General features: G+C 61.0%; 55 protein-coding genes, 1 tRNA gene and 2 riboswitches (1 of these 58 running past the window's edge). Of the genes, 7 read left to right on the top strand and 49 right to left on the bottom strand.

Annotation, left to right across the window (positions count from 1 at the left end; translation table 11 throughout):
• The 13 genes from M6689_RS03585 to M6689_RS03525 form a co-directional block, all read right to left on the bottom strand.
• Positions 1–379 carry the beginning of an NAD+ synthase gene (locus M6689_RS03585; protein WP_298267922.1) on the bottom strand. Its footprint begins 440 nt before the window's first position, so only the first 379 of its 819 coding nucleotides appear in the window; the start codon lies at positions 377–379; the stop codon falls past the left edge of the window.
• On the bottom strand, positions 379–1,230 hold the full coding sequence (locus tag M6689_RS03580; protein WP_298267919.1) for a nitrilase-related carbon-nitrogen hydrolase: 852 nt from the start codon (positions 1,228–1,230) through the stop codon (positions 379–381). Before M6689_RS03580 ends, M6689_RS03585 begins: the two co-directional genes overlap by 1 nt.
• A gap of 65 nt (positions 1,231–1,295) precedes the next feature.
• Positions 1,296–1,679 carry a YraN family protein gene (locus M6689_RS03575; protein ID WP_298267916.1) on the bottom strand — a complete coding sequence of 128 codons (384 nt, stop codon included), beginning with the start codon at positions 1,677–1,679 and terminating at the stop codon, positions 1,296–1,298.
• Positions 1,654–2,319, bottom strand: a complete 666-nt coding sequence (locus tag M6689_RS03570) for a ribonuclease HII (RefSeq protein ID WP_298267913.1) — start codon at positions 2,317–2,319, stop codon at positions 1,654–1,656. Before M6689_RS03570 ends, M6689_RS03575 begins: the two co-directional genes overlap by 26 nt.
• Before the next feature lie 53 nt (positions 2,320–2,372).
• Complete coding sequence (rplS, locus tag M6689_RS03565; protein WP_298267910.1) at positions 2,373–2,729, bottom strand: 50S ribosomal protein L19; 357 nt, start codon at positions 2,727–2,729, stop codon at positions 2,373–2,375.
• 57 nt (positions 2,730–2,786) lie between these two features.
• Positions 2,787–3,377 carry an RNA methyltransferase gene (locus M6689_RS03560; protein WP_298267908.1) on the bottom strand — a complete coding sequence of 197 codons (591 nt, stop codon included), beginning with the start codon at positions 3,375–3,377 and terminating at the stop codon, positions 2,787–2,789.
• 2 nt (positions 3,378–3,379) lie between these two features.
• Positions 3,380–4,117 (bottom strand): tRNA (guanosine(37)-N1)-methyltransferase TrmD, encoded by a 738-nt coding sequence (gene trmD / locus M6689_RS03555; protein ID WP_298267904.1) that lies wholly within the window; start codon positions 4,115–4,117, stop codon positions 3,380–3,382.
• Positions 4,114–4,635: a ribosome maturation factor RimM gene (rimM, locus tag M6689_RS03550; protein WP_298267902.1), complete on the bottom strand. Its 522-nt coding sequence runs from the start codon at positions 4,633–4,635 to the stop codon at positions 4,114–4,116. The genes trmD and rimM overlap by 4 nt, the downstream gene beginning before the upstream one ends.
• Complete coding sequence (locus tag M6689_RS03545; protein WP_039743944.1) at positions 4,635–4,865, bottom strand: KH domain-containing protein; 231 nt, start codon at positions 4,863–4,865, stop codon at positions 4,635–4,637. The genes rimM and M6689_RS03545 overlap by 1 nt, the downstream gene beginning before the upstream one ends.
• Before the next feature lie 52 nt (positions 4,866–4,917).
• Positions 4,918–5,184 carry a 30S ribosomal protein S16 gene (gene rpsP / locus M6689_RS03540; protein ID WP_298267897.1) on the bottom strand — a complete coding sequence of 89 codons (267 nt, stop codon included), beginning with the start codon at positions 5,182–5,184 and terminating at the stop codon, positions 4,918–4,920.
• A gap of 56 nt (positions 5,185–5,240) precedes the next feature.
• Positions 5,241–6,599, bottom strand: coding sequence for a signal recognition particle protein (gene ffh / locus M6689_RS03535; protein WP_298267894.1), 1,359 nt, complete (start codon positions 6,597–6,599; stop codon positions 5,241–5,243).
• Between the two features lie 151 nt (positions 6,600–6,750).
• Complete coding sequence (gene yedF / locus M6689_RS03530) at positions 6,751–7,335, bottom strand: sulfurtransferase-like selenium metabolism protein YedF (protein ID WP_298267892.1); 585 nt, start codon at positions 7,333–7,335, stop codon at positions 6,751–6,753.
• A 17-nt stretch (positions 7,336–7,352) separates the two neighbouring features.
• On the bottom strand, positions 7,353–7,634 hold the full coding sequence (locus M6689_RS03525) for a DUF3343 domain-containing protein (RefSeq protein WP_298267890.1): 282 nt from the start codon (positions 7,632–7,634) through the stop codon (positions 7,353–7,355).
• Between the two features lie 113 nt (positions 7,635–7,747).
• Between M6689_RS03525 and M6689_RS03520 the strand changes: the two genes are divergently transcribed.
• Together M6689_RS03520 and M6689_RS03515 are read left to right on the top strand one after the other, a co-directional pair.
• Positions 7,748–8,005: a hypothetical protein gene (locus M6689_RS03520; RefSeq protein ID WP_298267887.1), complete on the top strand. Its 258-nt coding sequence runs from the start codon at positions 7,748–7,750 to the stop codon at positions 8,003–8,005.
• A gap of 13 nt (positions 8,006–8,018) precedes the next feature.
• Positions 8,019–8,480: a DUF721 domain-containing protein gene (locus tag M6689_RS03515; RefSeq protein ID WP_298267885.1), complete on the top strand. Its 462-nt coding sequence runs from the start codon at positions 8,019–8,021 to the stop codon at positions 8,478–8,480.
• Between the two features lie 27 nt (positions 8,481–8,507).
• Here the strand turns inward: M6689_RS03515 and M6689_RS03510 are convergent, their stop codons facing one another.
• The 33 genes from M6689_RS03510 to alr all read right to left on the bottom strand — a co-directional run bounded on the left by M6689_RS03510 (position 8,508) and on the right by alr (position 46,356).
• Complete coding sequence (locus M6689_RS03510) at positions 8,508–9,233, bottom strand: tRNA1(Val) (adenine(37)-N6)-methyltransferase (RefSeq protein ID WP_298267882.1); 726 nt, start codon at positions 9,231–9,233, stop codon at positions 8,508–8,510.
• Positions 9,230–11,650 carry a hypothetical protein gene (locus M6689_RS03505; protein WP_298267879.1) on the bottom strand — a complete coding sequence of 807 codons (2,421 nt, stop codon included), beginning with the start codon at positions 11,648–11,650 and terminating at the stop codon, positions 9,230–9,232. The genes M6689_RS03510 and M6689_RS03505 overlap by 4 nt, the downstream gene beginning before the upstream one ends.
• Complete coding sequence (locus M6689_RS03500) at positions 11,647–12,843, bottom strand: glycosyltransferase family 4 protein (RefSeq protein ID WP_298267876.1); 1,197 nt, start codon at positions 12,841–12,843, stop codon at positions 11,647–11,649. Before M6689_RS03500 ends, M6689_RS03505 begins: the two co-directional genes overlap by 4 nt.
• A 6-nt stretch (positions 12,844–12,849) precedes the next feature.
• Complete coding sequence (locus M6689_RS03495; RefSeq protein ID WP_298267873.1) at positions 12,850–13,716, bottom strand: glycosyltransferase family 2 protein; 867 nt, start codon at positions 13,714–13,716, stop codon at positions 12,850–12,852.
• Positions 13,717–13,731: 15 nt separating this feature from the next.
• A complete protein-coding gene (locus tag M6689_RS03490; protein WP_298267870.1) occupies positions 13,732–14,487 on the bottom strand; it encodes a methyltransferase domain-containing protein in 756 nt (251 codons plus the stop codon).
• Between the two features lie 27 nt (positions 14,488–14,514).
• On the bottom strand, positions 14,515–15,600 hold the full coding sequence (locus M6689_RS03485; protein ID WP_298267867.1) for a glycosyltransferase family 4 protein: 1,086 nt from the start codon (positions 15,598–15,600) through the stop codon (positions 14,515–14,517).
• Positions 15,597–16,511 (bottom strand): glycosyltransferase family 2 protein, encoded by a 915-nt coding sequence (locus tag M6689_RS03480; RefSeq protein ID WP_298267865.1) that lies wholly within the window; start codon positions 16,509–16,511, stop codon positions 15,597–15,599. Before M6689_RS03480 ends, M6689_RS03485 begins: the two co-directional genes overlap by 4 nt.
• A gap of 8 nt (positions 16,512–16,519) precedes the next feature.
• Positions 16,520–17,287: a class I SAM-dependent methyltransferase gene (locus tag M6689_RS03475; protein ID WP_298267863.1), complete on the bottom strand. Its 768-nt coding sequence runs from the start codon at positions 17,285–17,287 to the stop codon at positions 16,520–16,522.
• Between the two features lie 34 nt (positions 17,288–17,321).
• Positions 17,322–18,164, bottom strand: a complete 843-nt coding sequence (locus M6689_RS03470; protein ID WP_298267861.1) for a glycosyltransferase family 2 protein — start codon at positions 18,162–18,164, stop codon at positions 17,322–17,324.
• A gap of 61 nt (positions 18,165–18,225) precedes the next feature.
• Entirely contained in the window at positions 18,226–19,296 is a 1,071-nt protein-coding gene (locus tag M6689_RS03465) for an acyltransferase (RefSeq protein ID WP_298267859.1), read from the bottom strand.
• A 73-nt stretch (positions 19,297–19,369) separates the two neighbouring features.
• Positions 19,370–20,722, bottom strand: coding sequence for a cobalamin-dependent protein (locus tag M6689_RS03460; RefSeq protein ID WP_298267857.1), 1,353 nt, complete (start codon positions 20,720–20,722; stop codon positions 19,370–19,372).
• The gene (locus tag M6689_RS03455; RefSeq protein WP_298267855.1) at positions 20,719–22,194 is read right to left on the bottom strand and encodes an oligosaccharide flippase family protein; all 1,476 of its coding nucleotides are present in this window, start codon (positions 22,192–22,194) and stop codon (positions 20,719–20,721) included. The genes M6689_RS03460 and M6689_RS03455 overlap by 4 nt, the downstream gene beginning before the upstream one ends.
• A gap of 54 nt (positions 22,195–22,248) precedes the next feature.
• Entirely contained in the window at positions 22,249–23,184 is a 936-nt protein-coding gene (locus M6689_RS03450; protein ID WP_298267852.1) for a GDP-L-fucose synthase, read from the bottom strand.
• Positions 23,177–24,226, bottom strand: a complete 1,050-nt coding sequence (gene gmd, locus M6689_RS03445) for a GDP-mannose 4,6-dehydratase (RefSeq protein WP_298267850.1) — start codon at positions 24,224–24,226, stop codon at positions 23,177–23,179. Before gmd ends, M6689_RS03450 begins: the two co-directional genes overlap by 8 nt.
• Positions 24,226–24,861 carry a winged helix-turn-helix transcriptional regulator gene (locus tag M6689_RS03440; protein ID WP_298267849.1) on the bottom strand — a complete coding sequence of 212 codons (636 nt, stop codon included), beginning with the start codon at positions 24,859–24,861 and terminating at the stop codon, positions 24,226–24,228. The genes gmd and M6689_RS03440 overlap by 1 nt, the downstream gene beginning before the upstream one ends.
• A gap of 51 nt (positions 24,862–24,912) precedes the next feature.
• The gene (locus M6689_RS03435) at positions 24,913–26,073 is read right to left on the bottom strand and encodes a glycosyltransferase family 4 protein (protein ID WP_298267847.1); all 1,161 of its coding nucleotides are present in this window, start codon (positions 26,071–26,073) and stop codon (positions 24,913–24,915) included.
• A gap of 67 nt (positions 26,074–26,140) precedes the next feature.
• Positions 26,141–27,109 carry a glycosyltransferase family 2 protein gene (locus tag M6689_RS03430; protein ID WP_298267845.1) on the bottom strand — a complete coding sequence of 323 codons (969 nt, stop codon included), beginning with the start codon at positions 27,107–27,109 and terminating at the stop codon, positions 26,141–26,143.
• On the bottom strand, positions 27,106–28,617 hold the full coding sequence (locus M6689_RS03425) for a hypothetical protein (RefSeq protein ID WP_298267843.1): 1,512 nt from the start codon (positions 28,615–28,617) through the stop codon (positions 27,106–27,108). The genes M6689_RS03430 and M6689_RS03425 overlap by 4 nt, the downstream gene beginning before the upstream one ends.
• The gene (locus tag M6689_RS03420) at positions 28,611–29,573 is read right to left on the bottom strand and encodes a glycosyltransferase family 2 protein (protein WP_298267841.1); all 963 of its coding nucleotides are present in this window, start codon (positions 29,571–29,573) and stop codon (positions 28,611–28,613) included. The genes M6689_RS03425 and M6689_RS03420 overlap by 7 nt, the downstream gene beginning before the upstream one ends.
• Before the next feature lie 84 nt (positions 29,574–29,657).
• A complete protein-coding gene (locus tag M6689_RS03415; RefSeq protein WP_298267839.1) occupies positions 29,658–31,820 on the bottom strand; it encodes a hypothetical protein in 2,163 nt (720 codons plus the stop codon).
• Positions 31,821–32,187: 367 nt separating this feature from the next.
• Complete coding sequence (locus tag M6689_RS03410; protein WP_298267838.1) at positions 32,188–32,937, bottom strand: cytochrome c3 family protein; 750 nt, start codon at positions 32,935–32,937, stop codon at positions 32,188–32,190.
• 322 nt (positions 32,938–33,259) lie between these two features.
• Positions 33,260–34,348: a 6-bladed beta-propeller gene (locus tag M6689_RS03405; RefSeq protein WP_298267836.1), complete on the bottom strand. Its 1,089-nt coding sequence runs from the start codon at positions 34,346–34,348 to the stop codon at positions 33,260–33,262.
• 85 nt (positions 34,349–34,433) lie between these two features.
• A complete protein-coding gene (locus M6689_RS03400) occupies positions 34,434–35,426 on the bottom strand; it encodes a cytochrome c3 family protein (protein WP_298267834.1) in 993 nt (330 codons plus the stop codon).
• Between the two features lie 17 nt (positions 35,427–35,443).
• A complete protein-coding gene (locus M6689_RS03395) occupies positions 35,444–36,454 on the bottom strand; it encodes a cytochrome c3 family protein (RefSeq protein WP_298267832.1) in 1,011 nt (336 codons plus the stop codon).
• A gap of 124 nt (positions 36,455–36,578) precedes the next feature.
• Positions 36,579–37,430: a c-type cytochrome biogenesis protein CcsB gene (gene ccsB / locus M6689_RS03390; protein WP_298267830.1), complete on the bottom strand. Its 852-nt coding sequence runs from the start codon at positions 37,428–37,430 to the stop codon at positions 36,579–36,581.
• Positions 37,431–37,448: 18 nt separating this feature from the next.
• Positions 37,449–38,801: a cytochrome c biogenesis protein ResB gene (locus tag M6689_RS03385; RefSeq protein ID WP_298267827.1), complete on the bottom strand. Its 1,353-nt coding sequence runs from the start codon at positions 38,799–38,801 to the stop codon at positions 37,449–37,451.
• A 188-nt stretch (positions 38,802–38,989) separates the two neighbouring features.
• Positions 38,990–39,262, bottom strand: a complete 273-nt coding sequence (locus M6689_RS03380; protein WP_298267825.1) for a cytochrome c7 — start codon at positions 39,260–39,262, stop codon at positions 38,990–38,992.
• Between the two features lie 133 nt (positions 39,263–39,395).
• Entirely contained in the window at positions 39,396–39,905 is a 510-nt protein-coding gene (gene purE, locus M6689_RS03375; RefSeq protein ID WP_298267824.1) for a 5-(carboxyamino)imidazole ribonucleotide mutase, read from the bottom strand.
• Between the two features lie 17 nt (positions 39,906–39,922).
• Complete coding sequence (gene purD / locus M6689_RS03370; RefSeq protein ID WP_298267822.1) at positions 39,923–41,194, bottom strand: phosphoribosylamine--glycine ligase; 1,272 nt, start codon at positions 41,192–41,194, stop codon at positions 39,923–39,925.
• A gap of 46 nt (positions 41,195–41,240) precedes the next feature.
• Positions 41,241–42,806 carry a bifunctional phosphoribosylaminoimidazolecarboxamide formyltransferase/IMP cyclohydrolase gene (gene purH / locus M6689_RS03365; RefSeq protein WP_298267818.1) on the bottom strand — a complete coding sequence of 522 codons (1,566 nt, stop codon included), beginning with the start codon at positions 42,804–42,806 and terminating at the stop codon, positions 41,241–41,243.
• Positions 42,807–42,884: 78 nt separating this feature from the next.
• Positions 42,885–44,144: an ASKHA domain-containing protein gene (locus tag M6689_RS03360; RefSeq protein ID WP_298267816.1), complete on the bottom strand. Its 1,260-nt coding sequence runs from the start codon at positions 44,142–44,144 to the stop codon at positions 42,885–42,887.
• A complete protein-coding gene (gene selD / locus M6689_RS03355; protein ID WP_298267813.1) occupies positions 44,131–45,171 on the bottom strand; it encodes a selenide, water dikinase SelD in 1,041 nt (346 codons plus the stop codon). Before selD ends, M6689_RS03360 begins: the two co-directional genes overlap by 14 nt.
• A gap of 45 nt (positions 45,172–45,216) precedes the next feature.
• Complete coding sequence (gene alr / locus M6689_RS03350; protein ID WP_298267812.1) at positions 45,217–46,356, bottom strand: alanine racemase; 1,140 nt, start codon at positions 46,354–46,356, stop codon at positions 45,217–45,219.
• Positions 46,357–46,520: 164 nt separating this feature from the next.
• Positions 46,521–46,623, top strand: a riboswitch (TPP riboswitch).
• A 65-nt stretch (positions 46,624–46,688) separates the two neighbouring features.
• Here alr and thiD point away from each other — a divergent pair.
• Both thiD and thiC read left to right on the top strand, forming a co-directional pair.
• The gene (thiD, locus tag M6689_RS03345) at positions 46,689–48,161 is read left to right on the top strand and encodes a bifunctional hydroxymethylpyrimidine kinase/phosphomethylpyrimidine kinase (protein ID WP_298267809.1); all 1,473 of its coding nucleotides are present in this window, start codon (positions 46,689–46,691) and stop codon (positions 48,159–48,161) included.
• Between the two features lie 38 nt (positions 48,162–48,199).
• Positions 48,200–49,507: a phosphomethylpyrimidine synthase ThiC gene (gene thiC / locus M6689_RS03340; RefSeq protein ID WP_298267806.1), complete on the top strand. Its 1,308-nt coding sequence runs from the start codon at positions 48,200–48,202 to the stop codon at positions 49,505–49,507.
• A gap of 198 nt (positions 49,508–49,705) precedes the next feature.
• Here thiC and M6689_RS03335 read toward each other — a convergent pair whose 3' ends face one another.
• Complete coding sequence (locus M6689_RS03335; RefSeq protein ID WP_298267804.1) at positions 49,706–51,400, bottom strand: DUF5666 domain-containing protein; 1,695 nt, start codon at positions 51,398–51,400, stop codon at positions 49,706–49,708.
• A gap of 149 nt (positions 51,401–51,549) precedes the next feature.
• A riboswitch (cyclic di-GMP riboswitch) is annotated at positions 51,550–51,626 on the bottom strand.
• Between the two features lie 137 nt (positions 51,627–51,763).
• Between M6689_RS03335 and M6689_RS03330 the strand changes: the two genes are divergently transcribed.
• From M6689_RS03330 to M6689_RS03320, 3 genes are all read left to right on the top strand, one after another.
• Positions 51,764–51,839, top strand: a tRNA-Thr gene (locus M6689_RS03330).
• 114 nt (positions 51,840–51,953) lie between these two features.
• Positions 51,954–52,496, top strand: coding sequence for a YkgJ family cysteine cluster protein (locus M6689_RS03325; RefSeq protein ID WP_298267802.1), 543 nt, complete (start codon positions 51,954–51,956; stop codon positions 52,494–52,496).
• Between the two features lie 124 nt (positions 52,497–52,620).
• Positions 52,621–53,550: a hypothetical protein gene (locus M6689_RS03320; protein ID WP_298267801.1), complete on the top strand. Its 930-nt coding sequence runs from the start codon at positions 52,621–52,623 to the stop codon at positions 53,548–53,550.
• Here M6689_RS03320 and M6689_RS03315 read toward each other — a convergent pair.
• Both M6689_RS03315 and M6689_RS03310 read right to left on the bottom strand, forming a co-directional pair.
• Entirely contained in the window at positions 53,547–54,320 is a 774-nt protein-coding gene (locus M6689_RS03315; protein WP_298267798.1) for a zinc-dependent peptidase, read from the bottom strand. The genes M6689_RS03320 and M6689_RS03315 overlap by 4 nt on opposite strands.
• Positions 54,321–54,329: 9 nt before the next feature.
• Positions 54,330–57,671, bottom strand: a 3,342-nt coding sequence (locus M6689_RS03310; protein WP_298267796.1) for an alpha-amylase family glycosyl hydrolase, incomplete at its 5' end; no start/stop codon positions are given.

The raw sequence follows: 57,671 nt of genomic DNA, 5'->3' as shown, positions 1-57,671 counted from the left end.
CTGCTGAATGGTCATACAGGATCGTCATCCGTTCGCGGGCCATCTTGTTGCCACGCCGCATATTGTCCGCATCGGGGTATCGTGAGAAGTAGGCCTCCACCATAGAAGTAATCTCGACAACCTGACAATGTATCCCCAGTTGTTCGGCAGCGACAAGTGCGTGGGCTTCGCTCTCCGGGCTGCTCGTCCGGTAAGGCATGACAAAGGCGTGAACGTTCCTAGCTCCAAGCGCCTCGGCAGCAAGGAAAGCCACCAGCGCGGAATCTATGCCACCGGAGAGCCCAAGAACGGCCTTTCGTACCCCAACCTTGTAAACTTCCTCACGGATGAAGCCAACGAGCAGCTGCCGCAGGAGTTTTGTATTCACCTTGAGGCCCATTACCTGCTCCTCTCCTTCTCTATGCGGCGGAGCTCATTCATGGTAATGGGGAGGCTCTCGTCTCGCATCATTGGAGAAAAGATCCGTTCCCGTCGAAGGGCTCCCTCGTCAAGAACACCCACAAGGTAATCTTCGTCGAAAATCTTCCCCCGAGCGACAACACTCCCCGAAGGGGAAACGATCTCGGAGCCACCCCAGAAGTTAACTCCATCCTCGTAGCCGACGCGGTTACAGTAAATGATGCGGCTGTTCAGAAACATCGCGGTAGTGGAAGTTAGTTTTTGCCACGCAACCGTGGAGCCGAGGCTCTCATCCTCGGATATGCCACGGCCGGGGCTACTCGAGAGACATATGAGCGTCGTGGCGCCATCCATGGCGAGAACATACGGGGCAGACAAATGCCACATGTCCTCGCAGATGAGCAACCCCATTCTGGCAAACTTCGTATCAAAGGCACGGAGGCTCTCGCCGCGGGCAAAATAGCGTTGTTCGTCGAACAGGCCGTAAGTAGGAAGATAAACCTTGCGATGCCTGTGCCGGATCTCTCCTTCGGAAAGGTAGAGAGCAGAATTGAAAAACCGGTAATCGGCCGAGGCTTCGACAAAACCGACCGCAATGTCTACATGGCGTGAAAGATCCAGCAGTCGGGCCAGATGGGGGGAATCGACGCGAAGCGCCACCTCGGGCACAAGATCCCTCAGGAAATAGCCGGACAGAGCAAGCTCTGGAAATACTACCAGACCGACCCCCTCGGAGATGCCACGTTCAACTGCGGAACAGATCATCTCACAATTCTCTGCAAGGCATCCAAGCTTTGGCTTTATTTGTGCGAGTGCAACGGTGAAATCCACAATCCCCCTCCGCAAAACTCCCGCTAAGGTAACACAGGGACTCCCCCTTTTCAACAGGGATACCTTCAGTAGTTCAACTCGAATGCGTTGACGAAATGTTCCACATACGGCTCGCCAGTTGGCTGGAATGTTATCGCAACAACATCGAAGCGGGCACCCGAATCAAGCCTTCGCCTCGACGCCAGCCAAGTGAGAGCCGCCTTTGATATCTGCCTTTGCTTGAAGGACGTGACGGCAAGCTGCGGAGGCCCATAAACCATGGTCCGTCTCGATTTGACTTCCACAAAAACGAGGGTCGTTCCGTCTTGTGCAACTATGTCGATCTCGCCACCCTTGCAGCGGAAGTTCCGTTCAAGAATCCGGTAACGGAGACCCTTGAGAAAAGAAACCGCCAAATCCTCGCCCATCGAACCAAGGACCCGCTTAGAGTCTTCCGTTCCGGGAGTCATACCCCCCCTCCCGTACATGTTCCCGGACTCCGCGGAAGGTCAAACGATGAATCGGACTTGGCCCCAGCAAGGCGACTGCAGCAAGGTGGTCTGCCGAGCCGTATCCCTTGTGCGCCGCAAAGCCGTAGCCCGGATATTGTCGATCGTAATCGACCATCATTCGGTCGCGGGTCACCTTGGCGACAATGGAGGCTGCGGCAACCGAAACGCTTGCACTGTCGCCTTTCTTGATGGTTCTTTGGGGAATATTCAGGGGGATCCTTGAGATGCCGTCGACAAGTAGATAGTCTGGGGGCATGGCCAGTTTCATTACCGCCTCCCTCATGGCAGCGAGCGTAGCCTGAAGTATATTGATCCGGTCGATGGCGCAATGATCGGAAATTCCGACACCGATTGCCAGAGCACGTTCGGCGATGAGGGCAAAAAGTTCATCCCGCTTCGACGCCGAGAGTTTTTTCGAATCATCAATCCCGGCCAAATCAGCATCTGCAGGAAGCAGAACGGCGGCCGCCACGACAGGGCCCGCCAAGGGACCACGACCCGCTTCATCGACACCCGCCACCGCCCGAAAGCCATGTCGTGCGGCAAGATTCTCAAATTGCCACAGATCGGGCTTTGCTTCACCTTCAAAGAGTGACAACGGCTCGTCCCTCCAGACCCCAAAAAGAAAGCCCCGCAAGGCGGGGCTTTGTGCTACTGAGCAGCAACATACTTTCTTTCGCGAATACGGGCGGCCTTTCCGCGGAGTTTCCGCAGATAATACAGCTTGGCCCGCCGGACATGGCCGCGGGTGATTACCTCAACGGCATCGAGAGATGGTGAATGAAGCGGGAAAACCCTTTCTACGCCGATGCCGTTGGATATCTTGCGGACGGTGAAAGATTCGCGGATCCCGCCGTTCTGGCGGCTGATCACCACCCCTTGAAAAGCCTGGATCCTGCTCTTGTCGCCTTCCACGATCTTCACATGCACCTTCACAGTGTCGCCAGGCTTGAACGCGGGAATATTCTTCTTCATCTGCTCCAGTTCAATCGCATCAATCTTGTTCATACTCGTGTATCCTCCCGTTATCTACAGAAACCTCTGCAGTTCTTTGTATCCTCATCCCTAAGCGCGCGAACTCAACTGCATGCCGAAGAGTCTGTCAAAAATTATTGCCGCAGCCGAACGCACAGACAGATGATTGTAATCGCCCGTCCCCCGAATCGGCTCAAGAATCAGATCGGCGCGCGACGCAATCTCTTCCGCCAACCCCCACCCCGTACCGAAGACTAGCAGGTAGGAATGCTCCCGCTCCTTGACCAGGCTAGACAGGCGACCACATGACACCGTCTCGGCGCTGGATCGAGCACCTGTCGTCACGAGCCGGGCCGGCGCACCTAAGACTGCCTCCAGATCCTCCAAAGCATCGTCGAGAGACGAAACGATGCTGACGAGATCAAGGGCAGTTTTCCGCTTCGGATTGTATCGCGCCCCCCATCCGTCCTGCCAATGTTTCACGATTCGCCCTGCCAGCGCCTGCTGGCCGGCAACAGGGGTTACGATATAGTAACGATACAGCCCGAAAGTCCGGGCAGCTCGGGCGATATCGTGGATATCGAGGTTGGTCACAGCGGTGGCGACTATCTGCCGGTTCTTGTCGTACACCGGGTAATGGACCAGTGCAACAGCCACATTGTCGAATGCGGACGCCCCCATGCTCACTGCGAGAACGCCCTTTTCAACTCCGCCAGATATTCCCGGTCGGCACGACCCAATGCCTGCCACGCCAAAAGATCCGGCCGCGTCTGTAGCGTTTTCTCCAATGACTTGCGCCTTCGCCAGCGGGAGATTTCAGCATGATTGCCGGAAAGGAGCACGTCAGGCACCCGTAACCCCCGGAATTCAGCAGGACGCGTATACTGTGGATACTCAAGCAGCCCATCGGCAAACGAATCAGACTCGGCAGAACCTGCCGACCCCAGGACCCCGGGGATGAACCGCGTTATGGCATCGATCATTGCCATGGCTGCCAGTTCCCCGCCAGTCATGACAAAATCGCCGATCGAGAGCTCATCATCGACAAAAAGCTCCCGCACCCGCTCATCAACACCCTCGTAACGGCCACAGATGAAGATCAACTCAGACTCGCGGCTCAGCTCACGTGCAATGTCGTGCCTGAACACCCGCCCCCGCGGTGTGGTCAGGACTACTCTTGCTGCGGGCCGATCCCGCTTCGCAGCCTCTATGCACGCCGCAAGAGGTTCGACCTTCATCACCATTCCGTCCCCTCCCCCGTAAGGAGCGTCATCCACGACGCGATGCCGATCAGTCGCGTAGTCGCGAATATTGTGGAGACGAATGTCAACATACCCATTTTCCACGGCCCGCCTGATGATGCTCTCGGTGAGAGGTCCGTCGAACATCGCCGGGAAGAGAGTCAATATATCAAATTTCATAGATCTAACAGCCCTTCCGGAGGACTGACTGTCAACGTTCCCGCCGCGAGGTCGATAGCGGTCACAATCTCTTCCACTGCCGGGATCAGGTATTCCCGCCCTGTCCCACGAACCACATAGACATCATTGCTGCCGGTGGAGATGATCTCTGCCACACTTCCGAGAAAGGTTCCGTCGACGCATGCCACTGAGAGACCGATCAGATCGCACCAATAATACTCACCCTCGGAAAGAGGCGGAAACTGGTCCCGGCGTGCATAGAGTTCACGGCCGACGAGATGAAGCACCTCGTTAATATTCGCAAATCGCTTCAGGGTCAGGAGCACCTTGTTCTGATGGGGCGAGGCCGCCGCCACCTCAAGTTCCTCAACCTGTCCGTCCGCTCCTTTGAGCAGTACCGTCTTAAGCGACAAAACGGTCTCATGCTCTCCGGAATAGGAGACCACTTTCAACTGCCCCCTGATCCCGTGGGTGGAGACAACCTTCCCAAGCAACAACACGTCATTACCTTGCAACATTACTCCACAATCTTCAGCACAGCCTTCTTGTTGTCCTTTGTCGAAACCGCATTCAGGAGGGTCCGGATTGCCTTGGCCGTCCGCCCCTCTTTCCCGATGATTCTTCCCATGTCCTCTTTCGCCACGGTCAGCTTGATGACCGTCGTGTCCTCTTCCATCTCCTCGGTTGCCCTTACTTGGTTCGGGTCGTCAACAAGCGCCTTTGCGATGGTCTCTACGAGTGCTCTCATGTCGGTAACCTCTGTAATGGAAATGGCCGGCGGACCGGGAAACAGGTGTCAGTTACGCGGACTTTGCGACGAATTTCTCCCAGAGGCCGGCTTTCTTGAGGATCTGCTTGACGGTGTCGGTCGGCTGAGCACCCTTGCCGAGCCAGTCAAGAGCCTTGGTTTCTTCGAATTTCACGGCTGCCGGACTTTGATTCGGGTCATAGGTCCCGACATTTTCAATGAACCGGCCATCACGCCTGCTGCGGACATCGGCAACGACGATCTGGTAAAAGGGCTTTTTCTTCGCCCCGGCACGGGCCAAACGCATTTTGATAGCCATCTCTTCCTCCTGGTGTTCTCACGGCCTTGGGCCGCACAGCTTTTAGTTTAAGTATATCAGAAAGGGAACATCCCTTTCCCCATCCCCTTCATTCCCCGCATGAGACCTTTAGGCCCGAGCTTCTGCAACTGCTTCATGACTTTCTGGGCCTCAGTGAAGCGCTTCAGAAGCTGGTTGACCTCCTGCACCGTGGTACCGCTCCCCTTTGCAATCCGCAGCCTTCTGCTGCCGTTAATGATTGCATGGTTGGCGCGCTCTGCCGGCGTCATGGAATCGATAATTGCCTCGATCCTCCTCAATTCCCGCTCGCTCGGCTGCGCCCCCTGCATCTGCTTCATCATCTTGCCGACGCCGGGAATCATTCCGAGAATCGACTCAAGCGATCCCATCTTCTTGATCTGCTGAAGCTGGGTGCGAAAATCCTCCAGATCGAACTGGCTTTTCTTGAGCTTTTGCTGAAGCCGCTCAGCTTCTTTCTCGTCGAATGTTGCCTGGGCTTTCTCGACCAGGCTCAGGATGTCGCCCATCCCGAGAATGCGGGAAACGAGCCGGTCAGGGTGAAAAACCTCCAGAGCATCGAGCTTCTCCCCGAGACCGACAAACTTCACCGGTTTACCGGTTACAGCCCGTATCGAAAGGGCGGCCCCCCCCTTGGCATCACCGTCGAGCTTGGTAAGGATGACCCCCGTAAGCTCCAGCCGATCGTTGAAACCGGAGGCGACATTCACCGCCTCCTGGCCGGTCATGGCGTCGGCAACGAAGAGAATCTCCCGCGGCTCCACGGAATCCTTAATCCGGACCAGCTCCCCCATCAAGAACTCGTCGATCTGATGGCGCCCGGCGGTATCAAGAATCACGGTGTCGAAGCCATTGAGCGAGGCGTATCGGATCGCCTCCCGGCAGATATCGACCGGATCCTGACTGGCCTGGGAATCAAAGGTTTCTATTGCGAGCTGGCGCCCCAGCGTCTTCAACTGCTCGATTGCCGCGGGCCGATACACATCCGCGGGAACCAGAAGGGGGCGCCGGCGCTGTGCCCGGAGAAGGCGCGCAAGCTTTCCGCATGTCGTGGTCTTTCCCGCGCCCTGGAGTCCAACCATCATAATGGCGACCGGCGGCTTGGCCGCAAGATCGAGACTGTTATCCTCGCCCCCTCCCATGAGAGTGACGAGTTCTTCCTGCACGATCTTGATGACCTGCTGCCCCGGCGCGAGACTCTGAAGGACCTGCCCCCCAACAGCGCGCTCACGAACCCGCTCGACAAAATCCTTGACAACCCTGAAGCTTACATCTGCCTCAAGAAGAACAAGCCGCACCTCGCGGAGCGCCTCCTTGATGTTCTCCTCGGTCATAACCCCCTGACCCCGGAGCTTCTTGAAGAGTATGTCAAGCTTATCGGAAAGGTTGTCGAACATCTGAACTCTTATGCAGTTACGCCCTGTTAGCCGGCCGATCCGCTAATTGCGCTTTGCGCGCACTTGTCCACGGAGAAAGAGGTTAACTATAGACTGCTGCCACCAAACCTGTCAAGACAAAAACTGAATATGCCATCGACACATAGGGCCGTCAGAGCTTCAGCACAGGCTGTCCCCCAAGAAGACTCTCGGCAATGGTAAACATATTGGTGACGGCGCCAGCCTTCAGCTTGTCCTTGCGGTTGTAAAAATCAAGGCAGACCCCGCACGACAGGACCTCGACCCCCCGGTTGCCGAGCTTGTCGAGCGCTTCCAGCACTTCCGAGCCGTCCGTCGTCAGCAAGACGCCGCTATTGACGAACAGCATACGGTCCGGAACGGCAACCAGGTCGAGGAGCGTGACGATAAAGTTCTTCATGAGGAGCCTCCCCAGCTCTTCGGACCCCTCACCCAGGCGGTCGGAGGTGACGAGTACAACCGTCCCGCCGCCGGCCCCACGGCCAGCCGCCTCTCCTTCCCCTGCCGCGGAGCCGCCAAGAACGAACGCTACCCCTTCGGCCAGCGGGGATTCCTCGACAGCATACCCTCTCCCAAGCGCAAAACGTCGAACATTCTCCCGAGGCGGGCCATCGTCGAGCAAGACCCTCACCGGTTCACCGCCCGATGACTCCAACGCGCGCTTGACCGTCACCACCGGCAGCGGGCACGCCATGTTCCTGCAATCGATAGTCTTCATTCCTTCTCCCGTCACAATCACGCCTGAGCAGAACCGTCGCCAAGCCCGTCACACCGGCGATACGATTCCCCCTCGCGAACAAAGATCTCTTCGGGCACAAGCCCCGACGCCGACAAAACCCCCTCGACCGTCTGCCGGTCCGCCGCAGCGTAACGGATGGCGAGGCCGCAGTCGGCCCGGAGCGCCCGGGGTGCCGGGATCAGCAGAATCGGGAGCGAACGCTCCTTCAGAACCTTTTCGGCTTTCATCACCCGGTGGATTGAATTGAATATAGCTACGAAATCGCCATCTCTAACCATCTCGTGTCCTTCCGAAACGAGTCTCCAATTGTACACGCCGCTCACTTCTTTTCAAGGAACATGCAGATTGACAACGAGCCACCCATCACGTAACATGCCGAAAGAGGTGAATAATGCACTCGTTTTTGATGCTCCTCGGCCTGATCTTCCTTGCCTTCGCCATCAACCTCCCGTTCGGATACCTGCGGCAGGGCTATGAGAAGTTCACGTTCGGCTGGTACTTTTACGTCCACATCTCAATCCCGATTATCATCTATCTCCGCGTAAAGTCGGGGTACAGTTGGAAATTCATTCCCCTCACCCTTGGCGGAGCCTTTGCCGGCCAACTCGTCGGGGGACTGATCCATCGTCGGCGCAAAAGCAATGGGTGAGAAACGTCCGCGCATGCCCCGTCCCCGCCCGGTGGCCGATCTCCTGGCCGACGCCCTGCACGGCAAACCGGCAGAAAAGCGGCTGAGAGAGGGGCGGATCTGGCTCAACTGGCATGGGGCAGTGGGACCCCAGATTGCGGGCCATGCCCAACCGATCTCATTCCGAGACGGGGTTCTGACCGTCGCCGTTGCCAGCGCACCCTGGATGCAGGAACTGAACTTCCTCAAGCGGACCATTGCGGAGCGGCTGAACGTTCTCATCGGCGAACCGCTTGTTCAGGAGATCTATCTCAAAACGGGGAAAGTCGACCCGCCCCGACCGCCGGAGCCTCCCCCCCCCCTCCCCCTGCGGGAGCTAATCCCCGCCGAGCGTGACCGAGTCGCCGCAGAGGCCGCTGCCATCGAAGATCCGGAGCTCCGCGCGGCATTTGCCCGGCTCATGAGCCGACACCTTGCCCTTACCCCGCGCCGATGACATCCCACGAACCGCTACCGCTCCCTATCACTCTCCCAGGACCGCTACGACTTCGGCAGTATACGTAAAATCATCCCCCCTGACAATGAGCGGCGGCAACACCCGAAGCTCACCCTTGCGCCCTTTGACGAACTCCACCAGCACCATCCGCGCCTCTGCATCCCGCGTTCCGTGAACAAGCCTCAGTCGCAGGGGGGTCAGCTTGAGGCCGGCAGCCTCGGCGAAAAGGTCCGGAAGCCGGCCCGGATGGTAGATGAAACAGATGCGGCCCGTTGGTTTCACGAGGTATTTGGCGGCGGCCAGAAAGTCGGCAAGGGTCGCCGTCGATTCGTGACGGGCCTCGTCGCGTCCTGCCTTGGGGCTTACCCGCCCGGTACCCCGCTTCCGGTACGGCGGATTGGAGAGGACGAGATCAAACGATGAGACGGGGAAACGTTTTCTCAACCCGACAATATCTTCGTGCACGATCCCGATCCGTTCCGAAAGCCCGTTCAGCGCCACGTTGCGCTCCGCCAGCTCCGCCATCCCCTTCTGCACCTCGACACCGACGAAGGTTGCCTGCGCGTCCTGGCGGGCGAGGACGAGAGGAATGATGCCGCTCCCCGTTCCGAGATCGATCACCCGCTCCGCCCTGCCGCCACCGGCAAAGGCACAGAGAAGCAGAGGATCAAGCGAGAATCGGTAGCCGTGGCGCTGCTGGATGATCCGCAGGTCATGGGCCCTCAGCTCGTCGACGGTCTCCTCATTCCTCATTCCTCATTCCTCGCCCTTGAGCGCAGGGCCTCCCTGCCGAGCATCAGGGCAAAGAAGGCAAAGGATGCCAGGGTCAGATACTTACCGACCTTGAAGGGGAGCGGATCGAAGACGAACTCGAACCGGTGCCGTCCGGGAGAAAGGCATATTCCCCGCAGGACGTAATCCACCCGCCGGATCCCGACCGGAGCCCCGTCGACCGTGGCGCGCCACCCCTTGTGGAACTTCTCCCCGAGAACGAGCATGGCATTGGCGGCAACCTCCGCCTCCCCCGTGATCCGGTCCCCCCCGTAGGAGGCAATCTTCACCGTTCCCGCCGACGGCGCGGCGGTGGTGGTCGGCGGGGCGAGGGGCAACGGAAGAGGCTCCTCCACAAGGGCGAGCCGTGTCGGGTTGAAGGCCGGATTCTGGATGATGCCGAGGGCCTGACGGGGCTCAACGAGTAGCGCCTGGGGGGCCAGCCACCCCTTGGGGAGAACCTCCGTGTTTTCGAGCACGATCTGCGTTCCGTCCGGCGAGGTGAACACCGGCCGGAACCTGGGAGGAATCGACGGCCGCTCCTGCTGGTACTGCGCCGCGCCGTACACGAGATAGCGTACATTCATCATGTCCGGCATGGCCGAAGCGAAATTGAACCCGTCGAGGAAATCCTGCCACCGTTGCACCTGTACCGGGTTCGAGGTGAACATGACCGGAATGCCGTGGCTCACGTACTGCATCGGATCGCTCCCGTCCATCGGCAGGACGCGGTACTCCTTCGACTTCCGGGAAAGGTAGTCGATGGCCGGGGTGATTACTCCCTTGACGCTTTGCGGAGGATCCTGGAGCAGCATGAACTTGGCATCCACCCGCCCCACGTCGGCCAGAAAAAGCGCCGCAAGGACGAACGGCACGGCCTTGCTCGACAGCCACTGCCGGGCAGCGGCCCCGATCACCCCGGCGTAGGCGACCGCGAAGAAGGCGGCGAAACCGAGTTCCTTCTCGATGGTATGCCAGCGCTGCATGACCAACTGCCCACCTTCCTCGAACCGGGTCGGCTGGGCGATCTGCGGCATGAGGAGGTTAATCCAGAAATTCCTGCCGAGAACCGAGCACCCAAGCGCCGCAAGCAACAGGGGGGCCAGGGAGAATACTCCCAGAAGGTAGCGCTGGAAACCGCGCCGGCCGCGGATCTCGCGATCAAGGAGGAGGTCGAGTCCCCGGGCGGCAAGAATCGCCATCCCGAGCACAGGGATGAACATCATCATCTTGGGGACCCGGAAGTGGTTGATTCCCGGGAAGTGCTCATAGAGAAACCAGTAAAACGGCGTGTACTTGCCGAAGGAAAAGAGAATCCCCCCCACCACGGCCGCCACCGCAAGCCAGGTATAGCGGTCGCGGCGGAAGATGAGCGGCAGGGGGGCGAGAAGCCACGGCAGAAGCCCGAGGTAGTCCGTGGTCTGGGTAAAGACCATCCGCCCCCAGTAGTAGGCGCCGTTGGCCGGGTTGTCGTAGGCCCCCTCCTGCCGCGAAAGCCCGAAAAAACCTGGGACGACGAACGTCACCAGTTCCTCCGGCGGCAGCGACCACGACATCGCCTCCTCCACCTGCATTCCCCCCTGTCCCTGGTTCGCGCCGCTCTGGACGCCGCGGGTCGTCTCCCTGGACCAGTCGGCCAGGGGGATGAGAGAGATGGCAACCGTGGAGAGGAAGAAGAACATCGTCACCAGGTTCAGCCCCATCAGGCGTGTTGCGGCCCTCCCCCGCCCCTCCCGTTCCCGGAACAGGATCCCCGCCGTCCGAAGCACGCCGTACGCGCCAATCCCGAGACAGGTATAGAAGGCGATCTGCCAGTGCATGTTGAAGAACTGGAAGGCGAGGACAAAACCGGTGGCAAGGAACCAGATCACCCGTCGCGCCTGGAATCCCCGCTCGAAGAGGTAAAATGCCCACGGGGCGAAGCTGATGGTGGCGATCTTCTGCACATGGCCGGCATTGATGAGGGAGGCGATCTCCGGCGCAAGGGCGAAGATCACCCCACCGAGAAACGCCGCCCAGCGTCCCGCGCCGATCGCCCGGCAGCAGAAGTAGGTCCCCGCCCCCCCGACGAAAAGATGAAAGACGATGAACCACGCCACGTTGGCGGGGGCCGGAATGAGCCAGAAGAGCAGGCTCCGGTAATAGAGGAACTGCATCGAGAGGGTCCCTCCCCCTTCGGTCCCTCCGCCGTTCGTATACATGTCCCAACTTGCCTGCAGCTGGGTCCGGAACAGGTCCAGGAAACCCATCTCCTTGAAATGCTTCACCGTCCAGTAGAACTCGTTGGTGATGTCCGGGGCCCGGATGACCTTGTCAGTGAAGAGGATCTTGGTAAAAAAGAGGATCAGAAGCGCCAGCAGCGCCCCGAGGTATGCGAGGTCCTTTTTCCGTTCTGTCATCTCGTGAAGGTACCTTTCCCGATTTGTGCAGAGTAAAATCCGTTGAGCCGCACCGCGGCGTCCCGCCAGGCGAAGCGAGTCATGACCCGCTCTCTTCCCGCTGCGCCGATTCTTTTCCGAAGATCGGGGGTGGCAATGAGTTCCGCGGCCCGCAACGCCATCTCCCGCCAGTCGTCAGGATTGCAGAGCACCCCCGATTCACCGGAGACGACATACTCGGCGATCTCCCCCACCCGGTCGGCCACCACCGGCACCCCGGCGCGCATCAGCTCCGTCAGCTTGGCGGGGCACTTGGTCCGGTTCACCAGGGTATCGGCGAAGGGATAGAGGGCCAGGTCGCCGGCGGCAAGCCAGTCGGGAAGTTCATTCGGCTCCACCCACCCGGCAACGGTGAGAGAATCGGCAAAGCCGTTTTTCTCCGCCACCGCCGCAAGGAGCTCCTCCTCCCGATGCCGCCCCTTCCCCACCACGAGGAAGCGTACACCGGGAACCCTCCGGGCAAGCTCCGCAAAGACCGTGTGCAGCTTCACCTGATCAAACTCGAAGAAACGAGTGTAGAGGAGGAGCACCGGCGCCCCGGCCGGGATGCCGACCTTTCGCCGGACCGCCTCCCCGTCCCCAGCCGGCACATCCACCACGCAGTTCGGGAGGTAGAGTAACCGCTCCGGCGGCACCCCCATCTCCCGAACGAGGGTTTCGAGCATCCGGCTTGCCACGGTCACCCCCGCGGCCCGACGGGGGAGCCACTGCTCCTGAAACCGGTAGACACGGCGCTCGAGGAAGGAGTAATCATGGAGGGTCTCCATCCCCCCACGCCCCTCCCAGTCGTCCGTATCGACGAACAGGGGGATTCCCCTCCGAAGGAGAGAATGAAGCATGGCCGCAAGGCCTCCGTACCCCTTCGGCTTGAAGAGATGGACAAGATCGGGGCGCTCGTCGCACGCTGCCCGGAACATCCGCCACGCCATCGCCGGTGCCCCGAGCGCCCTGCCACCGCCGGCGAGCCTCACGTTGCGGACCGTGACGCCGCGCACCATCTCGATTTTCCCCGAGTCCTCCGGATTCGTATAGGGAGGAGCGACGATCACTACCTCGTGGCCAAGCGCTTGCAATTCCGCCGCCAGCGGAACCATCCGGGCAAGCACCGTTCCTTTGGGACGGATGCCGAAAGGTGCAAGGAAGACAATCTTCATCGCAACTCACCCTTCATATCTGCCGAACCTTCCCTGACGGAAATCGCGCCATCCCCGCCACATCATCCGAAGCTTCGCCCCCTTCTCCTCTTCGAAAAGAACGATGCTAGCGATCTCCTTTGACAGCCGCACTAGATCGAAAAGACAGTGGCCGGGGAAATCCCGAAGGTATTCCCGAAAAACCCAGAATCGGTTCCGCGTCTTGTAATAGCGGCGCAGCGGCGAATGGTTGGTGGCAATGAAGGGACCGTACTTGCGAATGTCACCGACATTGTGCGTAAGATGCGCCTGATTGGCCCGGATCACCCGGAAGCCATGCCGCCTGAGCCGCAGGCAGTACTCGTTATCGACGAAATCGATGAAGAAATCATCCCGGAAAGGTCCCACCCCCCGGTACGCGGCGAGACTGAGGAGACAGCCCGAGGTCATGGGGGTCATCACCTCGCTGCACGGTTCTCCCCCCACCGGGGGCTTCGATGCCCTCGTCACGTGAAAAGGGGAGATGAGCCCTACCTCCTCCCACTTCAAACCGGAGAGGCATTCCAGCATCTTCCCGACCATGTCGGGTGCGGCAGTGCTGTCCTGGTCCATGGTGAGGAGGAAGCTGCAGCTGAGTTCAGCGGCTTTTTCGGCGCCGATGTTCAAGCCCCTCGCCACTCCCCAATTGGCATGGTTCTGCAAGTAGACAATTCCTCTGCCTGCCATGTTTTCTGCCATGCCAAGCGGCGCCTCGTCCGTGTTATCGACGGCAATTACACAATCCACCTGACCGGCATAAGACGCAATGGTATCGAAAATATCGTCTCCCGGGTGATAGAGAACGACAACGGCCGCAGTACGCGGGAATAGGGCAGATGGTTTCTTCGGCTTCATGTTTTCAGCGCCTGTTCAGGCAGTCTTGCGTAATACGAAGATCACCTCGAAATCACCATTTCTGAAGAAAAGCTCCGTTTCGAAATTGAGCCGAAGCTGTCGTTTCAGCGCGAGAATGATTTCGAGTATCTCATCTTGGGTCCACGCATGGAAATGCATGGTAGTATCGTCGAAAGCCTCGGACAATTGCTTGACTTGTCGTTCCGCCTCCGCACTGTCCTTTACCTCGAGAACTTTAGTGACCCACTCCTCCGCATGTTCACGCATCGACCACTCCGGTCCATCCGCGTAATCCTTGAGGAGATGGTCAATTTGGGTTGTTTGCCGGTTCACATCGAATGTGAAACGTTTGTCCGGAAGCGAAACAAACAGAATCCCACCAGGGCGAAGAACGCGGAACATCTGTTCCAGTGTTTTAAGAGAATTCTTGCAATGCTCAATGAAATGGTTCGCTATGACGAAATCCAGTGATGCGTCGCATACCGTATCCAGGGTCTCACCGTCGGCAACTATGTCTACAGGAACGAGTTTGCGAGTTCTCAGTTCAGGATAATGTTCCTTGAGATAGGAAGTGGGCCATTTATCAACATATCTTACCCTGGCGTGCTTCGGCACGATCAGCGGATTATGGAGAGCACCGATCTCGATCCCTTCCCCCCGCAGATATTTGTCTGCAACCACGTGCCTGATGACCGCAAGCATGCTTCGATGCCGGAACGCGACATAGGAGGCGTAAAGCCTAATCCACCATCTTTTGAGCGCTATGTACATGAAAGTTCCTTGTGTGTGCAGTGGAGACTATCCACCCTTGAGCAGGCAGTTCTCCAGAGCGGCATTCGCATTTTCCCAGGTAAACTGCCGAATGGCTTCATACCCGCTTTGGGCCAGCCGGGCACGAAGGTCTTGGGCAGTCACCAGCCGCATAATATTGGCGGCGAGTGCCTCCGGCTCGCCAGGGGGCGAAAGGAGTGCTGTCTTTTCATGATCGGCATAGGCCCTCACGCCGCCATTGTCGGTGGAAACAAGCGCCGCCCCGCAGGCCATCGCCTCGGAACCCGGCAACCCCCACCCCTCATAGAGAGAAGGAACCACAAAGATGGTGGTCCGATTATACAAATCGGCCAACTCACTGTCGGTTGGCCTCTCATAATAGTTAACCCAGGCAGGAAGATAATCGGGGCGGGGACCGCCGAACGACCAGACCTCAAAAGGGAAATTGAAGTGCGATCTCGCAAGTTCCAGCGCCTTGACCGCGTCTCTCGTCCCTTTGAACCACTCGGGCCGAGTGGGAAACCCTACCAGACATCGGGTCGGTGCATCAATAGCGGCCTTCAGGCCCAATACCCCTAAATCGAGCCCGTTTGGCACTTGGCAGGCCACCATCCCCCCATGAGATTCGACCATCTGGCGACAGGCGGGAGAAATTACTATGTTCTTGAGGCCGGCGTTATAGGTGGCCGCCATCCGAGTGCGCAAATCGGGACCAGCCTCCATATAGCGCTCGTAGTCCTGCACAAAATAAAATTTTCGTCCTTTGACCTGCGGATAGTCACGAACCCACTCGGCCGTTTGCCAGGATGTCGCAACGACCGCATCTCCAGCCGAAATCCATTGGGGCGCAAGACTCGGCACCCAGCCCATGGCGACTCGTTCGTCTATTCTGAACCAACGGTCGGGCCGCCAGTGCAAGACTCCCACCGTGTTCAGAAAGTAACTGGCAACGCCACGTGCCCGCAGCCTGAAGTTGCCTTTTTCTACAAACGCTGCATGGACCACAGAAACGGCATGTCCTCGATCAACGAACCTGTTGGCGTGCTCGTACACGACCTTGACCCCACCTGAGGGAAAAGGAGAGCTGCCCGGGAGGAGAAACGTGACCTTCATGACGCACTCCGCGGCCGCAGAAGTGGCGCCATTCCTTTCCGCTTCAGGAAAAAATCCCGCATGCCGCGAATGGCCCAGAGCGCAGAAGAGAACTTACCTTTCTTTATGGGGACAAGAACATTGGCGTAAACATCAAACAGAACCGTACGGAACAACGTGCCAGGATAGTTCTTGGCCACGAAGTAAAGAAGGTTGCGTGCAAGATAGTATCTCATGAAGGGTGATCCAGCGCCGCCGATGCTTGATGAGACCTTGTGCAGCACCACCGATTGGGGCGCGTAGAACAGCTTCCAGCCCGCCCGCCTCGCGCGGGCACACCAATCAGAATCCTCGAAATAGAGGAATAGTCCTTCATCCAGCAGACCAATCTCTTCCACAACCTGCCGCCGGACGAGAAGACTGCAACCAGTGACATAGCCGGTTTGTTCTGGCACATCGTACTGACCCCGATCCTCTTCTCCAAGACCCCGGTGTCCGGAGCGGTAAGGCTTTTCTGTGTCGAGCACCGCACCTGCGTACCAGAGGAGATGCGGCTTTTCAAAGAAGGGGATTTTACTCCCCACCATGCCAACCAGTTCGTTTTCTTCCGCCACACATACCAAAGCAGTAAGAGCGTTTGGGTCGACAATCGCGTCATTATTCAGCAACCATATGTAATCGGCACCATGTTCCAACGCGTAACGGATTCCGACGTTGTTGCCCCCAGCAAAACCGAGGTTCATTCCTGTCAGGATCAATTCGAGGTCGGGAAAGCGCCGACGCAGTTTTTCTACAGAGTCGTCGGTCGAACCGTTATCGACAACGAGGAGACGCACCTCGGGATACGCCAGTCGCCGGCAGGATTCGACACATTCGACTGTATCCTTCCAATTGTTCCAATTTACGACAATGATGTAGACTGAGGTTGTCAAACCGGATCTCACTTGTCGCCGGCCCCAAAGTCCAGGATAAATATTTGCCGATAACACTCCCCAGTATTCAAGAAGCGTCGGATAAGGCAGAAAAATGGGGACAGCCATAGATATAACTTTGCCGGTCGGCCCTTTATCCACAGACGCATGAAGAAACCACGCACCCTAAGATTCACATTGGGGACGACTCTGATTGTTGTCTTTCTGCCCGTTCGCTCTGACGCCGTACGCAAACAGCGCTCGAGCTCTTTCTCTGTCGGCAGTCCGTTCTCCACATGTTCCGCCAGGAACCGATCCCGCTCCCCCTTTTCGCTCAGATACAGTGCGTCCAGTACTCTGTCCTGAGCCTCTGCACCCGAACCGCAAGGAACCGCAAGAAACACCTTCCTGACAGCGACCCGGACCAGTTCTGAGACAACCCCGCATCGCTCCTCTGCAGAAACATGTTCGAGCATGTCCACCGAAATTACGTAATCGAAAGAGTCGTCGGGAAAGGGGAGACTCGTTCCCGACAGACAGACCGGCTCCAGATTCTCGGCCACCTGACCGTTGAAGGCAACATCCACCCCGGTTATTCTAAACGGGATGTACGGGGTTATCCCTTTGATGCCGGAGCCAACTTCAAGGATTCGCGGCATATTTGAAGCATCTGCAAGGATTTCGTCTGAAATGGGGAGGTATCGCAACGCCTCATCGGCATTCTCAATCCCAGCGCGGCCGCTGAAAAACGTTTTCTCGAGCCACTTGAGCACTCCCGCTTTCAACTTGGTCAGCATATTTAAAAATCCTCAGTGGTCTGAGTAGATGAAATCAATCCCTGGAGAGAGTATTCCGGTATTCATCAATGATGGCGCTCTTGTACCCGTTATACAGGTCGGAAACCGAAGCATCGCGGTACTCGTAGAGTTCCCAAAGCTTTATGTAGGAAACCATCCGGTACGTCCCCATCAACAGGCTCACAAAAAGGCCCCTGATGCCGTCCCGGTATCCCTTCATCCCGACGTAACGGGTGAGAAATTCTCCAATAAAACCTTTGAGCAACTTCGTACGGGAGAATGTCACGCCTTTGGCAAAGTATGCACTGGCCTCGATTGAGGTGTAACGGTTGAGCTTCGCTATGAACTGCTCCGCGTCACGGTAGGCAAAGTGTTGCACTGCGTAACGTTCTTCGGCGGGGAGAGTAATGGTGCGTGCGTCGTCCCGCAGACGTTGGTAGGCATGGATCTTCTCACTGAACGACATGACCTCTTTCTTGAAAAAACGACAGTGGTAGTCGGGCCACCAGCCCGTGTGGCGATTCCTTTTACCGAAAAGGTAATTCATGAATGGCATGAACACTGCGTCGGCTTCATCGGTTCGGCAGACCTCCTTAAGCCGCTCAGCCAGAGTTCTCGGTATCAACTCATCGGCATCGACCAGCAGTATCCATTCGCACTGCGCCCGTTCCACGGCAAATTTACGGGCGGCATCGAACGCGAGGATCCTGTCGTGGTTAAAAACCCTGTCGGTGTATTGTTGTGCAATCTGAACGGTCCTGTCTTCACTTTCCATATCGACGACGACAATCTCGTCGCACCATTTGACTGATTCGAGACAATACGCAATATTTGTCTCTTCATTCCTGGTATTTATAACTGCCGCTATCTTTGCCATGACACTTCTCGTTTTCCCAATATGTGGCCGGTCATTTCCACGGTCATGACCGGCTATTCTGTCACCGAGCAATTCCGTGTGCCACAGCGGGAACATCGGCGGATGCGGTTGCGCCGAACTTCCTTTTCAGCGCGAGGAAGGGCCGTTCGACACATCGGTACGAAACCTCCGTCATTACCAGAGCAATGCCGGCAGAAAGCAAGGTTCTCCCAATGCCGTGGTGCTCGATCTTGAGGAGCATATTGATGGTGTAATGCCAGAGGTAAAGACCATAAGACCTTTTTCCGAACCACACGAAAACCGGGGAAGAAAGAACTGCCTGCGTTCTGGGCGCCCACGTCGATACAGCGGATACGACGAGCGCCATGGAAAAGATCGCAACAAGGAGTATCCCATAGAAATACGTGAACGGATCATACACATGACCCAAACCCAGCGAACACATTATGCCCCCCCAACCAATGGCAGGAAGGAGTATCCGGCAGAGCTTGGGGGGCAATGACCAATTGGGACGAAAGTGCAACACGATCGCCAGAATGCACCCATACAGAAGGGTATCCATTCTCGTATCGAACCCATTGTAAAGGCGATCAACCGAGGCGATGGGCAGAAGTACAACCCGCTCCAATGTCGAGCCAGCTGCCAGGAAAAGTGTAACCGCAAAAAGGCCTTTCGGCCCAAGCTTTCGAACGGAACGATACATTATGAAGGGCCACACGAGGTAAAATTGTTCCTCGATCGAAAGCGACCACGTGTGTCCCATTTCCATCGGATGACCGAAATCGAGGGCTCTGGCCCAGTTGGCCATGTAGAAAAATACAATCAAGATATCAAGATAGTGACGCGCAGGATTTACAGCAACAAAGGTGGCAAGGAGGCCATACAGCAGCAGCATGAAACAAAGGGCCGGAAAGAGCCGGAGGATACGACGCAGATAGAAATCGCGGAAGTTGATGTTGCTGGTCGTACGGAGTTCCTGGAGCAGTATGGACGTTATCAGGTAGCCGCTGACCACAAAGAAGATATCGACCCCGAAGAAACCTCCGGGAATCCAGGGTAGTCCCCAATGAAAGAAGCATACCGTCAGAATGGCGATGCCACGAAGGCCATCGAGAGCTCTTGAATACTTCATAAAATCCCAGCCTTGTAAAACTAGATCTAAAAGAACGCCAAGTTAGTGAGGACGCAGGAAGCGATTGATACGCTCAGTTATGGCCTTGGTGCGGCCGGTTTTTGTGGCTGGCAGACAGTTTCCGGATTCTGCTAACCACTTTTTTCCAAATCGGCCGGTAATTCGTCACCCGTTGCTGCATCCGGGCAAGTTCATCAAGGGAATACTCCTGCGTGTAAATCATATACGGTTCGTCAGTGAGCCAGAAATCATCGTCGATGATCCCCCGGCGCCGGCACTGCTGGTAAAGCTTTGTTCCGGGAAGAACCCACAATCCACCAACACAGCCAATCTCATCAGGTTGCGTTCTTTTCAGGAACGCAACGGTCTCCCGGAGAGTCTCTTCAGTCTCTCCCACGTTCCCGATTATCAAGAGGGCTGTTACTCGCAGCCCTATTCTCTTGCAAATGGTAATGGCCTCTTCCGACCTGGCAATGTCGTTTTCCTTCCCCATCTGTTTCAAGAGCCGAGCAGATCCAGTTTCGATACCAAAAGATATGTTATAGCAGCCGGCCTCCTTCATTTTCAAGAGGAGCTCCTCATCCACGCAGTCAGTTCTCGTGGTTGCAAAAAATGCGATGTCGAGCTTCCTGGCAATTATTTCGTCACAAAGTTCCAGTGTTGCCTGGCGATCAACCGTCATAGCATCATCGGCAAAGCAAAAATGACGAACTCCCAAATCCCTCCAGAGCCATTCAAGTTCATCGGCCATGTTGCGAGCTGACCGATGGCGCCAGCCCTTCCAAATCCACCAGGTGGAACAAAAATCACAATGACCCGGGCACCCCCGTGAAAAAACCACCGACACGCGCGTTTCGCGCGCTAGATCTATCCCCCGGAACATCCCTTCGCCACACGCAGGATACTTTTTCAGATCAACGAGATGCCACGCCGGAAATGGAAGGTCATCGAGGTTTTCAGCATATTTCCGCGGTGGATTTTTCACCACTTTCTCCCCGTCTCTGTAAACCAATCCGTTTATCAGAGCCGGGTCTTTTCCCTGCGCTATCTCAAGACAGGTATCTTCACCTTCCCCAAGGACAACGAAATCAACAAAAGGGTAATGCTCCATGATCTGCTTGTGCATGATTGTTGGATGAGCACCCCCCATAACAACCACTATGTTCCGATCGAGTTCCTTGGCCATCTGTGCGACTCGCAGGGCCTTCTTGCGTCCGGGTGTAAGACAAGTTATCCCCACAAGCTCTGGCCGAAATTCAGCAAGCGCTGTTTCAACCCCTTCCTCCCCCACGAGGCAGCCGTCCACGACCCTCACGTCGAAACCATGCTTCAGCAATGTCCCTGCTATATAGAGGAGCCCCAGGGGAGGGTTGGAAAACCCCCCCTGCTCCGTCCCAAAGGGATTGACGAGCAACACTCTCTTCATACTCTCTCCACACCCTTGCCCAGCATTTTGGCCAGGTATTCGCGGAACTCATTCACTATCCCCTTATTAAGGAGAAAAAGCAGTATCGCATACACGAAGAAGCCTGCCACCAGCAACAGGAACAAGACCGCCACGCTGGCATTAATAGTCGAAGCCGTCGCCTTGACCGTAACTGCTGACACCAAGGCAGCAGCGAGCTGGGACCTGACGTTGCAAAACAGAGTTAGTCTCACCCCTTCCGTTGTCAGCAGATGTTTGTATACGAAATAGAATATTGCCACGATGATCGGCTGGCTAAACGATATCCCGTTAAAACCGAATTTCAGCACGAAAGGAACGCCCAGACTCCACTCCAGGATGATGAGGCCCGCCGTCATCTTCAGTAACAGATCAGATCTTCCAAGGGATAAAATGGCACTGTACATAGGGAGCATAACTCCAATGAGAAGCGGAGAGGTGCAATAAAAATAAAAAGCTGCCATGCCCGGCATCCACTTATCAGTGAACACCACGTGCGTTATCTCTGCCCCCAGTGCGAACATGATTGCGGTAACAGGAAACATGACCACCGTCATCATCCGAATGGATCGTTCAATCGTTCTCGTCAAAAGCACCTTGTTATCCTGAAGCCGCGAAAACGCCGGGAACGCCACCCGGCCGAAACCTTCAGAGATCATAAGCGGTGTGAAGGCGAAATTTCTCGCCCAGTTCACATATCCCACCGCCGCAGCCCCCGCAAAGGCTCCCACAAATAGCGGGGTAACCGCATCCTTGACAAAACTCAGTATCTGGTTTCCTTGGTAAGGAAGACCGAATTTTACCAAATCCTTTACCGTACCTATGCGGCAGTGAAAACTTGGACGCCACGGTGACAATGCATAAATCAGCACTGCTCCACACAATGACCGAGTAATTGCAGCAAAGACAAAGCTCCATGCCGCAAACCCCATCAAACCGCAAGAGATGGCCACTAATTGAAAGACCAGGTTTTCCCCAACATCTACCCAGGCAATACGATTAAAATCTATATTACGCTCCATGAGAATCGCAGGGATGGTCTTTAAGGACGAAAATAGAAAGCTGGCCGCCATTGCCCGTATCAACCATACTCCCACCGTTGGCAGCGATGGATAGACCTTTAGCGCCAAAGGAGCCGCAAATATCGCTATACCCGCAACAAAACAGGCCAGGATCTGTTGAAGCCAGAAGGTGGTGGAAAGCTCCTCTCGAGTCAATTCCCCTTTCTTCTGAATCAACGCGGCCCCAATGCCAACATCGCCGAAGGTGGAAAAAAATTGTATGACAAAATTCACGATCGCATATATGCCGAACACTTCAGGAACCAAAATTCTGGCAAGGATGATATTGCCTGCAAAAAAAATCGCTTTGACGAATACCTGCCTCACCATGAGCGCATAGATACCAGAAAGCGATTTCTTTTTCAGCTCTGCATGGGTGCCAGTGTCTTCCAAGAAGTCTCCTTTAAAATTGCCGTTCAAATCCGGCTATCCCGCAGCGACTGCAATTCAACGGCTCATATTATTATCCATATACCACCCATACGTCGCCCGCACACCCTCCTCCAGCCCGATCCGATGCCGCCATCCCAGGGAGTGAAGCCGCGAGACGTCGGAGAGCTTGCGGGGGGTGCCGTCGGGCTTGGAGGTGTCGAAGACGAGCTCCCCCTCGAAGCCGATCGCCTTCTTCACCAGGAGCGCCAGGTCGCGGATGGTGATCTCCTCGCCGCTGCCGATGTTGACGATATCGTTCCCCTCGTGGTTGCGCATCAGGAAGAGAGAGGCGTCGGCCACGTCGTCGACGTGGACGAACTCGCGGTACGGGCTTCCGGTCCCCCAGATGGTGACCGTCGGCGCAGCCGCAATCTTCGCCTCGTGGAACTTGCGGATGAGCGCCGGCAGGACGTGGGAGTTCTGGAGGTCGAAGTTGTCGCCCGGACCGTAGAGATTGGTCGGCATGGCGGAGATGAAGCGAGTCCCAAACTGCCGGTTGTAGGAGCGGCACATGGTGATCCCGGCGATCTTCGCCACCGCGTACGGCTCGTTGGTCGGCTCCAGGGGACCGGTGAGGAGATACTCCTCCCTGATCGGCTGGGGGGCGAGCTTCGGGTAGATGCAGGTGCTGCCGAGGAAGAGGAGCTTCGTCACCCCGGAGCGCCAGGCGCTGTGGATGACGTTCGCCTCGATCATCAGGTTGTCGTAGATGAAATCGGCCGGATAGCTGTTGTTGGCGACGATCCCCCCGACCTTGGCCGCGGCGAGAAAGACATACTCCGGCCGCTCCTGCTCGAAAAAGGAGACAACGGCGGCCTGGTCGCGCAGGTCGAGCTCGTTGCTCGTGCGCAGAAGGAGATTGTCGTACCCTTCGGCTTGCAGCCTTCTGACGATGGCCGAACCGACGAGCCCCCGGTGGCCGGCGACAAAGATGCGCGCGTTCTTATCCATTGGCCCGCTTCTCCCGCTCGGCCAGCGCCAGATCGGCATCGGTCATCATCGCCACGAGCCCTTCGAAGTCGGTCTTCGGCTGCCAGCCGAGGCTGGCCTTCGCCTTGGCGGGGTCCCCCAGGAGGAGGTCCACCTCGGCGGGGCGGAAGTAGCGGGGGTCGATCTCGACGAGGACCCTGCCGGTATTGGCATCGACCCCCTTCTCGTCCACGCCGCTCCCCCGCCACTCCAGCGGCATCCCGAGGCGGGCAAAGACCTTTTCGGCGAAAAGCCGCACCGAGTAGGTCTCGCCGGTGGCGATCACGTAATCGTCCGGCTCGTTCTGCTGGAGCATGAGCCACATCGCCTCCACGTAGTCGCCGGCAAAGCCCCAGTCGCGCTTCGCCTCCAGGTTGCCGAGATAGAGCCGCTCCTGGAGACCCGTCTTGATCCGGCCGGCGGCGCGGGTGATCTTTCTCGTCACGAAGGTTTCGCCGCGGCGGGGGGACTCGTGGTTGAAGAGGATGCCGTTGCAGGCGAACATCCCGTAGCTCTCCCGGTAGTTGAGGGTGATGTAGTAGGCGTACGCCTTGGCGCAGGCGTAAGGGGAGCGGGGGTAGAAGGGGGTGGTCTCCCTTTGCGGGGTCTCCACCACCTTGCCGTAGAGCTCGGAGGAAGAGGCCTGGTAGAACTTCGGCGAGATCCCGGTCTCCCTGATCCCTTCGAGGATCCGGACCGCCCCCAGGGCGTCGACCTCGCCGGTGTATTCCGGGACGTCGAAGGAGACCCGCACATGGCTCTGGGCCCCCAGGTTATAGATCTCGTCGGGGCGGATGTCGCGCAGCAGCCTGTTGATGGAGCTGGCGTCGTTCAGGTCGCCGTAGTGGAGAAAGAGCCGCACTCCAGGTTCGTGGGGGTCGTGGTAGAGGTGGTCGATCCGGCCGGTGTTGAACGAGGAGGAGCGGCGGATCATGCCGTGGACCTCGTAACCCTTGGCGAGAAGCAGTTCCGCCAGGTACGAGCCGTCCTGGCCGGTAATTCCCGTAATGAGCGCTTTTTTCATCACAATCCCTCCGTAGGTAAAGTCATCGTGGTATCGTCACTGACGGCGCAGTGGATGGTTGCGGCGGGAACCCCCCGCCGGACGAGTTCGTCGCGCAGCGGCCCGTACCGCTTGAACGACGTGATGATGATGCGGTGGTTTCCCGCAAGGAGCCCGTGGGGAATCGACACCACCGGCTTGCCGAAGAACTCCCCGCCACCCTCCGTATCCATGACCAGTGCGAGCTCGATCCCGGTTTCACGGAGCGAGAGAAAGGCGATCTCCGCCACCTCGTCCACCCCGCAGAAGGCGACCCGGGTCACCCCCTCCTCCTTCAGCCGGCGGAAGAGGTGGAGAAAATCCTGCCGGGCAACCCGGTAGAGGGTCGTGAACGAACTCAGGTGCTGGTAGGCGAGGCGGCTCTTTTCGGCAATCCCCTGGGGGGTGAGGAGGTAGGCATAGCGGTTGGGGGGAAATTCCTTCACCCGCACGTATCCCTTGGCCACCAGGTTCCTGAGATAGGAGTTGACGAGCCCCAGGGCAATGCCGAGGCGGCGGGCCAAGTCCCGCTGGGAGAGGGATTCCTCGGTGGCGATCTCATTCAGCAGGAGAAACGACCGGTAGGAATCGCCCCCTTTGTCAGGGGTATCGTTCATGCGATGAACAGTAAACGACTTCCGGCAAAAGCGCAAGGGAAAAGTCCGCCTTTACGGGGCCTTACCCCGCACGATCCGCCGATAGAGCTGTTCGAGCGCCTCGCCCCGGCTTCGCCACCCATGCTCGCGCTCCGCCTTCTCCCGCACGCGGAGCGCAAGGGACGCCCGCCGCTGCGGATCGGCGGCCAGTTCGGCCAGCCGCTCCGCCAGGTCCGCGGCATCGCCGAACCGGGCGTAGACCCCGGCATCGCCCAGGATCTCCCGGTTGACAGGGGTATCGAAGACGACCGTCGGGAGCCCGCAGGCCATGTAGTTGAAGAGCTTGCCGTTGGCTTCGGTGAGGGAGATCTTGGGAGAGACGGCCATATCCCCTGCCGAGAGGCAGGCGGGGGCCTTGGCGTAGTCGATCCGCCCGGTGAAGGTGACCATGGCGCCCACCCCGAGCTCCCGGGCCTTCTCCCGGTACGCTTCGTCGGGAAATCCCATGACGAGGAAACGGATTCCGATCCCCTGCGACTTGAGAAGGACGGCAGCCGAGAGGAGGGTGTCGATCCCCTGGTAACGGTTGAGCACCCCGAGAAAGACCACGAGGGGCACATCGGGTGCGATCCCGAGCCGGCGGCGCACCTCGTCCCGGGGATAGGGGCGAAAGACCGCCGTGTCGACCCCGTCGATGAGCGCGGTGACCTTCTCCCCCGCCACCCCCCACCGTTTCACGAGGTCGGCGCGCCCGGCGGTGGAACTGGTGATAACGGCGTCGGCGCTCCGGTTGATCCACCGCTCCAGCAGGGCGAAGAAGCGAAAGAGGAGCGAGCCCTCCCGGGCGAAGCCGTGGTCGGCCAGCTCGCCGGTGAGGCTCCCCTGGCAGTCGAAGACGAGCGGCACGCCGAGGACCTTCTTGAGGAACGCACCGAGGAAAGCCCCTTCGTGGAGATGGGCGTGGATCAGCTGCGGACGGAAGGAGCGGGCCACCCTCATGGCCGTGAAGAGGAGGAGGATGTCGAGGTACGGCTTGTGCCAGGAGGGGCCGGCGGCGAGCCTGGAGTACCAGGGAACGCGGATGGTGCGGTGGGTCGGGATCCCCGGCATGTCGCGCCCCAGGTGGTAGGTGACGATCCGCACGTCGTGCCCCCGGGCGATGAGGGCCCGGGCCTCCTCGTAGATCCGGACGTGGCACCCCCGGTCGGCAAAGAACGGGGTCGGAGCCAGCATCAGGATGCGAAGCGTCCTCGGGACTCGGGACTCGGGACTGAAACGCGAAAGCGCAGGCATTTCCGTTCTAGTCCCCGGTCCCCGGTCCCCGGTCCCGGAAGTTGATCCGCTCGCGCACTGCGTAGATCGGCTTTGCCTGCGCCTCGTAGTAGGTCCGGGCGTTGAGCTCCCCCAGAAGCCCCAGGGCGATGAACTGGACCCCACTGAAGAGAAGGAATGCCGTGAGGATGAGAAGGGGGTTGCGGTTCATGCTCATCCCCTCGAAGAACTTCATGTAGAGGGTAAGCCCGCCGGCCAGGCAGCCGGCCGCCATCGTGTAGATCCCCCATTTGCCGAAGAGCTGGATCGGCTTGGTGGAATAGGTGAGGAGGAACTTGACCGTCATCAGGTCGAGCACCACGCGGGTGGTGCGGGAGATGCCGTACTTGCTCGTGCCGTGGAGCCGCGGGTGGTGTCGCACCGGCAGCTCCGCCACCCGGGCCCCCACCTGGGAGGCCAGCGCCGGCACGAAGCGGTGCAGTTCCCCGTAGAGGTTCACCCCTTCCAGCACCTCGCGCCGGTAGGCCTTGAGGGTGCAGCCGTAGTCGTGGAGGTGGACCCCCGTCATCCGGGAGATGAGGCCGTTGGCTATGATCGACGGCAGCCGCCGGTTGATGAAGGTGTCCTGGCGGTCCCTGCGCCAGCCGGAAACCACGTCGTACCCCTCGTCGATCTTCGCCAGAAGCATCGGGATGTCGGCCGGATCGTTCTGGAGGTCGCCGTCCATCGGGACGATCACCTCCCCCCGGGCGGCATCGAAGCCGGCCGCCATGGCGGCGGTCTGGCCGAAGTTGCGCCGGAAGCGGATCACCTTCACCCGCGGGTCGCGGCCGGCAATCTCCCGCAGCAGAGAAAAGGAGCCGTCGCTGGAGCCGTCGTCCACGAGGATCAGCTCGTAGTCGAGTCCGGTCCCCGCCAGGGCCGCGGTCACCCGCTCGTGGAGCGCAACGATGTTCTCTTCTTCGTTATAGATCGGTACGACGATGCTCAGGTTCACCGGTTCCCCTTCTTGTAGAGTTCGATCTGCCGCAAACGTTCCTGCAGTTCCGGGAGATGCTCCCGCACCTCGGCGACGAGGGCCGGATACTCCGTCTCCCCCACATCGGAAAACATCTCGTAGTTGCGCACCGCCTCGGCGATGTCACCCCGCCCCTCCTCGATCTTTGCCAGGACCAGATACGCCTTGGTGTTGAAGCGGTTGATTGCCAGAGCCTGCCGGGCATGCTCCCGCGCCTTGTCGTACTCCCCCTTTTCATAGTAGCTGTAGGCGGCCGACTCCTGCGCCCAGGTGGAGCCGGGATTGACCTCCGCGGCATGCCGCCAGAGGGTGTGCTCGTCGTACCAGTAGGTATTCTGCACCATGGTGAGGCCGGTGAACAGGATGAGGATGGCCCCCACAGCCGCGTAAACGGCCCGCAGCCGCACCCTCTGCAGTGCCCAGGCGGCTGCGATCGCAACCCCTGCCAGCGGCATGTACATGTAGCGGTCGGCAATCAGGTACCCTGCCGGCACCAGATCGGATACCGGCAGGTAGAGGAAGAGGAACCAGCCGATTCCGAAGGAGAGAAGCGGCTCCTTTCGGGCGAAAGCAATCGCCCCTGCCGCAAGACCCAGCAGAAGTGCCATCCCCGACAGGGCCCATGGCTGGATCAGATCCTCCGAGAGCCTCACCGCATACTCGGGCGCAAGGCCGACGGGTACGAAGAACCTGGAAAAGTAGAACCCGAACGACTTCATCACCCCCATGAAGAGCGGATAGTAACTCTTGGAGGCGATGAAGTTGTTCTTGGAGTAGACGGAGAGCACCTGGTCGGCGGTGAAGAGTCCCCGGAAGAGGTAACAAAACCCACCCGCGGCAACCGCCCCGCTGGCCCCGGCAAGGAGGGGACGACGGATCAGGAACCGCCGCTCCTTCGGCACGAAGAGGAGCTCATAGAGCACCAGAACCCCCGGGAACGTGATGGCGGTCTGGTTGGCGAGAAGGGCAAGGCCAAAGGTCCCGGCCTCACTGGCGGCGAAGAGAAACCGCTTTTTCCCTTCCGCCGCCAGCAGCCGTCGATGCAGGAACAGGGTGGTAAGGCAGAAAAAGAGCGCCAGGAGCTCCTTGCGGTGGGAGATGTTGGCCACGGACTCCACCTGGAGCGGATGCACCAGGAAAAAGAGCCCGGCGAGGATGGCGGCAACCGTCTCGACCCCCAGGGCCTGCAGCAGGAGAACCAGCAGGAAGCCGTTGGTGCCGTGCCAGAGAAGCTGCTGGACCCGATAGCCGGCGGGCTTGTCCCCGAAGAGCTTGTACTCCGGGATATAGGAGAGCTCTCGCAGCGGCCGCCCCGGGCGCCTGTTTTCCACGAAACCCGCAAGGCTGTGGGCGTCGGAATTCTGGACCACGACCGGGATATCGTCATAGGACCAGCCGTTTCGGAACGTGTTGCCGTAGGCCACGAAGGTGGCAAGAATCATCGCCGCAAACAGGTATCTTCGCCCAAGGCGCCCGATCGTCACCATCCAGCCTCCAGACTCTTTACCACACGGACTGTTACCACCTCGCCTTCGCACCGCCTCCCCCGGAAGCGGGGGGAGAGAAGCCCCCGGATGACCCCCGCGCCGTAGGAGAGGTGCAGGGCCGGATAGACCAGCAGAAGAAAGAGGGAAACTCTGCCGTCGCCGGACCTTGCCCCTTCCATGAGGGACGAGAGGAGGACCGCCGCCAGATACCCCCCGAGAGGGATCGCCCATGGCCCGCCCAGGAAGGGGAGCGCGCAGAGGTAGAGCAGAAACAGTGACGGAACGAAGTTGGAGACGCCGCCCCCCCCTCCGAGATGGATCTGCTCGGCCCTCCCCCGGCCGTAGGTGAAAAGCTGACGCACGAATGCCCGGATATTCGGCCGCTGGCTCCGAAAGACCGCCAGGGCGGGATCGTGGACAAGCCTGAGCCCCTGCCGTCGGAGTCGCGCCATGAGCTCGTTCTCCTCGTTCGGGTAGAGACGCTCGTCGAGGCCGCCGGCCGCCAGGAACAGATCCTTGCGGAAAGCGAGGTTGCAGAGGATAAGTTCCGAGTCATCGGTCTCCCGCACCGCGCCGGTGCGGCGATAGCGGTTGCGCACACTCCCCCCCCCGAGCAGGGATGCGAAGGCGGCACCGAACGCCCGCTGGGGGACGGAATCCGATGGGGGGGTAAGGGAGGGGCCCCCCACGGCGGCGACGGCCGGGGCCTCGCAATGGCGGGCGGCTCGGCGGAGGAAATCGGAGGAGGTGAGGGAATCGTCATCGAGGAAATAGAGATACTCCCCCCGCGCCCGGGCGGCGGCACGGTTGCGCTGGCAACTCGGGCGCCTCCCCTCGGCAACGAGGACCTCGTAGCGATCGGCGGGGTAGTCGACTGCGCGCAAGCGGTCGAGGGCGGCAACCCGGCCACCTGGTTTGACTGGAATTATGATTGTGAATGCGGGAGTTGCCGGCATCTCTTCCAAAACAAAAACCGGGCTTGACCCCGGCTTTCGCAACCTGTTCTTTCGTGTGAGACGGCGGCAGCTGCCGCTACTCGCTCAGAAGAATTTCCTCACATTGGCGGCAATCCGCTTCTCGATCCGGTTGTCGTTGCCGTCACGCTTGCCGTAGGAGTAGTCGAGGCTCGCCTGGAGCTTGCTGAACGTCACCCCCACCGTGGCATTGTAAACCTGCTCGGTCACGCTGTTGGGCTCAAGAAGCGAGAATCGGGCGTTCCCCCCCACGTACAGCCTGCTGATCGGGTAATAGCGGGCCCCAAGGGTGAGCCGCTGGGTCGTGGTCAGCGCAGTGACCGTCGTACCGAAGTTCTGGGTGCGATTATAATCATACTCTTCGCTGATTTCCAACACTTTCCTGGCAAGCCCCCGCGTCGAATAGAACGAATAGCTGAGCCGCTGCCGGATGTCGGCAACCTCGGTCCTGGTGGTCGGGGTATCATGGCCGAAACTGTAGATGTAGTAGAGCGACGCTTCGAGGTTCCTGTTGGGCTTGTACTCCACCACCCCCTGGCCGTCGAAGAGGTCCGTCACCTCCCCCCCCTGATTGCGGTACCGGTAGCTTCCCCGCAACCTCATGGTGAAATCGGACAGCGAGTAGTCGACATCGCCGCGCACGGTCGTCACGGAATCGGTGGGAGCGCCGGAGGGGACCAGGATATCCTCCGACAGCGCCGCCGACACCCTCAGGCGGGGCCGCGGCGTCCAGTACCCGGCCAGGGTGGTCACCGAGCGGAGGTAGTCGTTTATATTCTCGTCACGGCGGTCGAAGGTGCTGCTGACCCCGGAATTGCTCGACAGTCCGCTGTTTACAATGATCGTCTGGTTGGAAAAATCGCGGGGATTTGTACCGGAACCGGCTGAAACGTTCTCTTCGAGATCGAAGCGCAGCGTCTGGGAAGGTGCGTAGGTTCCGCGAACAACCGCATTCTGGTTGAGGTAGGTCGAATCACTGACCAGGCCGTTGGAGGCATCGAAGTACTTGACGTTGTAGCTGGCGAACAATGAATAGACGCGGGAGAACCGCCTGGTGCTCGCCGTCTCCACCCCTCCCTCGAACGACAGGAGCCTGGCGCCGTCATTCTCGGAATGTTCCACCTTCGCAAAGGTACCGAGGGTGAAAAGGGCCCGCGAGAACATATCGAGCCGCAACGTTCCGTTGCGGTCGCTCTTCTGGGATTCGCTGCCGTCGAGCCGCCTGAGCCGGCGGTCCCGGGTGTAGAAGGTACCCTTCCATTCGACGTCGCTTTTCAGAACGCCGTTAGCATACAGCGGCACCGTCCGCTCCAGGGTCAATCCGTTCCTGTCCTGCAGGCGGGTGAAGGACGAGAAGGTCCGCGCCTCCCACGTCTGCCGCGCAGCGGCAGCAAAAAAATTGAGATCGTAGGCTTCGTAGGAGTTCGTCGGATCGACGCTCGAATGTTTCGTGAACTGGCCGTCGGTGGAGATCTTGAGCCAGTTGGTCAGGTCGATCCAGCGCCGGGTAAGCATGTGGTCGATGGTGCCCAGCTGGAACTGGCTTTCGGTGAACGAGAGGGTGGGATTGAGATGGTCCTCGAAACGGGTGGTGCGGTAATGGAACCAGTTGTCCCGCTTGTTGAGGCTCACGAACGCCAGACGCCGCAGCCGGGTATCGACAGGAGTTGCGCTTTTCGTATCCTTGCGCAGCTCGTCGCGGTAGTCGACCATCACCAGCGGGATATGCTGGAAAATCGCGTTGTAGCCGTTGGTGAGGCCGTTCTTGACCCCGAACAGCATGGTTACGCCGCTATTGATGCTGAGGCCATCCAGGAGATCCGTCGTCAGCCCCGGGCCGATCAGCGAACTTCCCCCCGAAACGGTGCCAACGGAATTCTGGATGAAAGAAATGCGGTTAAGCTCATAGCTGTATGCCTTGAGCTTCATGGGAAGTTCGAGGGGATCGACGATTATCTCGCCCCGATAGAGGAGATGACCGGCGCTGATGGAGGGATTGATGTTGCCGGCGGGGTCGGTCGGGTCGCTGGGATTCTTGATCCTGGTGTCGAACGACCCCCACTCGTAGCCGAGATTGACATCATAGCTGCCGACACGGCCACCATAGAGCAGCCCGTCGTTCTGGTAGAGGAGCGAATAGCGCTGCTCGAAGGAGTGGGCGCTGACGACCTTCTTCCCGTTGGCCTCCGCGTCGTAGCCGACGTAGCCCAACTCGGCTTCGCCAGACACCCTGGCGCCGGCTTCGCGCAGGAAAAAACTCCCAAGCGCCGTCAGGATGAGTGCATGCAGTATGATGTGTCGTTTAATTGACATACGCTAAATGACAATAAACTTTCAATTCCAGCTGCGCCCGTACGACCTCTGCAACAATAGCCTGCAAGTAACGTACCTCGCCCGGCGATCACGGCTCCAGCCGCTGTTACCCGGCAACCACCTGATTATGCGCGCAATATCCTGACCCAAGGCCGGCGGCGAAATCCACCCCGCCACCCGCGGCTATTTGGCCGGAATTATTGCGTGAAAAGCCGGAGATCACTGATTCGGCAAAAAAAGAGGGGTGGCTTCCCACCCCTCGAATTGCAGCCGAAAAGAATCGTTACTTGTTATGGCAGGCAAGGCAGAGCAGACTTCCCTTCATGGTGGTGCGGAGGAAGTTTACAGATTGCCCCACATACTTCGATCCGTGAACCGCGTGACAGGAGGCACACTCGACGGCGTAGACCGTCGACCCGTTGATGGTCGCCTTGAAGAGGGGGAGGTTGTTAGTGGCCCCCGAGCCCGATACGTTAACCTCGTTGCTGTTCGCGCCACCGACGGGGCGGAACCCGCCATTGGCGTCAAGGCTCGGGTTGTACGGGATATTGACCGGGTGGCTCTTGGTGAGGTCGGTCCCGAAGTTCGTCTTGCCGGCCACGATTTTGTCGCCGGAAACACCAACACCGCCACGGGAGTACCGCGGGTCGGCCGTCAGGGTCCCGCCGGAGTCCGAAGGAAGGTTATGGACGCCGCCGCCAAGGGGGCTGCCGTCGTGGCAGCTCATGCAGAAGAGCGAGATACTGTCGCTGGAGAAGCCGCTCGGCTTGGTCGCCCCGTACATGTTGAGGGTCGCCGAAGAGGTGTAGAGCTTGAAGACGGTATTGGCATTCTGCCCCGAACGGTTCCAGAGCGGAATCTGGGCCTTCGGGTTGTGCGGGGTATGGCAGAAGACGCAGATCTGGGTGGTCTTCCCGCCGCCCCCCGTCGCGGCGCTCAGGTCGTGTTTGCTGCCGGTGATGAGACCGGCCGAGGCGACGGTTGCAGCAGCCAGGGAGGCGGCTACGACTGCAAGGGTGAGGCGTGCTTTCATGATACTTCTCCTTTCGTTTTCTGGTCAAAAGACCACGGTAGAACATTCCAAACTGTACACAACCGACATATAGCAAACGCTGTGCCTTTCCCGCACCACCATCGCATCAAAGGCAAAAAAAATGGGGCGAGAACAGCATTCTTGCCCCACAAACTCCCATATCCTGTTATTTTCACTTCAATTCCAGCGCCTGAAGAAGATGCCGGTTGCCGGAACACTTTATCCGTCATCGGCCGCCATCCCCAGGCCATGCCGGACACCGATGGCGCGGAACCGAAAAAATGGCAGAAGATTTCGCGAAATAACCGGATGAGCAGAATCGCTACTGCGGGACGCTCACGCCGGGGATGGGGTTCTCCTTGAGGAAACGGTCCGAAATATACTGAAACACCTGAAAACGCTGGTTCAATTGATCCACCACGTAGATCCGGTCCGTGGCGTCGATATCGATTCCCTGCGGTATGACGAACCCGCCGGGGGCCTCTTTGTTGGTCTGCAGGATGGAGTACAATCCGCCGATGGTGATCAGATAGTCTCCCTGGCGGCTGAACACCATCAGCTTGTGCCCTTTCCCTTCGGTAACGTAGATGTTGTCGTCCGAGTCGACGGCCACCCCCTTGATCAGCTGGAAATCGGCCGGCCCGTCGCCGCGGCTGCCAAATGCCCGCAGGAACTTCCCTTCCCCATCGAATATCTGTATCCGGGCATTCATGGCGTCACCGACGATGATCTCCCCCTTATGGTTCACCGTAATGGCGATCGGGAAGTTGAATTCCCCTTCATTTTCGCCCCGCCTCCCGAAACTGAAGAGATGCTTCCCGTCAAGGGTAAAGACGGAGACCTTGTGGCCCCGGGCATCGGTGACGAGAAGCCGCTTCTTTTCGCGATCGATGGCAAGTCCGCCGATTTTCTGGACCGTATCGCTCAGCTTCATGGCGCGAAGCGGTTTTTCATTCTTGTCGAAAACCAGGACCATTCCCTTGTCGATCTCGGAAACGTAGATCGAGCCATCATCGTCGATGGCCAGGGAAACCGGCTTGCTGAACTGGGCCGCCTCATCCCCCCCCATGACCCGGACCTGCTTCTTCACCAGATCATAAACCAGGACCGTGCCGTAACCGACATCGGTGACGTAGATCTGCCCCTTTCCGTTCGATCTGATGTCGAGGGGCTTGGAAAAGCGCATAGGCTCTTCGTCGCCGGCAATGGCGGAGAGAAAGGCACTGAACCCTTCCTTCGGGAAGTCGAGCTGGCTGCTGTATGCCTTGATCCATTCGATCCGGGGCCGTTCGGGAAGGGGAGGCCAGAAATAGCGACGCTGATTGCCGGCCTGCTGGGTGGCGCAGCCGGACAGAAGTACGATCGCACAGAGTACTGCGGCAAATTTTCTGGACAGGGACATCGGGTTCATTCGTTCAGTTCTCCTCGATTCCTCGCTGCTCGGGCAGAGAGGTGCTTCAGTGCCGCCTCGCAACCGGCAGCTGTCGTCATTTTTCTTACTTGTTGTGACACATCTGGCAGAGCTGCATCCGGTCTTCCGCATTATTCTGGAAGTAGTAGCGCACGTCCCCCGCGTGGGGGTTATGGCAGGAGATGCATGACATCTCCCGGCCGGACTTGGGAGACGAGGGATCCTTGCGCCCGCTCACCGGATGCCCCTCGCCGGTAGTGGTCCTCACGACGTGGGGAATCTTCCGCACCGACTCGTGACACGACAGACAGAGCTCGTTGACCGGCGCCTTGAGTTGCGCGTAGTTGGCGCTACCATGGGGATCATGGCAGACCTCGCACATCCCGCCGGCGATGGGGCCGTGGACGTACTTCCTCTTGGCGAACTCGGCCGCCTTGTCCTCGTGGCATTCGTTGCAGAGCGCCGCATCCCGCTTGACCACCGCGTACTTCGGCGTCGCCTTTTCCTTGTGGCAATAGACACAGGAATAGGTCCCCGCGGGGCCGTGCACGAACTTCACGTTCAGCATCCTCTTGTGGCAACCGATGCAGGGGTTTTCCTTTTCCCGGGTGCTCAACGCCTGAGTCGAGGTCGGCTCCATGGTGTGGCAGGCAACGCAGCGAATCTCCGAGTCTGGACGGTGGAAGAGGTAGTGCGTGAATTCGGGCGGCACCGCCGACTGCCCTCCCTCGGGGGCATAGTAGATCAGTGCCTGGGCGGTTTCAGCTCGCACCTTCCCGACGTACGCTTCAACGTTTACCTCATTGCGCCCCCGGTCCCAGACCGGCTGCACGATGAGAAGATCCTGGAACGCCTTGCGGTATTCCGGCGATGACACCTGCAGGATATCGCCGACCACGCCGTTCACGTTGATCCTGACGCCGGTGATCTCGGGATTATTGAGCTTCAGGATCAGGTAGTTCGAACGCTCGACCCAACTGTTGGGCGCCGGATAGACGAACGAAACGGCGGCCATGGCGGTCGTTGAACCGAGCAAAAGGAGTGCGGCAACCACTCCGGTTATCCCTCTGCGGGACATACAGCCTCCTCCACCCATCAGGGATTCGTCACCGGACGGACCCTGTCGTATGACTTGGGTTTGTGACACCCCACGACGCAGGTCCCCCCCGTTTCCGTCTTCGTGTAGCGGATCGGAATCTCCCAGTCCCCGAAACCGGGAATCTGCTCCTTGATCAATCGGGGCTGAGACGCCGCGTGCGGATCATGACAGGTCTTGCAGGAGCGCCCCCTGTCCGATTTATTGACATGGCGATAGTGAAGATTGAAATCCCCGTTTCGAAAACCGGTAAGGGTGTCAGTTCTCCGATCCTGTGCCAGATTTTTGTTGTGACAGTCAAAGCAAAGCGCAAAGTTGTCCCGGGCGTAGGGGAGATAATACGGCTCGGGAAATGTGCTCCTGAGAAGCTTGGGCCAGTCGGAGCCGTGGGGGGCATGGCAGCGGACACACTTCCCCTCGGCGACGGGCTTGTGAATTGACGCGCCGGCTGCCAATTTTTTGTCGTGGCAGCGAAAACAGAGCCCGGCCCCGTCAGCCTTGAGGAGAGAACGATTGTCGGATTGGTGCGGATCATGGCACCCCAGACAGTTGCCGGAAGCGACCGGAGCGTGGCCATGCTTATGCCTGAACGCTGCCGGATCGTGACACTTGAAGCAGAGCTCGCTCCCCAGCGCCTTCAGCTGTTTGGCATACGGGGATTGGTGGGGGTCGTGGCAGGCGAGGCAGTCACCTTCGGCAACAGGGGGGTGAACGACCCGCTTGACTCCCTTTCCCTCGTGGCAGAGATAGCAGAGCTTCTCCCGCTCCCCCGCCAACCTGAAAACGCCACGGTCCTTCGGATGTTCCCCCCCCACGGGCTGATGGCAGGCAATGCAGTCGTCAGCCTTCACGGGGCCGTGAACAAACTGCTCCCGCACCTTGCTCTGGTGGCAGCGGGTACTGCAGCCATCGGGGATTCCGGGGATCTTGGAGGCGGATGCTCCGGCCGACAAAAGGAGAAGGGTGATGAGTGTGCCGAGGCACATACCGCGAAACGGCGATCTGTTCATGGCATAGACACGTAGATCCCGGCTCTGCCAAAGCGGAAAGAGCCGGGATATCGGTAGAATGGGATATGGTACGCACTTGGCGCGCGTCGCCTACCCACTAACCATGCAAGATTCTTGCCTCTTCCTACCGTCCCCCGTAGCTATGGAGGCCCGACAGAACGAGGTTCACGCCGAGATAGCAGAAGATGGTGGCGGCAAACCCTACGATGGAAAGGATCGCCGCCCTCTTGCCGACCCAGCCGCGGGTGATCCTAGCGTGAAGAAACGCCGCATAGATGAACCAGACGATCAACGACCAGGTCTCCTTCGGGTCCCAGCTCCAGTAAGTCCCCCAGGCATAGTTGGCCCAGGCGGCCCCCGTGATGATCCCGAGGGTGAGAAGCGGGAAGCCGATCATGATCGCCTTGTAGTTCAGGTCGTCGAGAATCTTGATGGAGGGGAACATGGAAATGATCCCGCCGGCCTGGGCGGTGCCAGCGGCCCCCTCCTGCCCCGCCTTGATCAGATACATGATCGATAGGCCGCAGGCGACGGCAAATGCGGCATAGCCGAGGAAGCAGGTAATGACGTGATAGAGGAGCCAGTTGCTCTGAAGCGCCGGCACCAGGGGCTCGATACCGCTGCTGAGTCCGAGCTGGGCCCACGCCATGCCAAAGAGGGCGAAGGGGACCACGAAGGCGCCGACGACGCGGTATTTGTACTTCAGGTCGATAATTCCGAAGATCAGGATGATCGTCCAGGCGAAGAAGGTCACCGACTCGTAGAGATTGGAAAGAGGGGCATGTCCGTGGCCGATATCGTACGACTCCTTCCAGCGGAGGATGATGGCCGCCGTATGGACGATAAATCCGAAGTACGAGACAAGGCTTCCGGCCAGGCCGACCCCCTTGACCCTGGTCGCCAGGAAGGCGAAGAAGATCAGCATGGAAACCAGGTAGGAAAACGTCGCTATATTGAACATCATGGAACTGGTCATTAGATAGAACCTCCGCCGTTACTGTTTTTTCAGTTTGTCGACGATCTCGTCAAACATGAGCTGGAATCCCGCCGGGTTCTTGCTGGCGCCTCCCCCGATGGTGACGTGCCCCTTCCGCACCCGCACCCAGATCCGCTTATGGGACATGAAGAACGCCATGCAGCAGCCGGCCACCATCATGAAGCAACCGGTCCAGACGACCCATACCCCCGGGTCCTTAGCCACCTGCAGGCCGGTATACATCTTCTCGTCCGACCCGTCGTAGGTGAACACCAGGGCCCCCCCACGCTGCTCGTCGAAGGCGGGGAAGTTCTTGAAGACGATGAAGGAAACGGGCTCCCCCCCCTTGGGAGTCACCTCGATTCGTGCCGCCGGCCCGCTGAACTGCGGAACGAACTGACTTACCTCCTGGGTCGCCTCCAGCACCTGCATCGTCGAACCGTCGGGGAGAAGCTTCTTCTCGCCATAGCCGGCCGAAACCTTGACCGGCGTCCCCCCCTTGCGGTCGCGAACCGTAAAATAGAAGATTCCCCCTGCTTCGTCCTGTCCGTAGCTCGACTGGTAGAAGGTGATCCCCTTGTACGTGAGGGGGTCGTTCACGATCACCGGACGCTTGTCGATGACGACGCGACCGTTGTCCATGACCGTCAGCAGACTCTTGAACTCCTTCGGGGCCCCGGTGTCGTAGAAGCTGACCTTGAAGTCGTCACACTTGACGGTAAAGCCGAGATCGATGCGCTGGCCGGAGAAGGTCTGGACTGAAGAGACGCTTCCTCCCTCGGTAATGTTCACATACCCCTTGAATCCCAGGAACGAGCCGATGAGGGCCCCGATGAATATCACGACGATGCTCAGGTGGACCACATAGACACCGAGGCGGCTGTACGGGGCCTTCTGGGCGAAGAGGTGAAACTCCCCGTCATGTTCGGTCACCACCGGCGCAGCGAACTCCGCCTTCAGGAAAGCCACCATCCTGTCCCGCAGGGTGACCGTATCCCCCTCAAGCCTGAGATCGTGGGTGACTGACAGACTCTTCTCGAAGCTGTCGGTCATAATGAGGGTCGGCTCGGAGATTATCTTCCAGACCCTCGGCAGCCGCTTGATGGAGCAGGCGACGATATTGACCGTGAAGAGATACAGCAGAAGCATGAACCACCAGGAGTGGTACATGTCGAAGAAACCAAGGGTGCTGTAAAGCTTGAGCTTGGTCTCGCTAATGGTCTGAAGGTACTCCGGCCTCAACTGCCCCTGCGGGATGATGGTCCCGATGATCGACGTGGCAGCAAGGAGGATGAGAAGGAAGATGGCGAGCTTGAGGGAACAGAAGAAGTCCCACAGCGCCTGCAAAAAGCCTCGATTACTGGTTGTCAACGTAACTCTCCCGGATTGCGATGGATTTTACTCAAGCGTCACGAGCCACTCATTATAAGCGGATTGACCGTGAAAGACAAATGGTTGTTTGTTCCAATCCTGGTCCCTCAAATAAGAAAAAGGGATAACAAGTGACTGTTACCCCTTTTCCCGTCCATTTGCCTCAGACCGCTAGCGCGGCATGGAGATTACCTCTTGTGGCACTCACCGCACTTGGTCGGCCCCTTCTTCATTTCTTCGTGGCACCCTTTGCAGGTCTTGTGGGCCCAATCCTTGCCGAACCCTTCGATCTTGCCCGGACCCTTCTCATGGCACTTCTTGCAGTCCTTGAGGAGCTCCTGGTGCTTCTTGTGCGGGAAGGTGATGTTCCCGTTCTTCGCCTTGAGAACGATCTCGTCAGCGGCAAAGGCAAGGCTGGCAGCAAAGACGGAGAGAGCGAGAGCAGCGACAATCTTTTTCATTGGTGTACCCCTTTTCAATGGAATGGAACAAAACCGTCTGAAACTTATACAACACCATTTCGTTTTGTCAAGGAAAAATCCGCCCGCAAAAAACCGCCGCAACACCGCAATTACCGGGGCACGGCGGGGGATACTACGCCCCCCGGGCGCGTGCCTGGAGGGCACGGTCCTTGGCTTCCACCTCTTCGGCCATGGCCTCCTTGTAGGCGTGGAGCTTCGCGCTCAGGGCGGGGTCTCCCAGGGCGATGATCTGCACTGCCAGGAGCCCCGCATTCTTCGCCCCCGCCTTTCCGATGGCCATGGTCGCCACCGGGATTCCGCCGGGCATCTGCACCATGGCATAGAGGGCATCGAGCCCGTTGAGGGCTCCGCCGGGGATCGGAACGGCGATGACCGGCAGGATGGTGTCGGCAGCGATCATACCGGCCAGATGGGCGGCCATCCCGGCTCCGGCAACGATCACCCTGATGCCGCGGCCGGCGGCGCCGGAGGCCAGGGCGGCTGCCTTCTTGGGTGAGCGGTGGGCCGAGGCGATCCGCATTTCCCACGCGATCCCGAACTGGTCGAGAATCTTGGCGACCTCCTCCATGATGGGGATGTCGGAGTCGCTCCCCATGACGATCAACACCTGTGGATTTTCCATCAGCCTTTTCCTCCCCACTAACGCTTTAGCGCCTTGGCGCCGATGTCGCGGCGGAAGTGAACCCCCTCCCAGGTAATCGCCGCCACACCTTGATAGGCCCGGTCAATGGCATCCTGCACCGTGGCACCGAGGGCGGTGACGCCGAGGACCCGCCCCCCGCCGGTGACGATCTTTCCGTTCGCCTCGGCGGTCCCGGCGTGGAAGACAAAGAGATCGTCCAGGGCGGCGGCAGCATCGAGCCCCCTGATCTCGTCTCCCTTCCGGTAGTCGCCGGGATAGCCGCCGGCGGCCATGACGACGCAGACGGCCGCCTTGTCGTGCCATTCGATGGAAATGCCCGAGAGATCACCTTTGGCCACGGCCATAAGGACCGGGACGATGTCCGACTTCATCCGCATGAGGAGCGGCTGGCACTCCGGGTCGCCGAAACGGGCGTTGAACTCCAGCGTCTTCACCTCTTCGCCGTTGATCATGAGCCCGGCATAGAGGACACCTCGGTAGGGACGCCCCTCCGCCGCCATGCCGTCCACGGTCTGGCGCATCACCTCGGTCATGGCCTTCTCGTGGATGACGGGGGTCACCACCGGGGCCGGGGAGTAGGCCCCCATCCCGCCAGTATTGGGTCCCCGGTCCCCGTCGTAGACCGCCTTGTGGTCCTGGGCCGAGGCGAGGGGGATGATGTTCTTCCCGTCGGTAAAGGCAAGAAACGACGCCTCCTCCCCCACGAGGAACTCCTCGATCACCACCCGGGAACCGGCGGAGCCGAAGGCGTTGCCCGAGAGCATGTCCCGGACCGTCGCCACCGCCTCGTCGCGGCTCCGGGCGATGATGACCCCCTTGCCGGCGGCCAGGCCGTCGGCCTTGATGACGATGGGGATCCCCGTCCTGTCGATGAAGGCCACCGCCGGCTCCACGTCGGTGAAGACGCCGTAGGCGGCGGTCGGGACGCCGTACTTATGCATCAGGTCCTTGGAGAACGCCTTGCTCGCCTCGATGATCGCCGCGTTCTGCCGCGCGCCGAAGATGGTGAGACCGTTCTCCTCGAAGCGGTCCACGATGCCGAGGGAGAGGGGGAGCTCCGGCCCGACGACGGTGAGGTCGATGGCCTTCGCCCTGGCAAAGGCCAGGAGCCCGTCGAGGTCGTCCACCTTAACCGGCACATTCTCCGCGATGAGGCCGATGCCGGGATTCCCCGGCGCACAGTAGACCTTGGTCACCAGGGGGGACCGGGCGATCTTCCAGACCAGGGCGTGCTCCCTGCCGCCGCCGCCGACTACGAGAACTTTCATAAATAAACCTCCGGACTAAAGACAAATAGACATCTCACTTCTCACTTCAATGCCTGAAATGCCGCATCCCGGTGAACACCATCGCCATGCCGTGCTCGTCGGCAGCGGCAATCACCTCGGCGTCGCGCATGCTTCCCCCCGGCTGGATGACGGCGGTGATGCCGGCGGCGGCGGCGCTGTCGATCCCGTCCCGGAACGGGAAGAAGGCATCCGAAGCCATGACGGCCCCCCTGACCTCAAGCCCCGCGTGCTCGGCCTTGATGGCGGCGATCCGGGCGGAGTTGACGCGGCTCATCTGGCCGGCGCCGACGCCGATGGTCATGTTCCCCTTGCCGTAGACGATGGCGTTGGACTTCACGAACTTTGCCACCCGCCAGGCGAAGAGGAGGTCCTTCATCTCCTGTTCGGTGGGGGGGCGCCTGCTCACCACCTTCAACTCGGCATGGAGATCGAGATCGGCGTCCTGCACCAGGATGCCGCCGTTCACCCGCTTGAGATCCAGGCGCCGGGCCGGCTTCTCCGGCCAGGTGCCGCACTCCAGCAGCCGCACGTTCTTCTTGGCGGCCACAATCTCCACGGCTGCCGGGGAGACCAGGGGCGCGATGACCACCTCCACGAACTGCCGGTCGCAGATCGCCTGCGCCGTTTCGGCATCCAGCTCGCGGTTGAAGGCGATGATACCGCCGAACGCCGACTCGGGGTCGGTGGCGTAGGCCCGGTCGTACGCCTCGCGAAGCGTCGCGCCGACGGCGACGCCGCAGGGGTTTGCATGCTTGACGATGACGCAGGCGGCCCCTTCGGCAAACTGTTTCACGCACTCCAGCGCGGCATCGGTGTCGGCGATGTTGTTGTAGGAGAGCTCCTTCCCCTGGAGCTGGCGGGCCGTGGCGACGGACGCCTCCGTCACGTCGCGCTCCACGTAGAAAGCGGCACCCTGGTGGGGGTTCTCCCCGTAGCGCATTTCCTGGGACTTCCTGAACTGGAGGGTGATAGTATCGGGCCAGGGAGCCACCCCCCCGCCGGTTCTGCTCCCCAGCCAGTTGGAGATGGCGCCGTCATAGGCGGCGGTGTGCTGGTAGACCTTCACCGCCAGCCGGAAGTTGGTCTCCTTCGAGACGGAGCCCCCCGAGGCCCGCATCTCGTCGAGGACGGTGCGGTAGTCCGCCGGGTCGACGACGACGGTCACATCGGCGTTGTTCTTCGCCGCGGAGCGGAGCATGGCCGGGCCGCCGATGTCGATGTTCTCGATGGCATCCTCCAAAGTGCAGGCGGGATTTGCCACCGTCGCCTCGAAGGGGTAAAGGTTCACCACCACCATGTCGATCGGCTCGATGCCGTGCTCCTTCATGGTCGCCACGTGCCCGGGATTGGAACGCATCCCGAGGAGACCGCCGTGGACCTTCGGGTGGAGGGTCTTCACCCGCCCGTCGAGCATCTCGGGAAAGCCGGTGAATTCGGAGACGTCCTTGACGGCAAGCCCCGCCTCCCGGAGGAGCTTGGCGGTGCCGCCGGTGGAGAGGATCTCGACGCCGTAGCCGGCCAGCTCCGTCGCGAACCCGACGATGCCGGTCTTGTCGGAGAGGCTGATGAGCGCACGGGTAATTTTTGCCATTGTTTGCTTGCTCCTTGAAAACGTAATTAACCGCGGAGACACGGAGACACAGGAAAAAACCTGCTCCGTGGTGGATGTTCAGCGTGGTTGAGGGAAATTGATGTGCGCCAGAAAATTCTTCTCGAAGGCAGGGGTTCCGGAAAGCGGGATGACCCGGATGGCGCCGGCCAGACGCGTCACCCCTTCGGGGGCGAAAAGCGCCTTCTCGACGCCGTGAAGCGCCCCTTCCCGGACAAAGAGGGACGTTTGTACCATCTTTTCCGTGAAAATTCCAACGTTTTTTAGGCTCCGGGGATCGAGGACCGCCCCGAAGGAGCCGGTCAGGATCACTGAGTTCACCTCGTCAGCCAGGATGCCGGCCCGCTGGAAGAGGACCTCCATCCCTGCCCGGATCGCCCCCTTGGCAAGCTGCACCTGGCGGATGTCTTCCTGGCTGAGCCAGACCGTGCGCGCCGCATCCCGGTGGAGAATGAACGCCGGAGCCCCTTCCACCTCCGTCACCCGGTTGCCGAGACTCGACGGGATCTCCGCCGGCGGGAGGAGCCGTCCCGTGACGTCGATCACCCCGTGCTCCCGCAGCAGTGAAATGGTGTCCAGAACCCCGGAGCCGCAGATGCCGACGGCAGGTCTCCCGCCGATGGTGGCGACGGCAAGGCGCTCCCCTTCCAGGAAGACCCTGCTGATGGCACCGGGAAGGGCCGCCATGCCGCAGGCGAGGTTTCCCCCCTCGAAGGCGGGACCGGCAGCTGCAGAAGTGGCAAGGAACCGGTCGCCGGCCGTCAGGGCGATCTCGCCATTGGTGCCGAGGTCGAGGTAGAGAGTGGGAGCGGGAGCCGGGGACGGGGGATCGGCAACCCCATAAAGGAAGGCGACGGTGTCTCCCCCCACGAAGCCGCCCGGCAGCGGAAAAAGGAAGACATCCGCGGACAGCTCCCAACCGAGTTCCCGCGCGGAAAGATGGCGCCCGTCGGTAAAGAGGGGGCGGTGTGGAGGAAAGGCGAGGGAGCGCACCGGCAGGCCGAGGAGGAGGTGCTCCATGGCGGGATTGCCGGCTACGGCAATGGTGCGGAGGCTCCCGCGGGAAGCGCCGGACTGCGCCAGGAGCTCCTCCGCGAGGCGGTGGAGTTCCGTGCGGACCAGATCGGCCATCCGCCGCGCCGCCTCTTCCGAACGGCAGGCGGCGTCCAGGCGGGAAACCACATCCGCCCCCAATTCCCGCTGGGGATTGAGGCAGCCGGCGGAAGCGAGGCGCTCCCCCGAGACCAGGTTGACCAGGGACACGGCAATGGTCGTAGTCCCCAGGTCGACTGCGATGGCCAGGGAATCAGCGGATCTCAACGGCCTGCTCCCGCGGCGGGAGGACCTCTCCCACCGGCACCGCGAAGAGCCCCCGGTCCGCAGCCGTAGCAATAAACCGGTCACAGGCAGCGGGAGAAAGGGAGATCAGTAGTCCCCCCGAAGTCTGGGGGTCGAAGAGAGGGAGCAGGAGGTCGGGGGTCACGGTGGCGGCGACCCGTGGGGAGTAATGGTCGCGGTTGCGGTAGCATCCGGCCGGCACGAGCCCGTCGGCGATGAGTTCCGCAACGCCCGGCAGGATCGGCACGGCGGCGCGGTCGAACCGCAGGGTCACCCCTCCCCCCCGGGCCATCTCGCAGGCATGTCCGATGAGACCGAAGCCGGTCACGTCGGTGCAGGCGGAGGCTTCGCACTCAAGCATCAGCGCGCCGGCGGCGGCGTTTAGCCCCGACATCCAGCGGGTCGCCTCCGCAACCACCGCTTCGGGCGCCATGTCAACCTTGAGGGCCGTGGCGACGATCCCGGTGCCAAGCGGTTTGGTGAGGACCAACCGGTCGCCGGGGCGGGCGGTGGAGTTGCGCACGACCCTCTCCGGGCAGATGAGGCCGGTTACGGCAAGGCCGTACTTCAGCTCATGGTCCTCCACGGTATGCCCCCCCACGAGGGAGGCACCCGCCTCGCGCACGGCATCGAGCCCCCCGGCGAGGATCTCCCTCAGCACCTCCGCCGGCAGGGTACAGGAGGGGAAAAAGGCCAGGTTCATGGCCGTCACCGGCCGTCCCCCCATGGCGTAGACGTCCGAAAGGGCATTGGCCGCGGCGATCCGGCCGAAGGTGAAGGGGTCATCCACCAGCGGCGTGATGATATCCACCGTCTCCACCAGGGCAAGCCCCTCCCCGATCCGGAAGACCCCCGCATCGTCGGCGGTCTCCGGCCCCACGAGAAGGTTCGGGTCCCCTCCCCCTCCCAGGATGCCGCTCAGCGCGTCTTCCAGGCCCGCCGGGCCCAGCTTGGCCGCTCAGCCGGCGGCTTTCACCATGCCGGTCAGTTTGATTTTCGTGTTGGTCATAGGTGTCGTCTTGCGGGGAGAAGAGCCCCCGTCCGTGAAGTGGCATCAACGCGAGGCGTTGAGATAGATCCGCGGCACCCGCTTGCTGATGCCGCAGAATATTTCGTAGGGGATGGTTCCGGCCCAGGCGGCCAGCTCCTCCGCCCGGACACAGGCGCCGTCCCGGTCGCAGCCAAGCAGCGTCACCTCGTCCCCGACCCCGACGCCCGGGATATCCGTCACATCGGCCATGATCCAGTCCATGCAGACCGTCCCCGTCACCCGGGCCCGCCCCCCCCGGACCAGCACCTCCCCCCGGTTGGTGAGGGCGCGGTCGTAGCCGTCAGCATACCCCACGGGAATGCTGGCGATGAGCCGCCGGTCGGGGGCGGTGTAACGGCGGGCGTAGCTGATGCTCGTTCCCGGCGCCACCTCCTTCAGCATCGCCACCGTGCTCCTCAGACGCATGACCGGCCGCAGCGCCATCCGCCCCTCGAACTCCTGCGACGGGAGCGCCCCGTACAGGACAATCCCCGGCCGGACCATGTTGCAGAACGGCAGCTTCATCCCGAAGGCGGCGGCACTGTTGGCGATGTGGACGTAACGGGGCGACAGCCCCAGGGAACGGGCCTCGGCCACCGCCTCGGCAAAGAGCGCCGCCTGCCGGTCGGTATAGCGTCGCCCCTCGTCGTCCAGTTCGTCCGCCGAGGCGAAGTGGGAGATGATCCCCTCCAACTCGATGTGCCGCAGCTCCCGCAACTTGCGGAAAAAGTCGGGAGCCTCCGCGGCGGCGACCCCGAGCCGCCCCATGCCGGTGTCGATCTTGACGTGGACCTTGGCCTTGCGGTAGAGCCGGGCGGCCGCTTCATCCAGGACCCGCGCCTGTTCGAGACCGAAAAGGGCCGTTGAGAGATTGTAGCCGACGCACTTGCGTTCCTGTCCCGGGTAGACCCCGCCGAGGATCAGCACCGGCCGGTCGATGCCGCTCTTGCGCAACTGAATCCCCTCGGCCAGGAAGGCGACGCCGAAGGCGGTCACCCCGAGGGCTTCGAGCTCGCGGGAGATATCCATGAAGCCGTGGCCGTAGGCATCGGCCTTGACCACCGCCAGCACGCCGCAGTCGGCGGGAATAGTCCGCCTCACGAGGTCGAAGTTGTGGCGAAGCGCAGCCAGGTCTATTTCTGCAACGGTAGGTCTACTGTCCATCGGGGCATCCGGGGCTATCCGCCGGCAGGCGGCGGTGGATTGCAATTCAGCTCTGAATAACAACTATCACTTCTCCCCCATGCTGTAAAGATGAAAACCCGCACGGCTCAAGGGGTTAAAACACATTGACTTGGCGTACGAATTCGTTTAGCCTGTTTACACAAAATGTCTGCTGGGGGAGTTCGCGCAGAACTGAGACGGGCGGCGCCCGAACCCTTTGAACCTGATCCGGTTCGCACCGGCGTAGGGAAGCGGCCAGAAACCTCGCACCCCTCTTCTCTTTTCTGGAACCGTGACCGTCGTCACGGTTTTTTTGTTTCGGGAGAATCTTCATGAATACCAACGGCCATCCCCTCCGGCTTGTCGTCAGCCGCGAAAAGCAGGACTCGGTCATCCGGGGGCTCTACCTCGTCACCGACGGGGGGGAGCGCCTCGCGGAGCGGGTGGAAGCGGCCATCGACGGCGGCGCACGGGCAGTCCAGTACCGGGACAAGGCGGGGGCCGGCGGCCGTCGCCTCGCCCTCGGCCGGGAGCTGAGGGAGCTCTGCGCAAAGCGGGGCGTGCCGTTCATCATCAATGACGACCTGGAGCTGGCCAAGGCCCTCAAGGCCGACGGCCTCCACCTGGGGCAGGAGGATGGCGATCCCCGGGAGGCCCGGCGCATCCTCGGGCCCGGCAGGATCATCGGCGTCTCCACCCACACTCTCCGCGAGGCCCTGGAGGCCCAGGCGGCGGGGGCCGACTACATCGGCTTCGGCGCCATGTACCCGACCGCCAGCAAGGATATCGAGCACCTGCCGGGACCGCAGACCCTCGCCGCCATCCGCGAGCAGATCACCATCCCGGTCGTCGCCATCGGCGGCATCTCCCGGGACAACGGCGGCACGGTCATCGACGCCGGCGCCGATGCCCTGGCGGTCATCTCGGCGGTCCTCTCCGCCCCCGACCCCGCCCTGGCGGCCGCGGAACTCTCTCTGCTCTTCAACCGCCGCGCCGCCCCGCCGCAGGGTTCCGTCCTCACCGTGGCGGGGAGCGACTCTGGTGGTGGTGCCGGCATCCAGGCCGACCTGAAAACCATCACCCTCCTCGGGAGTTACGGTTCATCGGTTCTCACCGCCCTCACCGCCCAGAACACGCGCGGGGTGAGCGGCATCCACGGACTCCCTCCCGAGTTCGTGGCGGAGCAGCTCGATGCCGTTCTCTCGGACATCCCCGTCGACACGGTGAAAACCGGCATGCTCTTCTCGGCCGGGATCATCGCGGCCGTCGCCGACATGCTTGCCGAGTACCGTCGGCGGATCGTGGTGGTCGATCCGGTAATGATCGCCAAGGGGGGCGCTCCGCTCATCGACCGGCATGCGGTGGAGATCCTGAAGGAACGGCTCCTGCCGCGCACCTACCTCCTCACCCCCAACATCCCGGAAGCGGAACGGCTGACCGGCATGACCATCGCCGACGAGGAGGGGATGCAGGAGGCGGCCCGGCGCCTCCACCGGCTCGGGACCCGGAACGTCCTGGTCAAGGGGGGACACCTCCTCTCCGGGGATTCGGTCGACATCCTCTTCGACGGCTCCGCCTTCCACCGTTACGCCGCCCCGCGGATCCTCAGCAAGAACACCCACGGCACCGGCTGCACCTACGCCTCGGCCATCGCCACCTTCCTGGCCCGGGGGGAGCCGCTGCGCGAGGCGATCAGCCGCGCCAAGCAGTTCATCACCGCCGCCATCAGGCACGGCCAGCCCCTCGGAAAGGGGCACGGACCGGTAAACCATTATCTCGCGGCGCAGGAGTTCAGGGACCGGTAACCATCAACCGCCAATTCAACCCAAGGAGCATACACCGCATGGCCACAACGCAACTGGAATACGCCCGCAGGGGGATCATCACCGACAAGATGAAGGAGGCCGCCCTGGCCGAAGGGGTCGCCCCCGAATTCATCCGTGACGGCATCGCCGACGGCACCATCATCATCTGCCATAACATCAGGCACGGCAACGGCCGCCCCCTGGCCGTGGGGAAGGGGCTGCGGACCAAGGTGAATGCCAACATCGGCACCTCGGCCGACGACACCGACATCACCAAGGAGCTGGAAAAGGCCCGGGTGGCGGTGCGCCACGGGGCCGACGCCATCATGGACCTCTCCACCGGCGGTCCGGTGGACGAGATCCGCCGCGCCATCATCGCCGAGACCAACGCCTGCATCGGCTCGGTCCCCCTCTACCAGGCGGCCCTCGACGCCGTGCGGACCAAGAAGAAGGCCATCGTCGACATGACCGTGGACGACATCTTCGAGGGGATCGTCAAGCACGCCGAGGACGGGGTCGACTTCATCACCGTCCACTGCGGCGTGACCCGCGCCACCGTGGAGCGGATGAAGAACGAGGGGCGCCTCATGGACGTGGTCTCCCGCGGTGGCGCCTTCACCGTGGAATGGATGGCGCACAACCGCCGGGAGAACCCCCTCTTCGAGCACTTCGACCGGCTTCTGGAAATCACGAAGGCGTACGACATGGTCCTGTCGCTGGGGGACGGCTTCCGCCCCGGCTGCCTCGCCGACGCCACCGACCGGGCCCAGATCCACGAGCTGATCATCCTGGGAGAGCTGACCCAGCGGGCGAGAGAAGCCGGGGTCCAGGTGATGATCGAGGGGCCGGGACACGTGCCGCTCAACCAGATCGAGGCGAACATCCTCCTCCAGAAGCGGCTCTGCCACGGCGCCCCTTTCTACGTCCTGGGTCCGCTGGTGACCGACATCGCCCCCGGCTACGACCACATCACCTGCGCCATCGGCGGGGCCATCGCTGCGGCGGCCGGCGCCGACTTCCTCTGCTACGTCACCCCCAGCGAGCACCTGCGACTCCCGACCGTGGAGGATGTCCGCGAAGGGGTCATCGCCTCCCGCATCGCCGCCCACGCCGCCGACATCGCCAAAGGGGTGAAGGGGGCCATCGACAAGGACATCCGGATGGCCAGGTGCCGCAAGAAGCTCGACTGGGAGGGGCAGTTCAGCCTCGCCCTCGACCCGGAGAAGGCTCGGCGGCTGCGCTCCGAGTCCGGGGTGGCCGACCACGGCGCCTGCACCATGTGCGGCGAGTTCTGCGCCTACAAGGTGATGGACGACGCCATGGAGAAGCAGGCGGCGCAGGGGTAACCCCCCGAACCATCCGGCAGAGCAGAACGTGCGGCCGCCCCTCCCCCGGGCGGCCGCAGTCGTTTCCCGCGGCGGGATTCCCTGCTGCCTCCCGATGCCCGCGCACCCGCGGGCATTTCCGCTTCTTCCGACAAAAAGAAATCCCGCCGAAGCGGGATCAAGAGCACCTGAAAGAAAGCCGTTTGCGGCGGACCGCAATCAGAAGGTCAGGACGTCGGCAATGGCCTGGACCTGGGCCGGCGTCAGGGTGGAGAGGAACCCCATCCCGCCGACGTTGCCGTTGATTGCGGCCTGGATCTGGGCGGCGGTCCGGTTCTTCTTGTTGGAGGTCGCCAGCGGGTTATGGCAGCCGGCGCAGTTGGTGCCGTAGAGGGCCACGCCGTCGGTCGCCGAGGTGGTCGCCGAGACCTGGTTCGAGGCGGCGCTCTCGCCGACGGCATTCACCGCCGTCACGATATAGAAGTAGGGGGTGTTGGCGCTAAGGAGCGTCTGGCGGTAAGGCGAGGTGGCGCCGGTGATCTTGGTCCCCGTGGCGGTGGTGACGCCGCTCGTCGTCGACCAGTAGAGGTTGTAGGAGGTGGCGTCGGCGACGGCGGCCCACGATACGGTCACCTGATTGACGCCCCCCATGGCCCCCACCCCGATCGGTGCGGCGGGGATGGTTGCCGCGCTGGTGGTGGTAGCCGAGACCTGGGACGACGGCGGGCTCTCGCCCACGGAATTGACCGCCGTGACAATGTAGTAGTAGGTGGTATTGGCCGTCAGCCCCGTCTGGACATAGGGCGAGGTGGCGCCGGTGATCTTGGTCCCCGTGGCGGTGGTGACGCCGGAGGTCGTCGACCAGTAGATGTTGTAGGAGGTTGCCCCGCTGACAGCGTTCCAGGAGATGGTCACCTGGTTGAACCCGCCGACGGCGCTCACCACGCTCGGGGCGGCCGGAGCCGTCGTTGGAGGTGACGTAGTTTCCTCGATCGATATCTTGGTCGCCTTCAGGACATTGTTGCTGAAGGTCCCCTCCACTTCCACCTTGACGCCGTTGGCGACCCCGGCAAGCGAGAGGGTGCCGGCGTCGACGAGGGTTCCTCCGACCATGAACGTTGTGCCGGTGAGGCCGCTGACCAACCCTTCGACCTCCGCGTGCTCCCCTTCCTCCGCCTGCACTCCTTCGGTGTACAGCTTCACCTCCGTGGCCTTGAGCGGTGCACCGGTAAGCGCCGGGAGCGTCCCTTCCACCCGCACGAAGGTACCGGTGGTCACTCCCGCCGGCATGGTCACGCCGGAGGCGTCCACCTGCAAACCGTTGATGGTAAAGGTGGTACCGGAGATAGTGCTTATGGCCCCCTTCAGCTCGACGACGGAGCTTGGGGTCCAGTCGGGAAGATGCCGCTCAATGCGGGTCGCCATGATCGTACCGCTCGCATCGGGCATGCCACTCACCTGCACCATCTGACCCGGTTTGACGCCGACCGTTCCGGCCCCGGAGAAGTCGTCGAATACGGTCCTGGCGGGGTCGAACTTGATCTTCTGCCCTAGAACCGTCATGGAGCTGGAGACATTGCTGAACGTCGAAATCGGCCCCTCCAGGTTGTCGGCGAAGTCGACACTGGTTGCCGTTCCGTTGGAGGCATCATCGAGGGTTCCCTTGACCGTGACGACCATCCCGACCTTGAGTCCCCCCGAGACATCGGCGGGATCCTCCATGCTGATAGTTGCCTTATCTACGTTGAACTTGATCCCGTTGACATAAACGCTTCCCAGTTGGGTAATCGCCCCTCTGCTGACCACCGGCGTGCCGGCGGCCGGAGCAGTTCCCCCGCCACCGCCACCGCAGCCGGCCAGTGACAGGACGAAGATTGTTGCAAACAAAACGAAGAACCATTGCTTGACTCGCATACGCAAACCTCCTTGTCGTCTCCGAAAGTCCTTTTCTTCGACAGCGGCCAGTTCTCCGAAAAGCGATCCCACCCCCTTTCCGCCTGCCGGTTCCATTCATGCGGCAGATAAAAATGAAAAAAGCCGGGAGCCGCCATATCCATGGATATCTCGACAACCCGGCTGTCTCGGTGAGACCCTCTGGGTTTTCTGTCCCAACCTCGCGGAAGGTTTAGCTTTATCGACTATCCCTATAGCAGGTTATCTGCAGGCATTATTTCAAGTATTCCAGAATTTCGGGCCGGGTCAAGCACCGGACAACAAACGCCGCTGTTCCGGGGGTTGACTATGGGATCAAATTGGGTTAAGTTTTTTGTTCTTCACGCCACCTTAGCTCAGTCGGTAGAGCAATTGATTCGTAATCAATAGGTCGCCGGTTCGATTCCGGCAGGTGGCTCCAGAAAGATCAAGCACTTACAAGTAATCTTGTAGGTGCTTTTTTCGTTTCTAGGTGTAGTGTATCCCCAGATTATGCCTTGACGACGGGGCAACCGAGAGGGTATCTTTGCTCCCCGTGGCTGGAGAGGAATCGAAAAAACTGAACAATTACCGCGCACTCATCGAACGGGTCGATGCGATGTGCCGGCGGATCGGGGAGCGTTTCCCCGACCGGATCGCATGCCGCAAGGGGTGCTCGGACTGCTGTCGTCATCTCTCCCTTTTCCCGGTCGAGGGGGCTGCCCTCGCGGAGGCCGTGGAGACGCTGCCGGCCGCCGAGGCAGACCGGATCCGGTGTCGGGCCCGCGAGAGCGCCCCCGACGGCCCCTGTCCCCTTCTCGAAGACGGAGCCTGCCTTCTCTATGGGGCGCGCCCCCTCATCTGTCGAACCCATGGGATGCCACTCATCATGATGGCCGACGGCGAACGGCGCGTCGACTTCTGCCCGCAGAATTTCCAGGGGATCCCCTCGCTCCCCGGTGATGCGGTGATCGACCTCGATCGGCTCAACGAAATCCTGGCAGCCGTCAACAGCCTCTTCCTCGGCCGGGTTGCCGACGGCGAACAGGCACCTCGACGGATCACCATCGCCAACGCCCTCCTCGGCGGCAAGAGCTAAGACGATGCAATGACTCAACCCATGATAATTCTGGCAGTTTAGACCAAACTGCATACAACTAACGCATACCAATCCACTGCAAAATCTGCCCCTCCGGGCATAGGAACTGAAAGGAGACCTTCCCGTGTTGACCACCCAGCCGAACCGTAGAGCCGCCGGGCTCGCCGCCCTATCTCTCCTGGGGTTCATGACGCTCGCCGTCGCGGCCCCCGTTCGGGCATCGTCCGCCGGACCGGACAAGGGATATCTGCCGGTGGAAGCAACGGCCCCCTCCCCGGCGGACGCGCACCTGGCGGAACTGTTCACTCCCCCCTTCGGCTATCGGGAGATAAAGGTGACAACGGGGAGCAACGCCCGCAAGCTCGTCACCATAACGTCGGACCGGATACTCAACGGACGGGCGGTGCGAAAGTTCAACGAAAATCTCCGGTCGAAGGGGATCAGCGTTTTCGGCGCCGCGTACTACGGCGACTTTTCGTGGGGACGGACCGTGGTGGATGCCGCCATTACCGCAACGAGGAAAGTGGCCGGCGAAGCGGATACCATCGAGGTTTCGGAGGGAATCGCCCGGGACCCGCAAAGCGGTGAGCCGCTCATGCCGCTCACCGTCTCGGTGGACGAGATCTCGATTCCGCTGCGGGACGATTTTGGAACGTCGTGGCGGAAAGTGCATCTCATCCCCGACCGGGAGCCTGCCGTCACCGACCCGAAGACCGGCCGTTATCCCGGCTCCCGGGTTCGCGCCGTGCGGGAGAACGATCCCGACCGGAAGGACGTTTTCTACTCGGTGAAGGGGAACCTGGCCGACGTTGAACGGTACTTCGAAGAGCGGCTCAAGGATCTCCACCGCACCGTCATCGTGACGGGTAACGAGACGGATGAGCCGGCACCCACGGAAATCTTCGGCATCAAGACCCCCGCCCAGATGATCGTGCTCTCGGGGTACACCTTCCATGCCGCAACCAGGAAACTCTCCAGCACCGAGGTAACCCTCAAGCGCGCCAGCGACGCGAACCTCGCCCCCTACGTGGAGGTGGAGGTAACGGAGAACTAGCCCCCTCTCCCCCACGCCGCCGGGTCCTGCCGGAAGAACTCCCGGAGCATGCCGTAGAGCTCCGGATGGTGCTCCCGCAGGCCGGCCGGCATCTCGAAGAAGGCCTCCACCGCCACGGCAAAGAACTCGGCCGGACTCTCGGCCCCGTAGGGGTCGAGAAACGTCCGCCTCCCCGCCTCGTCATCCGCCCGCAGCCGTTCAAATTCCCGCTCCCAGATCTCCCGCCACGGCGATGCCGGGGGAGCTGCCGGCAGAAAGCCGTCGTCCCCCGTGATCCGGGCCTCGTGATCGAGCTGGTGGGCAAATTCGTGAAAAACCACGTTGAAGCCGTCGTCGGGGGTCTCTGCGTCCAGAAGCACGTCGCGCCACGACAGGACCACCGTCCCCTGCTCCCACGACTCCCCGACCCGAAGCTCCTCCCCTTCGGTGACGACCCCCGTCTCGTCCCAGCGGCGGCGCTCGCCGACATACTCGTCGGGATAGATGACTATCGAAGAGAGAAAGGGATAGTAATCGGTCTGGCGATGAAGAAGGAGAATGGATGCGAGGGCCGCCACGGTCACCCGGATCTCGTCGGTTACCGCGATGCCGCCGCACCCCTCGAAGTGCTTTTCCGCAAGGAGTATCCGCGTGTGGCGCAGAAGCTCCTCCCGGTCCCGCTGTGGGAGGAGATGGTAGAAGGGGACGTTACGTTCGACAATGGCACGCCAGGGGGGAGGGAACTCCTGCCGGGAGAGGCGGGTGCGCCGCAGGCGCTTCAGGAAGAACACCGCCCTACCTCAAGGCTCGCTTCCGCTGCGGTTCGTCCCCGCTTCACTCTTCTTCTCCGCCGCAGCGTCGCCCTTTGCGGCCTGCGGCAACCGGTCAACCCGGTACCCCGCCCCGGCGGCCCGGGCCAGGAGGTCCGCCATTAAAGTCGACAGCACCTCCTCCCGCCGGACGGCCTCGGCCCCGGGGCGCTCCAGAAGGTCTGCCGGCACCAGCCAGGCGAGAAGCTCTTCCAGGCGTTCCTTGACGAACCACTCGAAACCGCCGCTCCTGTGGACCCCCAGGAACCGCGCCGCATCGCGGTCCGCTACGAGCTGGCGCAGCTGCACCGCTTCCCCGTCGGGACCACGCAGCCGGTGGCGCAGGAGCACCGTCACAAGGGCCGACGCCCCGGCCGGAGACCAGGGGATATCTATTTTGAGCGCCGCATCGGAGATCACGTCGAACAGGGCACGCAGAAGCCCGAAGGTGCCGAGCCGCTCCGTCATCTCTTCCTGCTCCTTGCCCGCGGCGACTCCCTCCGCCGCTCCCCGCAGCACCGCCGCAATGAAGAGCAGCAGCCGGCCGGCCGGGGTATCGACGACCCCGCGCCAGGGAGGCGGCGGTTCGATCCCCGTTACCGGTCTGGCGACGAGGGCAGACGCCCGCTCAAGCCGGATATTGATGGCATCGGCCATGGCCTGTGCCTCCGCCGGAGAACCGGCGGTTTCGGCAAGCAGTTCCGCGAAGCGCTTCACCTCCCCGCCCAGGTCCTTGAGCCGGCCGGTCTCCGGGGCGGCCGGGACGGTGGTCGGAGGAAGGGGCGCGACGAGAACCGGAAGATCGGCGCAGAGCGCCCGGAACGCCTCCACCAGGGGGGCGAAGCGGACGAGCTTCACTTCCTCGTCGATGCTCGGCACCCCCTTCCCTCCGAGGCCGAAGCAGAGGGCTCCCCAGGTGCCGTAGTCATCGTCGCGGATCTCCCGGAAATCGAGGAAGACGTGGTACTCGTACGCATCCAGCTCCACGTACATCCCTTTCTCGCAGAGCTCCCGGCCGTGGCGGATATATTCGAGCCCCGTGGCGTAGTCGCGGAAGACGTAGTAATACCTGCCGTCGGCGTTGAATCCGAGGGCCTCGCCGAGGGTGGTCTGGACAAGCACCGTTTCGCCGGAGTCGATGGTGGCGGCCCGGGCGGTGGAGCTCCGGATCCAGCCGGCGGTTTCGGCGTAGCAGTTGTGATAGAGGACCACCCCCCGCTCCTCGCCGAAACGGTTGGAATAGGCGAAGACATTCTCGTTCACCACCCCGTCCACGAAGAAGTCGTAGAGAACGAAGCTCTCGGAGCCCGAAAAGAGACGGCGGCGCCGCACGAGGGGGAAGATCCGGCGCTCGTGCTCCGCCACCAGGTGCTCGTCCACCGGTTCGTCCCAGTAGGCCCGCCGGTACTCCATCCCGTACTTCTCGTGGAATCCCTCGATCTGCCCGTGGCCGAACATCGGGAGCCCCGGCATGGTCACCAGGAGCACGCAGGCGCCGAAGTACTTCTTCTCCTTGCCGAACTGCTCCATGGCGGTCCGCTCGTCGGGGTTGTTCATGAAGTTGACGAAGCGCTTGAGGATCTCGGGGTTGAACTCCAGGACGTTCTTGATGGTCTGGCGGTACTTGGCGTTCTCCTCCAGCTTGAGCATGTTCATGAAGGCGCTGTTGTAGACCCGGTGCATCCCCAGGGTCCGGACGAAGTATCCCTCCATGAGCCAGAACGCCTCCGCCAGCAGGAGCGTATCCGGCGCCTCCGCCGCCACCCGGTCCACCACCTGGCGCCAGAACTCCTCGGGCATGGCGGCGTCGAAGGCCCCCCGGGTCATGCCGTGCTCGGCCCGGGAGGGGACGCCGCTCCCCATTCCCGGCTGGGGGAACCAGAGGCGCTGGTAGTGCTTCTTGGCCAGGGTCATGGCGGCGTCGAAGCGGATGATCGGGAAATTGTGCGCCACATGGAGGATGGTCCGAACCACCGCCTCCCGCACCTCGGGGTTGAGGTAGTCGAGCTGGGCGGTGTCGTTCCACGGGGTGCTCGTCCCGTCGTTGCCGTGGTAGATGTAGCGGGTCCGGCCGTCACGGTGGTCGTAATGCTTGAAGACCACGGCGGCATCGCTCTTGTTCCAGTAACCGTCCTCGATGTGCAGGCTTATCTCGGGGGAGGAGGAGAGATCGGGGCCGTTGAAGGTGTAGGTGGGATACGGCGGATAGTCGAGCTGGACGAACCAGCCGGGGTGCTCGATGGTCCACTTCGAATAGATGCCGGTATGGTTCGGCACCATGTCGCTCGCCAGCCGGATGCCGCGCCGCAGCGCCCGGTCCCGGAGATTGCCGAGGGCCTCCCAGCCGCCGAGGTCGACGGCGATGGCGTAGTCGAAGAGGGAGTAGGCGGAGGAGATCGCCTCGGGGTTGCCGCAGAGCCGCTTGATCCGCTGGGAGGCGGAGGAACGCTCCCAGATGCCGATGAGCCACAGGCCGGTGAAGCCCCGGCGGGCAAGGAGATCGAGCTCCTCGTCGGGGATCTGGTCGAGGCGGGTGACCTCCCGTCCGTATTGTTTGGCCAGTTGGCCGAGCCAGACGTAGACCATCTTGGCCATGAGGACCACGTTCGGCATCCAGTCGACATCGGGGGAGAAGCGCTCCGGCTCCGGATAGTGGTCGTCGGGAGCGGGAAAACCGCCCCGCGGGGCGAACTCCAGGACCTGGGGCGGTCCGGCCCCTTCCCACCGCGGCCGCGTTTCCTCGGCCACGATGTCGAAGGCGGTCGTCACCTCGGCCAGGATCTCCGGGGGAAGGAACGGCGCCCAGCGACTGCGGATATACGCCAGCTGGCCGGCGAGGGAATCGGGCGACGCCTTGAGGGGGGCACGGAGGAGCTCGGGAAGGGTAAGCCCGAATACCTGGTCGGCGGGAGCGTTCCCGATCTGCAGTTCCAGGTTCGCCATCACCCGCCGGTAGGGGGAGCGGCGCTCCAGCTCCCGGTCGTCGAACAGGAGGCGAAAGGGATCGAGCGCCCGGTTGTCCGCCGCCACCCGCAGCAGGAGCAGCTCTTTCACCACCCGCTGGCGCCGCCGGCGGTCAGCGGTGTCTCCCGCCAGGAATTCCGCCGGAGTCGCCGCGCCATCGAGGACCGCTCCGGGAGGGAAGAATTCCACGAACCGGGCAATGGTGTCGCCAAGCTCTCCGGCTTCGTAGGCGTAACCGCTGGCAGAGATGGAATCCGTCAGGAGGGCCGGGTGGCGGGCGTCTGCATAGAGGTCCACCATGTGGCGGAGCGCCCTGAGCATGATGATGTAGAGATTAAGCTGTCCCGCCGGCACCGGCCGGTCCGCCAG

Origin of the sequence: Geobacter sp., from assembly GCF_027327745.1 — a bacterium.
Classification (GTDB): domain Bacteria; phylum Desulfobacterota; class Desulfuromonadia; order Geobacterales; family Geobacteraceae; genus Geobacter.
This window is presented reverse-complemented; position numbering and strand designations above follow the sequence as displayed.

Excerpts from the sequence above, each read along its gene's own strand:
- M6689_RS03465 (WP_298267859.1), bottom strand. The coding sequence starts at position 19,296 with ATGAAGTATTCAAGAGCTCTCGATGGCCTTCGTGGCATCGCCATTCTG.
- M6689_RS03495 (WP_298267873.1), bottom strand. The coding sequence starts at position 13,716 with ATGAAGCCGAAGAAACCATCTGCCCTATTCCCGCGTACTGCGGCCGTT.
- gmd (WP_298267850.1), bottom strand. The coding sequence starts at position 24,226 with ATGAAAAAAGCGCTCATTACGGGAATTACCGGCCAGGACGGCTCGTAC.
- M6689_RS03515 (WP_298267885.1), top strand. The coding sequence starts at position 8,019 with ATGCCCCGTCCCCGCCCGGTGGCCGATCTCCTGGCCGACGCCCTGCAC.
- M6689_RS03335 (WP_298267804.1), bottom strand. The coding sequence starts at position 51,400 with ATGCGAGTCAAGCAATGGTTCTTCGTTTTGTTTGCAACAATCTTCGTC.
- M6689_RS03425 (WP_298267843.1), bottom strand. The coding sequence starts at position 28,617 with ATGGTGACGATCGGGCGCCTTGGGCGAAGATACCTGTTTGCGGCGATG.
- M6689_RS03460 (WP_298267857.1), bottom strand. The coding sequence starts at position 20,722 with ATGAAGAGAGTGTTGCTCGTCAATCCCTTTGGGACGGAGCAGGGGGGG.
- trmD (WP_298267904.1), bottom strand. The coding sequence starts at position 4,117 with ATGAAATTTGATATATTGACTCTCTTCCCGGCGATGTTCGACGGACCT.
- rpsP (WP_298267897.1), bottom strand. The coding sequence starts at position 5,184 with ATGGCTATCAAAATGCGTTTGGCCCGTGCCGGGGCGAAGAAAAAGCCC.
- M6689_RS03470 (WP_298267861.1), bottom strand. The coding sequence starts at position 18,164 with ATGGCAAAGATAGCGGCAGTTATAAATACCAGGAATGAAGAGACAAAT.
- purE (WP_298267824.1), bottom strand. The coding sequence starts at position 39,905 with ATGGAAAATCCACAGGTGTTGATCGTCATGGGGAGCGACTCCGACATC.
- M6689_RS03435 (WP_298267847.1), bottom strand. The coding sequence starts at position 26,073 with ATGCTGGCTCCGACCCCGTTCTTTGCCGACCGGGGGTGCCACGTCCGG.
- M6689_RS03410 (WP_298267838.1), bottom strand. The coding sequence starts at position 32,937 with ATGAAAGCACGCCTCACCCTTGCAGTCGTAGCCGCCTCCCTGGCTGCT.
- M6689_RS03545 (WP_039743944.1), bottom strand. The coding sequence starts at position 4,865 with ATGAGAGCACTCGTAGAGACCATCGCAAAGGCGCTTGTTGACGACCCG.
- M6689_RS03560 (WP_298267908.1), bottom strand. The coding sequence starts at position 3,377 with ATGGGGGCGTCCGCATTCGACAATGTGGCTGTTGCACTGGTCCATTAC.
- purH (WP_298267818.1), bottom strand. The coding sequence starts at position 42,806 with ATGGCAAAAATTACCCGTGCGCTCATCAGCCTCTCCGACAAGACCGGC.
- M6689_RS03450 (WP_298267852.1), bottom strand. The coding sequence starts at position 23,184 with ATGGATAAGAACGCGCGCATCTTTGTCGCCGGCCACCGGGGGCTCGTC.
- M6689_RS03575 (WP_298267916.1), bottom strand. The coding sequence starts at position 1,679 with ATGACTCCCGGAACGGAAGACTCTAAGCGGGTCCTTGGTTCGATGGGC.
- M6689_RS03490 (WP_298267870.1), bottom strand. The coding sequence starts at position 14,487 with ATGTACATAGCGCTCAAAAGATGGTGGATTAGGCTTTACGCCTCCTAT.
- M6689_RS03475 (WP_298267863.1), bottom strand. The coding sequence starts at position 17,287 with ATGCTGACCAAGTTGAAAGCGGGAGTGCTCAAGTGGCTCGAGAAAACG.
- ccsB (WP_298267830.1), bottom strand. The coding sequence starts at position 37,430 with ATGACCAGTTCCATGATGTTCAATATAGCGACGTTTTCCTACCTGGTT.
- purD (WP_298267822.1), bottom strand. The coding sequence starts at position 41,194 with ATGAAAGTTCTCGTAGTCGGCGGCGGCGGCAGGGAGCACGCCCTGGTC.
- M6689_RS03500 (WP_298267876.1), bottom strand. The coding sequence starts at position 12,843 with ATGAAGATTGTCTTCCTTGCACCTTTCGGCATCCGTCCCAAAGGAACG.
- M6689_RS03525 (WP_298267890.1), bottom strand. The coding sequence starts at position 7,634 with ATGGTTAGAGATGGCGATTTCGTAGCTATATTCAATTCAATCCACCGG.
- rimM (WP_298267902.1), bottom strand. The coding sequence starts at position 4,635 with ATGTTGCAAGGTAATGACGTGTTGTTGCTTGGGAAGGTTGTCTCCACC.
- M6689_RS03380 (WP_298267825.1), bottom strand. The coding sequence starts at position 39,262 with ATGAAAAAGATTGTCGCTGCTCTCGCTCTCTCCGTCTTTGCTGCCAGC.
- yedF (WP_298267892.1), bottom strand. The coding sequence starts at position 7,335 with ATGAAGACTATCGATTGCAGGAACATGGCGTGCCCGCTGCCGGTGGTG.
- rplS (WP_298267910.1), bottom strand. The coding sequence starts at position 2,729 with ATGAACAAGATTGATGCGATTGAACTGGAGCAGATGAAGAAGAATATT.
- M6689_RS03395 (WP_298267832.1), bottom strand. The coding sequence starts at position 36,454 with ATGAACAGATCGCCGTTTCGCGGTATGTGCCTCGGCACACTCATCACC.
- thiC (WP_298267806.1), top strand. The coding sequence starts at position 48,200 with ATGGCCACAACGCAACTGGAATACGCCCGCAGGGGGATCATCACCGAC.
- ffh (WP_298267894.1), bottom strand. The coding sequence starts at position 6,599 with ATGTTCGACAACCTTTCCGATAAGCTTGACATACTCTTCAAGAAGCTC.
- M6689_RS03405 (WP_298267836.1), bottom strand. The coding sequence starts at position 34,348 with ATGAACCCGATGTCCCTGTCCAGAAAATTTGCCGCAGTACTCTGTGCG.
- M6689_RS03440 (WP_298267849.1), bottom strand. The coding sequence starts at position 24,861 with ATGAACGATACCCCTGACAAAGGGGGCGATTCCTACCGGTCGTTTCTC.
- M6689_RS03510 (WP_298267882.1), bottom strand. The coding sequence starts at position 9,233 with ATGAGGAATGAGGAGACCGTCGACGAGCTGAGGGCCCATGACCTGCGG.
- M6689_RS03485 (WP_298267867.1), bottom strand. The coding sequence starts at position 15,600 with ATGAAGGTCACGTTTCTCCTCCCGGGCAGCTCTCCTTTTCCCTCAGGT.
- M6689_RS03505 (WP_298267879.1), bottom strand. The coding sequence starts at position 11,650 with ATGACAGAACGGAAAAAGGACCTCGCATACCTCGGGGCGCTGCTGGCG.
- M6689_RS03520 (WP_298267887.1), top strand. The coding sequence starts at position 7,748 with ATGCACTCGTTTTTGATGCTCCTCGGCCTGATCTTCCTTGCCTTCGCC.
- M6689_RS03400 (WP_298267834.1), bottom strand. The coding sequence starts at position 35,426 with ATGTCCCGCAGAGGGATAACCGGAGTGGTTGCCGCACTCCTTTTGCTC.
- M6689_RS03420 (WP_298267841.1), bottom strand. The coding sequence starts at position 29,573 with ATGCCGGCAACTCCCGCATTCACAATCATAATTCCAGTCAAACCAGGT.
- alr (WP_298267812.1), bottom strand. The coding sequence starts at position 46,356 with ATGGACAGTAGACCTACCGTTGCAGAAATAGACCTGGCTGCGCTTCGC.
- thiD (WP_298267809.1), top strand. The coding sequence starts at position 46,689 with ATGAATACCAACGGCCATCCCCTCCGGCTTGTCGTCAGCCGCGAAAAG.